This is a genomic window from Candidatus Thermoplasmatota archaeon (genome assembly GCA_022848865.1).
GTDB lineage: Archaea > Thermoplasmatota > Thermoplasmata > RBG-16-68-12 > JAGMCJ01 > JAGMCJ01.
In genome coordinates, this window is the sequence record JAJISE010000005.1 from 1 (window position 1) to 57169 (window position 57169).

General features: G+C 59.7%; 58 protein-coding genes, 1 tRNA gene, 1 other RNA gene and 1 pseudogene. 36 read left to right on the plus strand and 25 right to left on the minus strand.

Features of this window, described 5'->3' with window-relative positions; genetic code table 11:
- Together LN415_01715 and LN415_01720 are read right to left on the minus strand one after the other, a co-directional pair.
- Positions 1 to 1047 (minus strand): hypothetical protein (locus LN415_01715; GenBank protein ID MCJ2555811.1); only part of this gene is annotated, 1047 nt, incomplete at its 3' end.
- A gap of 221 nt (positions 1048 to 1268) precedes the next feature.
- A complete protein-coding gene (locus LN415_01720) occupies positions 1269 to 2270 on the minus strand; it encodes a MarR family transcriptional regulator (protein ID MCJ2555812.1) in 1002 nt (333 codons plus the stop codon).
- Positions 2271 to 2458: 188 nt separating this feature from the next.
- Between LN415_01720 and LN415_01725 the strand changes: the two genes are divergently transcribed.
- From LN415_01725 to LN415_01735, 3 genes are all read left to right on the plus strand, one after another.
- Positions 2459 to 3418, plus strand: a complete 960-nt coding sequence (locus tag LN415_01725; GenBank protein ID MCJ2555813.1) for a hypothetical protein — start codon at positions 2459 to 2461, stop codon at positions 3416 to 3418.
- Positions 3419 to 3524: 106 nt separating this feature from the next.
- Complete coding sequence (locus tag LN415_01730) at positions 3525 to 3974, plus strand: 4Fe-4S dicluster domain-containing protein (GenBank protein MCJ2555814.1); 450 nt, start codon at positions 3525 to 3527, stop codon at positions 3972 to 3974.
- Positions 3971 to 5797, plus strand: a complete 1827-nt coding sequence (locus LN415_01735; protein MCJ2555815.1) for an aldehyde ferredoxin oxidoreductase family protein — start codon at positions 3971 to 3973, stop codon at positions 5795 to 5797. Before LN415_01730 ends, LN415_01735 begins: the two co-directional genes overlap by 4 nt.
- Here LN415_01735 and LN415_01740 read toward each other — a convergent pair.
- The 3 genes from LN415_01740 to LN415_01750 are packed head-to-tail and all read right to left on the minus strand — an operon-like array spanning position 5794 to position 7149.
- The gene (locus LN415_01740) at positions 5794 to 6135 is read right to left on the minus strand and encodes a roadblock/LC7 domain-containing protein (protein ID MCJ2555816.1); all 342 of its coding nucleotides are present in this window, start codon (positions 6133 to 6135) and stop codon (positions 5794 to 5796) included. The two genes, LN415_01735 and LN415_01740, sit on opposite strands and share 4 nt — an antisense overlap.
- Before the next feature lie 5 nt (positions 6136 to 6140).
- On the minus strand, positions 6141 to 6554 hold the full coding sequence (locus tag LN415_01745) for a hypothetical protein (GenBank protein MCJ2555817.1): 414 nt from the start codon (positions 6552 to 6554) through the stop codon (positions 6141 to 6143).
- A gap of 49 nt (positions 6555 to 6603) precedes the next feature.
- The gene (locus LN415_01750; GenBank protein MCJ2555818.1) at positions 6604 to 7149 is read right to left on the minus strand and encodes a CBS domain-containing protein; all 546 of its coding nucleotides are present in this window, start codon (positions 7147 to 7149) and stop codon (positions 6604 to 6606) included.
- Positions 7150 to 7231: 82 nt separating this feature from the next.
- Here LN415_01750 and LN415_01755 point away from each other — a divergent pair, with 82 nt between their 5' ends.
- From LN415_01755 to LN415_01765, 3 genes are read left to right on the plus strand one after another with little or no spacing between them, the layout of a single operon-like run.
- Entirely contained in the window at positions 7232 to 7843 is a 612-nt protein-coding gene (locus LN415_01755; GenBank protein ID MCJ2555819.1) for a TIGR00296 family protein, read from the plus strand.
- On the plus strand, positions 7833 to 9080 hold the full coding sequence (pyrC, locus tag LN415_01760; GenBank protein ID MCJ2555820.1) for a dihydroorotase: 1248 nt from the start codon (positions 7833 to 7835) through the stop codon (positions 9078 to 9080). Before LN415_01755 ends, pyrC begins: the two co-directional genes overlap by 11 nt.
- 30 nt (positions 9081 to 9110) lie before the next feature.
- Positions 9111 to 9728 (plus strand): DedA family protein, encoded by a 618-nt coding sequence (locus LN415_01765; protein MCJ2555821.1) that lies wholly within the window; start codon positions 9111 to 9113, stop codon positions 9726 to 9728.
- On the opposite strand, the gene LN415_01770 is transcribed toward LN415_01765, so the two are convergent.
- Positions 9719 to 11485 (minus strand): ribosome biogenesis/translation initiation ATPase RLI, encoded by a 1767-nt coding sequence (locus LN415_01770; protein MCJ2555822.1) that lies wholly within the window; start codon positions 11483 to 11485, stop codon positions 9719 to 9721. The two genes, LN415_01765 and LN415_01770, sit on opposite strands and share 10 nt — an antisense overlap.
- Before the next feature lie 87 nt (positions 11486 to 11572).
- Between LN415_01770 and LN415_01775 the strand changes: the two genes are divergently transcribed.
- The 3 genes from LN415_01775 to ffs all read left to right on the plus strand — a co-directional run bounded on the left by LN415_01775 (position 11573) and on the right by ffs (position 12714).
- Complete coding sequence (locus LN415_01775) at positions 11573 to 11929, plus strand: nascent polypeptide-associated complex protein (GenBank protein MCJ2555823.1); 357 nt, start codon at positions 11573 to 11575, stop codon at positions 11927 to 11929.
- Between the two features lie 17 nt (positions 11930 to 11946).
- Positions 11947 to 12333 (plus strand): VOC family protein, encoded by a 387-nt coding sequence (locus LN415_01780; protein ID MCJ2555824.1) that lies wholly within the window; start codon positions 11947 to 11949, stop codon positions 12331 to 12333.
- Positions 12334 to 12404: 71 nt separating this feature from the next.
- Positions 12405 to 12714, plus strand: an RNA gene (gene ffs, locus LN415_01785) — signal recognition particle sRNA.
- Here the strand turns inward: ffs and LN415_01790 are convergent.
- Entirely contained in the window at positions 12709 to 13293 is a 585-nt protein-coding gene (locus LN415_01790; GenBank protein ID MCJ2555825.1) for a hypothetical protein, read from the minus strand. The two genes, ffs and LN415_01790, sit on opposite strands and share 6 nt — an antisense overlap.
- A 261-nt stretch (positions 13294 to 13554) precedes the next feature.
- Between LN415_01790 and LN415_01795 the strand changes: the two genes are divergently transcribed.
- From LN415_01795 to LN415_01805, 3 genes are all read left to right on the plus strand, one after another.
- Entirely contained in the window at positions 13555 to 14265 is a 711-nt protein-coding gene (locus LN415_01795) for a circadian clock protein KaiC (GenBank protein ID MCJ2555826.1), read from the plus strand.
- Positions 14266 to 14399: 134 nt separating this feature from the next.
- Positions 14400 to 19541 (plus strand): S8 family serine peptidase, encoded by a 5142-nt coding sequence (locus LN415_01800; GenBank protein MCJ2555827.1) that lies wholly within the window; start codon positions 14400 to 14402, stop codon positions 19539 to 19541.
- 43 nt (positions 19542 to 19584) lie between these two features.
- The gene (locus tag LN415_01805) at positions 19585 to 23118 is read left to right on the plus strand and encodes a S8 family serine peptidase (GenBank protein MCJ2555828.1); all 3534 of its coding nucleotides are present in this window, start codon (positions 19585 to 19587) and stop codon (positions 23116 to 23118) included.
- A gap of 27 nt (positions 23119 to 23145) precedes the next feature.
- Here LN415_01805 and LN415_01810 read toward each other — a convergent pair whose 3' ends face one another.
- From LN415_01810 to LN415_01820, 3 genes are read right to left on the minus strand one after another with little or no spacing between them, the layout of a single operon-like run.
- The gene (locus LN415_01810) at positions 23146 to 24984 is read right to left on the minus strand and encodes a hypothetical protein (GenBank protein MCJ2555829.1); all 1839 of its coding nucleotides are present in this window, start codon (positions 24982 to 24984) and stop codon (positions 23146 to 23148) included.
- Positions 24977 to 26746, minus strand: a complete 1770-nt coding sequence (locus LN415_01815; GenBank protein MCJ2555830.1) for a type II/IV secretion system ATPase subunit — start codon at positions 26744 to 26746, stop codon at positions 24977 to 24979. The genes LN415_01810 and LN415_01815 overlap by 8 nt, the downstream gene beginning before the upstream one ends.
- Entirely contained in the window at positions 26743 to 27162 is a 420-nt protein-coding gene (locus LN415_01820) for a hypothetical protein (GenBank protein ID MCJ2555831.1), read from the minus strand. Before LN415_01820 ends, LN415_01815 begins: the two co-directional genes overlap by 4 nt.
- Before the next feature lie 249 nt (positions 27163 to 27411).
- Between LN415_01820 and LN415_01825 the strand changes: the two genes are divergently transcribed.
- From LN415_01825 to LN415_01835, 3 genes are all read left to right on the plus strand, one after another.
- Positions 27412 to 27816: a hypothetical protein gene (locus LN415_01825; protein ID MCJ2555832.1), complete on the plus strand. Its 405-nt coding sequence runs from the start codon at positions 27412 to 27414 to the stop codon at positions 27814 to 27816.
- Position 27817: 1 nt separating this feature from the next.
- Positions 27818 to 28336 (plus strand): hypothetical protein, encoded by a 519-nt coding sequence (locus tag LN415_01830; GenBank protein MCJ2555833.1) that lies wholly within the window; start codon positions 27818 to 27820, stop codon positions 28334 to 28336.
- Between the two features lie 181 nt (positions 28337 to 28517).
- A complete protein-coding gene (locus LN415_01835; protein ID MCJ2555834.1) occupies positions 28518 to 29438 on the plus strand; it encodes a hypothetical protein in 921 nt (306 codons plus the stop codon).
- Positions 29439 to 29466: 28 nt separating this feature from the next.
- On the opposite strand, the gene LN415_01840 is transcribed toward LN415_01835, so the two are convergent.
- Together LN415_01840 and LN415_01845 are read right to left on the minus strand one after the other, a co-directional pair.
- Complete coding sequence (locus LN415_01840; GenBank protein ID MCJ2555835.1) at positions 29467 to 29979, minus strand: hypothetical protein; 513 nt, start codon at positions 29977 to 29979, stop codon at positions 29467 to 29469.
- A 107-nt stretch (positions 29980 to 30086) separates the two neighbouring features.
- Positions 30087 to 30548, minus strand: a complete 462-nt coding sequence (locus LN415_01845) for a hypothetical protein (protein MCJ2555836.1) — start codon at positions 30546 to 30548, stop codon at positions 30087 to 30089.
- A 147-nt stretch (positions 30549 to 30695) separates the two neighbouring features.
- On the opposite strand from LN415_01845, the gene LN415_01850 reads away from it, so the two are divergent.
- From LN415_01850 to LN415_01875, 6 genes are read left to right on the plus strand one after another with little or no spacing between them, the layout of a single operon-like run.
- Entirely contained in the window at positions 30696 to 30836 is a 141-nt protein-coding gene (locus tag LN415_01850) for a hypothetical protein (GenBank protein MCJ2555837.1), read from the plus strand.
- A 51-nt stretch (positions 30837 to 30887) separates the two neighbouring features.
- Positions 30888 to 32978 carry a minichromosome maintenance protein MCM gene (locus LN415_01855; GenBank protein ID MCJ2555838.1) on the plus strand — a complete coding sequence of 697 codons (2091 nt, stop codon included), beginning with the start codon at positions 30888 to 30890 and terminating at the stop codon, positions 32976 to 32978.
- Positions 32979 to 32988: 10 nt separating this feature from the next.
- The gene (locus LN415_01860) at positions 32989 to 33270 is read left to right on the plus strand and encodes a DUF424 family protein (protein MCJ2555839.1); all 282 of its coding nucleotides are present in this window, start codon (positions 32989 to 32991) and stop codon (positions 33268 to 33270) included.
- Positions 33267 to 34289 carry a hypothetical protein gene (locus LN415_01865; GenBank protein ID MCJ2555840.1) on the plus strand — a complete coding sequence of 341 codons (1023 nt, stop codon included), beginning with the start codon at positions 33267 to 33269 and terminating at the stop codon, positions 34287 to 34289. Before LN415_01860 ends, LN415_01865 begins: the two co-directional genes overlap by 4 nt.
- Positions 34290 to 34319: 30 nt before the next feature.
- Positions 34320 to 35195 (plus strand): fumarate hydratase, encoded by an 876-nt coding sequence (locus LN415_01870; protein ID MCJ2555841.1) that lies wholly within the window; start codon positions 34320 to 34322, stop codon positions 35193 to 35195.
- Positions 35192 to 35791 (plus strand): FumA C-terminus/TtdB family hydratase beta subunit, encoded by a 600-nt coding sequence (locus LN415_01875; GenBank protein ID MCJ2555842.1) that lies wholly within the window; start codon positions 35192 to 35194, stop codon positions 35789 to 35791. The genes LN415_01870 and LN415_01875 overlap by 4 nt, the downstream gene beginning before the upstream one ends.
- On the opposite strand, the gene LN415_01880 is transcribed toward LN415_01875, so the two are convergent.
- Positions 35788 to 36939, minus strand: a complete 1152-nt coding sequence (locus tag LN415_01880; GenBank protein ID MCJ2555843.1) for an MFS transporter — start codon at positions 36937 to 36939, stop codon at positions 35788 to 35790. The two genes, LN415_01875 and LN415_01880, sit on opposite strands and share 4 nt — an antisense overlap.
- A gap of 74 nt (positions 36940 to 37013) precedes the next feature.
- Between LN415_01880 and radB the strand changes: the two genes are divergently transcribed.
- Positions 37014 to 37676, plus strand: a complete 663-nt coding sequence (gene radB, locus LN415_01885) for a DNA repair and recombination protein RadB (GenBank protein ID MCJ2555844.1) — start codon at positions 37014 to 37016, stop codon at positions 37674 to 37676.
- Here radB and LN415_01890 read toward each other — a convergent pair.
- The 6 genes from LN415_01890 to LN415_01915 form a co-directional block, all read right to left on the minus strand.
- A complete protein-coding gene (locus tag LN415_01890) occupies positions 37673 to 38158 on the minus strand; it encodes a hypothetical protein (protein ID MCJ2555845.1) in 486 nt (161 codons plus the stop codon). The genes radB and LN415_01890 overlap by 4 nt on opposite strands.
- A gap of 3 nt (positions 38159 to 38161) precedes the next feature.
- Positions 38162 to 38482, minus strand: coding sequence for a hypothetical protein (locus LN415_01895; protein MCJ2555846.1), 321 nt, complete (start codon positions 38480 to 38482; stop codon positions 38162 to 38164).
- Between the two features lie 89 nt (positions 38483 to 38571).
- Positions 38572 to 39609: a polyprenyl synthetase family protein gene (locus LN415_01900; protein ID MCJ2555847.1), complete on the minus strand. Its 1038-nt coding sequence runs from the start codon at positions 39607 to 39609 to the stop codon at positions 38572 to 38574.
- The gene (fni, locus tag LN415_01905; GenBank protein ID MCJ2555848.1) at positions 39606 to 40667 is read right to left on the minus strand and encodes a type 2 isopentenyl-diphosphate Delta-isomerase; all 1062 of its coding nucleotides are present in this window, start codon (positions 40665 to 40667) and stop codon (positions 39606 to 39608) included. The genes LN415_01900 and fni overlap by 4 nt, the downstream gene beginning before the upstream one ends.
- Before the next feature lies 1 nt (position 40668).
- Entirely contained in the window at positions 40669 to 41439 is a 771-nt protein-coding gene (locus tag LN415_01910; GenBank protein ID MCJ2555849.1) for an isopentenyl phosphate kinase family protein, read from the minus strand.
- Positions 41440 to 41527: 88 nt separating this feature from the next.
- Positions 41528 to 41992 carry an acylphosphatase gene (locus LN415_01915; protein ID MCJ2555850.1) on the minus strand — a complete coding sequence of 155 codons (465 nt, stop codon included), beginning with the start codon at positions 41990 to 41992 and terminating at the stop codon, positions 41528 to 41530.
- 140 nt (positions 41993 to 42132) lie between these two features.
- On the opposite strand from LN415_01915, the gene LN415_01920 reads away from it, so the two are divergent.
- From LN415_01920 to LN415_01950, 7 genes are all read left to right on the plus strand, one after another.
- The gene (locus tag LN415_01920; GenBank protein ID MCJ2555851.1) at positions 42133 to 42648 is read left to right on the plus strand and encodes a 50S ribosomal protein L16; all 516 of its coding nucleotides are present in this window, start codon (positions 42133 to 42135) and stop codon (positions 42646 to 42648) included.
- A gap of 62 nt (positions 42649 to 42710) precedes the next feature.
- Positions 42711 to 44177, plus strand: coding sequence for a hypothetical protein (locus LN415_01925; protein ID MCJ2555852.1), 1467 nt, complete (start codon positions 42711 to 42713; stop codon positions 44175 to 44177).
- Positions 44177 to 45316, plus strand: a complete 1140-nt coding sequence (mfnA, locus tag LN415_01930) for a tyrosine decarboxylase MfnA (protein MCJ2555853.1) — start codon at positions 44177 to 44179, stop codon at positions 45314 to 45316. Before LN415_01925 ends, mfnA begins: the two co-directional genes overlap by 1 nt.
- Positions 45313 to 46311 carry a diphthamide biosynthesis enzyme Dph2 gene (gene dph2 / locus LN415_01935; protein MCJ2555854.1) on the plus strand — a complete coding sequence of 333 codons (999 nt, stop codon included), beginning with the start codon at positions 45313 to 45315 and terminating at the stop codon, positions 46309 to 46311. Before mfnA ends, dph2 begins: the two co-directional genes overlap by 4 nt.
- A 14-nt stretch (positions 46312 to 46325) precedes the next feature.
- A complete protein-coding gene (locus LN415_01940; protein MCJ2555855.1) occupies positions 46326 to 46805 on the plus strand; it encodes a 6-pyruvoyl tetrahydropterin synthase family protein in 480 nt (159 codons plus the stop codon).
- A gap of 26 nt (positions 46806 to 46831) precedes the next feature.
- Positions 46832 to 47539, plus strand: coding sequence for a 7-cyano-7-deazaguanine synthase QueC (gene queC, locus LN415_01945; GenBank protein ID MCJ2555856.1), 708 nt, complete (start codon positions 46832 to 46834; stop codon positions 47537 to 47539).
- 28 nt (positions 47540 to 47567) lie between these two features.
- Complete coding sequence (locus LN415_01950; protein ID MCJ2555857.1) at positions 47568 to 48197, plus strand: radical SAM protein; 630 nt, start codon at positions 47568 to 47570, stop codon at positions 48195 to 48197.
- Here LN415_01950 and LN415_01955 read toward each other — a convergent pair.
- Positions 48194 to 49000, minus strand: coding sequence for an aspartate dehydrogenase (locus tag LN415_01955; GenBank protein ID MCJ2555858.1), 807 nt, complete (start codon positions 48998 to 49000; stop codon positions 48194 to 48196). The two genes, LN415_01950 and LN415_01955, sit on opposite strands and share 4 nt — an antisense overlap.
- Positions 49001 to 49115: 115 nt before the next feature.
- Between LN415_01955 and LN415_01960 the strand changes: the two genes are divergently transcribed.
- The 5 genes from LN415_01960 (at position 49116) to LN415_01980 (ending at position 52374) form a co-directional block, all read left to right on the plus strand.
- Positions 49116 to 49535: an archease gene (locus LN415_01960; GenBank protein ID MCJ2555859.1), complete on the plus strand. Its 420-nt coding sequence runs from the start codon at positions 49116 to 49118 to the stop codon at positions 49533 to 49535.
- Positions 49532 to 50290 (plus strand): HAD family hydrolase, encoded by a 759-nt coding sequence (locus LN415_01965; protein MCJ2555860.1) that lies wholly within the window; start codon positions 49532 to 49534, stop codon positions 50288 to 50290. The genes LN415_01960 and LN415_01965 overlap by 4 nt, the downstream gene beginning before the upstream one ends.
- A complete protein-coding gene (locus LN415_01970; GenBank protein ID MCJ2555861.1) occupies positions 50287 to 51246 on the plus strand; it encodes a diphosphomevalonate decarboxylase in 960 nt (319 codons plus the stop codon). The genes LN415_01965 and LN415_01970 overlap by 4 nt, the downstream gene beginning before the upstream one ends.
- Before the next feature lie 63 nt (positions 51247 to 51309).
- Positions 51310 to 51948: an adenylate kinase gene (locus tag LN415_01975; protein MCJ2555862.1), complete on the plus strand. Its 639-nt coding sequence runs from the start codon at positions 51310 to 51312 to the stop codon at positions 51946 to 51948.
- A gap of 39 nt (positions 51949 to 51987) precedes the next feature.
- Positions 51988 to 52374 carry a hypothetical protein gene (locus tag LN415_01980; GenBank protein MCJ2555863.1) on the plus strand — a complete coding sequence of 129 codons (387 nt, stop codon included), beginning with the start codon at positions 51988 to 51990 and terminating at the stop codon, positions 52372 to 52374.
- On the opposite strand, the gene LN415_01985 is transcribed toward LN415_01980, so the two are convergent.
- The 4 genes and pseudogenes from LN415_01985 to LN415_02000 all read right to left on the minus strand — a co-directional run bounded on the left by LN415_01985 (position 52371) and on the right by LN415_02000 (position 55338).
- Positions 52371 to 53264: a thiamine pyrophosphate-dependent enzyme gene (locus tag LN415_01985; GenBank protein ID MCJ2555864.1), complete on the minus strand. Its 894-nt coding sequence runs from the start codon at positions 53262 to 53264 to the stop codon at positions 52371 to 52373. The genes LN415_01980 and LN415_01985 overlap by 4 nt on opposite strands.
- A complete protein-coding gene (gene porA / locus LN415_01990; GenBank protein ID MCJ2555865.1) occupies positions 53261 to 54448 on the minus strand; it encodes a pyruvate ferredoxin oxidoreductase in 1188 nt (395 codons plus the stop codon). Before porA ends, LN415_01985 begins: the two co-directional genes overlap by 4 nt.
- Complete coding sequence (locus LN415_01995; GenBank protein ID MCJ2555866.1) at positions 54448 to 54726, minus strand: 4Fe-4S binding protein; 279 nt, start codon at positions 54724 to 54726, stop codon at positions 54448 to 54450. Before LN415_01995 ends, porA begins: the two co-directional genes overlap by 1 nt.
- 63 nt (positions 54727 to 54789) lie before the next feature.
- Positions 54790 to 55338, minus strand: a pseudogene (locus LN415_02000) (pyruvate ferredoxin oxidoreductase subunit gamma).
- Between the two features lie 190 nt (positions 55339 to 55528).
- Between LN415_02000 and LN415_02005 the strand changes: the two are divergent.
- Both LN415_02005 and LN415_02010 read left to right on the plus strand, forming a co-directional pair.
- Positions 55529 to 55602 (plus strand) — tRNA-Arg (locus LN415_02005).
- A gap of 56 nt (positions 55603 to 55658) precedes the next feature.
- Complete coding sequence (locus LN415_02010; GenBank protein MCJ2555867.1) at positions 55659 to 56273, plus strand: DUF998 domain-containing protein; 615 nt, start codon at positions 55659 to 55661, stop codon at positions 56271 to 56273.
- A 1-nt stretch (position 56274) separates the two neighbouring features.
- Here the strand turns inward: LN415_02010 and LN415_02015 are convergent, their stop codons facing one another.
- Positions 56275 to 57141, minus strand: a complete 867-nt coding sequence (locus LN415_02015; protein ID MCJ2555868.1) for an ARMT1-like domain-containing protein — start codon at positions 57139 to 57141, stop codon at positions 56275 to 56277.
- Positions 57142 to 57169 lie beyond the last annotated feature (28 nt).

The following is a 57169-nucleotide window of genomic DNA, read 5'->3' on the forward strand; positions in this document are numbered from 1 at the left end:
GATGTACGGCTGGTGCATGTACGAGAAGAAGTTCCCCGTACATACGGGTGGATCTCCCACCTTCTCGCAATCGAGCGCGTCTGCTTTGTAGCCCTCGTATCTGGACAGTTTCGCAGAAACACCAGGAGTCCAGTTATCGAATTCCATCGCTCCGCTTCCGATGACCTCACTATCCGAGAGGTCCCAGATCTTGGCCTCGTCCATGTTGTAGTGGTTTGGATTTGTGACAGGTACGCCATTGTGGGTGGTTTCATCGTAGGCAATCCCGTAGTCACCGTGTAGGGGCTCCTTCCAATTGGTGCAGGTACCAGCGCTGGCCTCCAGACAGCGCTTGCCAGATCCCTCCCAGATGTGTCTGGGATAGATGCCTTGACCGTTGAGCGTGTACTTCACGAAGTTGGCATATGGTCCCTGCTGTGCGAAGTGAAGCGCAAAGGTCAAGTCGGAATTGGATCCGACTGGTATCGCTGGATCCCAGTTCTCAACCACTGCAGGCCATATGTGGAGCCAATGGGTGGTTGTGAAGTTGGTCCCTGGCAGTCCACTCTTGTCCTTCACGGAGTCTAGGCTGATTTCTGTGGGAACCAGCGCACTCATGGAGTAGCTGAAGAGAAGGTCGTCCATCGTCACCTGTACTCCGTCGTGAAAGATTGCTCCATTGAAATCGTAGTATGCAGTGGCACTAAGGGGGTTAGACCCTGTTTCTTTCCTGTAGACTCCATACTCGTCCAGGTCAAACGTGCCACTTTCGTCTGCATCTATTCCTTTCAAGAGATAAGGAACCGGTTCTTCAGTGGTCGGGTCTTCCTGACCCACACCTTCATACACAGGCGCCAGGACATTCGACGTCCACACGTCCGGGGAATGCGCGTATCCCCAAAAGTTAATCATCTTCGTGTCGTCCTGCGCTCCCACTCTCAAGAATTCATCCGCCCTTGTCCCTTCGTCGTCTGCGAGTGCACCGATCGGGACCGATCCCATGACCAACACACTCACAACAAAGACAGCAAGGATGACGGATGCTCCGCCTAGTTTCCTTTTGTCCATCACTTTTCCTCCTGCATGCAGATTGCTCACAAGCATCTAGGTTCTCGTCCTAACCGGCACGTCTCCTTCAATAGCAGTCGCACCGGGACAGGAAAACAGATTCCTACGATAATATAAAAGCAGATTTGTACGGCGTTTTGTAGAATATATAAACTTATTGGTACACCCGCACCACTGCGAGGCGTCCTCCCAGCGACCCCCCACGAACCTGGGTAATCAGATCAGTTGTCCACCATGAAGTACTTCTTCAATCTCCCGTTCCTCTCGAACCTCAGGACACCCTCTCGGCTGAGGTTTCGGAGGTTGTAGCTCACGCACTGCTGACTCACGCCTAGTTCCTTGCAGATGTCAGCCTGCGTGGCTCCTTCGGAGTTCCTAATCACCTCTACCATACCTATCTGAAGATCGCTAAGCTTGATTCCCTTGTCTCGGGGCAACCTCATATCCACAGGATAGAACCTCTTGAGGACCCCGTCGCGGCTTGACTTGAGGAAGCCCTGCATCTCCAATGTCCTCAGGTGATGGGAGAGCGTCCCGTTGGTCACCTTGAGGTGCTCCCTGATGGCATTGTAGTGCTCACCGGGATGAGACATTACGAAGCCGTATATCTGACCTCGAACGAAGTGATCGAGCACTTCTTCTTTCTTCAGCCTCGTGTATAGAGGGAACACGAGCGTTCTGAACATCGCATACCAGCCTGCCTCCGTACTGAAGACGGCCGCTGCGATGAGTACCCCCAAACCGATCGACACCGCCTCGGTTCCTTGATCGAGGCGTAGCGGAGGAGAGGGTGCGAACACAACCACGGACAGACTGTCCGTGTCCGGTATGCAATCCAGGCTCTCCGCGGATAGCAGAATCTCGTACTCGGCCTGCCCTTCGGTCGAGGCCGTAAACTGGAATGTCACCTTGCCGGCAGAGTCTGTAACGTAGAGCTCCTCTTCTTGTTCTCCAGAGGGTGCCACGACGGTGACTCTGACCGTCACGGCGGGAACCGGAATGTTGTGCTGATCGACGACAGCAACGTAGATGGGAATGGAGCTCCCGCTGTCGATTATGCTGAAGTCAGCCTGAGCGTGCACGAACAGCTGGGTCTGGTCAATCATGGCGATGTCCGGAATCTGTCCGAACCTGTCCCCAGCGGATGCTCCCGTCACGATGAAGCCAAACGCAACGAAAAGAGAGAGAACAACCAATGAAAGGAGCCTGGTCCTCACCATCATCAATACTGTTTATCTTAGTCCGACTATTTAATCTCATTTGTACGATTCTTTGTATCATATAAGACCGTTGCGTTGTCCTCCCAATGGTCGACCACGCTGGCTGGGCTTGGATTGCTTCCCGCCCATGATAATGTCACCAAAAGCTTTTCTATCACAGAGTTCTCTTTCCAAACGTGCGGTCATCCAAGATGAAGGTGTGCAGGATCTGCACCGCAGTGCTGGGAGACGAGGAGTTCTGCCCGATATGCGGAGCTCCTTCACTGGAGCCCGAGAAAGGCTCCCATCCGTTCGCTGCTCGGGTGGAGCAACTGCCGGAACTTGACGAGTCAACGGAATCCTGCCTCGTCTGCGGGATCCCGCTAGTGGGGGATATCTGCGAGATGTGCGGCTCGCCTAAGATAGGCGTCAAGGAGAGGGAGCTGGAGTTCAGATGCCCCTTCTGCGAGAAGTCTGTGGACCCCAACGCAACGCGCTGCCCGCACTGCGGAATCGACTACGTGAGCAGAGAGAAGGAGAAGGACATCAACTACAGATGTCCGGTGTGCGGAGAGGCCGCCAGCCTGCTGGAGGACAAGTGCTCCAGCTGCGGGACCGGGATCTGGCTGGACTTCGAGTCCGAGAGGGGGTCCATCACGCGGTTTCTTTGCCCTATGTGCGGTGAGGAGGTCGGTCCCGACTCTGAGGCCTGCCCCAAGTGTGGAGCTGGAATATGGGCCGGTGAGGAGGGCGTGAAGGAGTCCGCCGCGGCGGCGATTGACAGTGCGTCGACGAGCATTGCGGAGGAGAGGTCGAATGTGCCATCGAACCTCGCCCGAGCTGAGATCGTCCTCGTCAGCGCAAAGGAGGCGTTCGACAGCGGCGATTACCTGGCCGCGAACCGGGCGGCGAACCTGAGCGCCGAGATCGCGAAGACGACAGTCCTCCAGACGAAGATCTTCCAGGAGGCCGTCCGCAGGGCTCAGTCCAGGATCATCCACCTCGAGGAGAAGGGCGGAGACGCTTCCGACGCCATCGATCTGCTCAGGAGGGCTGTGAAGGTGAAGCGGACCGGCAATATCCGCGGCGCCGTCAGACTCGCGATAAAGTCGAGGATAATGGCCGAGGAGGCCGTCCCTGCCCCGAGGCTTTCTGAGATCGATCTCGGGTAATCGCTGCGCCCTTGCGCGTTGCGCCCTTGCGTGACCGCTAGGTCGATATGTCCATCCCAGCACAACAGTCTTTTTATTCCCTCCGCGGATTCCAGAGAGGGATAGGATGAGGGCGATTGTGCCGCATTTGGAGCTCTGCACTGGCTGCAGGATGTGTGAGATGGCGTGTTCGCTCCACCACGAGGGACTCGTGAACAGGGAATGGGGCAGGATCAGGATCCACAGGAAGGGCATCGAGCACTACGTCCCGGTTGCCTGCAACCAGGGAGCGTCCTGCGACAAGGAGTGCGTGAAGGTGTGCCCGGTCGACTGCATTAGGGACGTGAACGGGCACGCGATCGAGGTCGTCAGGGAGGAGTGCATAGGCTGCGGGGAGTGCGTGGAGGCGTGTCCGTACAACGCAATTCACATGAGGGGCGATGTCGCGTTCAAATGCAATCTCTGCGACGGCGACCCGACGTGCGTCAAGTTCTGCTCGCTGAAGGCGATAACGTTCGAGGAAGGGGTTCCAGAGGAGTTCGACAGGGCCAAGGACGCCGCGGAGGCGATGAGATGAATGGCTTCGCGGGAAGGATCCTGAAGATCGACCTGACAACGGGGGCAGTTGAGAAATCGCCGCTGCCCGAGGCCTTCATCAGGACGTACCTGGGCGGGACCGGCTTCGCCGCGAGGTTTCTGTACGACAACGTGCCCCCGAACGCGGACGCGCTGGGCCCCTCCAACGTCCTGATCCTGGCTCCCGGGCTCCTCAACGGCTTTCCGGTACCCACAGGAGGCAAGGTGCTCTTCTGCGCCAAGTCCCCGCTGACCGGAACGATCGCAGAGAGCGTCATGGGGGCGAGGTTGGGAAGCGAGCTCAAGCGGGCGGGATACGATCTTCTGCTCGTCTCCGGGGTGTCGGGCTCTCCCTGCTACATCTACATAGACGACGAGGATGTCGAGATTAAAGATGCGGGGGGCCTCTGGGGGAAGGACACCCGAGCCACCGCAGAGGATATCAGGAGGACCGAAGGCGATGCTGTCGTTGCCTGCATCGGGATCGCCGGGGAGAACCTCGTCAGATACGCGAACATCGACTGTGAGGACAGGCAGTCAGGGAGGGGTGGGCTCGGAGCGGTCATGGGCTCAAAGCGGCTCAAGGCCATCGCGGTGAAGGGAACGGGGAATCTCAGACCACATGACGCGGACAAGCTCATGGACCTCTGTCTCCGATACACCGAGAGGATGATCGAGAGCACGGCCTTCAACGATGACACCAAGTACGGGACTGGCGAGTTCCTTGAATGGATGAACTCCGAGAAGGGGACATTCCCCACGAGGAACTGGCGAGAGGGTGTCTTTGACGATAGGGAGAAGATAGACCCGTACCACTGGGCTCCGCTGTACACGAAAAGGAACAACGCGTGCTTGGCGTGCCCGAAACCCTGCGGGAGGATATTTGGCATCGACGAAGGCAAATACGCAGGACTCAGGATAGATGGCATTGAGTACGAACTGCTCTACTCGCTCGGCGGCCTGTGCGGGATGGGGGACATCGAGGAGCTGGCGAGGGCGAACGAGCTGTGCGATCTCCATGGGCTCGACGGCATTTCGGCGGGCGCCGCAGTGGCCTTCGCCATGGACCTGTTCCAGGATGGGATTCTCACGAGGGAGGACACTGGCGGGCTGGATCTCGAGTTCGGGGACCCCGAGGCCGAACTGAAGCTCATCGAGATGATCGCAAGAAGGGAAGGCCTCGGTGATGTTCTCGCGGAGGGCGTGAAAAGAGCGAGCGAGAGGATAGGGAAGGGTTCCGAGGATTATGCCGTTCATGTGAAGGGCATGGAGCCGCCCGCCTACGACGTCAGGGGGATAAAGGGCATGGCCCTGGCCTTCATGACGTCCTCGCGCGGGGCCTGCCATCTTCGGAGCTGCGCCTACGCACTGGAGCTGACTGGTAAGTTCTGGAAGTTCGAGGGGGTGGACAGGTTCTCAACGAAAGGGAAGGGCGTGGAGATCAAGGAGCTCGAGGACATGATGACTGTATACGATGTCCTGGGCGTCTGCAAGTTCTCGCGGGGATTCTTCCTGGCCGAGGGGTTCGTCGACATACTGCGAACCGTGACCGGGCTGGAATTCTCGGAATCGGAGATACTGGGACTGGGCGAGAGGATTAACAACCTGAAGCACATGTTCAACCTGAGAGAGGGGTTGACGAGGGACGATTTCCGTTTGCCGAAAAGGCTCCTGACGCTTCCCATACCCGAAGGGGTGTCCAAAGGTCACGTCGTCACGGAAGAAGAGATGAACAAGATGCTGGACGACTATTTCGAGGCGAGAGGGTGGAGCAAGGAAGGACTTCCCACGGAAGAGAAAATCAGTGGTCTGGATCTGGTCTAGATCTCCTTTGCTTTGGCCAAGATGTCCTGGACGGCCTTGTCGATATCTTCCATGGTCCTGTCCCGGGGCACGGCGACTACGAGCAGGGCCCGCTTTCCGGCATTGTAGATTATCATGTTCAGGTCCCCGGCCTCCACCACGATTCTTGAGGGTTCGTCCTTTCCGAGTTCCGTCGCTGCCGTAATGCTGGCTCCAACGATCGTGGCGCTCATGATTCCGAAGGTGTCCAGCGCCACCTCGTCAGGAACATCGTGATGCATCATCAGTCCGTCCTTTCCAACGACTGCAGATGCAACCGCCCCGCACGTCTCTCTCAACTTCTTGAGATTCTCGTCCATATCCGTCACTCCATCGTTTCGGGCTCTATTATGAACACGCAACTGCTCTTCCCAGTGCTCTCGCAACTTGTCTCCATGCACCGCACATTCCTGCCGAGATGCTCTTCGTAGATCGTGGTTATGATTCCCCGTATCCTATGGCAGGTCTCCGTGTCGCCGTTCGGCTTCATCTCGACGGACCCCTTCACGATCACTTCGTTCTCCCTGAAGTCTATCGAGTCGGCCCAACCTCTGGCTTCCATTATGTTGGCCGCGACATCGAAGTAGCCGTCCGAGTTGTTCTTCGCAATTCTGACAATCTCCGCCCCATAGAGGATTCCCTCGCGGAAGAAGAGTCCATGGCAGGCATAGGACATGATGCTCTCATAGAGCTGTCTTACTTTGGCCAGTTCATCCTGAGAAATCTTAACGAACTTCATCCTTAGTAGCGTGAACCTACTGAGGACAATAATAAAGGTTTTGTTGTGGTTATCTTTCGCGACAATCCCTGCAGACAAGCTGGCCCTGGATTTCCTGGAGGTTATATGCGAAGGCCCTGCACAGCTCGCAGTAGCCCCGCACCCCTGAGGCATCAGGTCTCTCGGAGGATATCATGGAGATCTCCCTGGTCAGCTCGATCAGGTTCGGCCATATCTTGATGATGTCGTTCTCCGTGACTATCCCGAGCAGACCTTCCTTCTCCAGCACAACGAGCCTCCTTATCCTGTTCTTGGCCATGAGCCTGGCGGCGTCCTCGATTGACTCGTGCGGGTGGATCGTCTTCACGGGGCTGCTCATTATCTGCTTCACCGTGACGGCGGACGGCTTGGCATCCTCGGCCACGACCTTCGCCACGATATCCTTCTCGGTGACAATGCCCACGGGCTTCCCACCCTTCACGACGATTAGGCTCCCGATCTCCCTGTCCTTCATGAGTTTGGAGGCCATATCGACCGTCTCCTTCGGCTGCACTGTGACTAGATTACGCGACATCACTTCCATGACTGGAACCTGGAGATCTGCCTTGTCTAGCACCAATTCTCCCTAACGTGATGTTTCCATTTAAGGATTGTGAATATCCAAGAGTTTAAGTCGTGCATCTCGATATTGTGCTCTGATGTATTCGGTGGAGGAGGGGGAACGCGCTGTTCTGGCGGCGCGGAAGGTTGTTGAGAGCTACGTTCGTGGAGAGGTGCAGTACGACCTCGATCTCCCCGATGGTTTCGAGGAGAAGTCGGGCGTCTTCGTCACCATCGACACATTCCCCGCGAGGGACCTCCGGGGGTGCATCGGCTATCCGGAGCCCTTCTTCCCGTTGGGGGAGGCGCTCGTCAAGGCGTCGCAGGAGGCAACTAGGGACCCGAGGTTTCCGCCTTTGAGGGAGGCCGAGCTGGACGATATCGTCATCGAGGTCAGCCTGCTCACGCCACCCGAAGAGATCCTCGTAAGGAAGCCCAGGGAGTACTTGAAGAGCATCGAGGTGGGCAGGGATGGACTTATCGCCAGGAAGGGCGTCTTCAGAGGTCTTCTCCTGCCACAGGTCGCCATCGACTGGGAATGGAGTTCCGAGGAGTTCATATCGCAAACGTGCATGAAGGCAGGGCTGAGGTCGGACGAATGGCTGAAAGGCGACGCGCGGATATACAGGTTCTCCGCGGAGATATTCGGCGAGAAGACGCCCAGAGGGGAGATAGAGAAACGCGTCCTGGGTGGAAAGGATGATCATTGAGGGGCGCGCATATGTCCGCGGAAGCCTGCAGGACTGCTGCATCGGCGTGGAGAATGGGAGAATAGCGGAGATCAAGCGGACCCTGAAGGGCGACGAGAAGCTGCGCTTCGGCGGCATCATTCTTCCGGCCGGCATCGATCTCCACGTGCACTTCCGGGAACCTGGACTAACACGCAAGGAGGATTTCCTGTCGGGGACCACGGCCGCCGCCTGCGGCGGGATAACTTGTGCGTTCGACATGCCCAACACGCTCCCTCCAGCGACCACTCCCGAGAGGATGGAGGAAAAGGTCGCGGCGGTCGAAAGGAGGGCGTTCGTGGACTTCGGGCTGTACGCGGGACTGACGGAGGAGAGCGACATCGATGGCCTCGCCGAGACCGCAACGGCGTTCAAGATATACCTGACCGTATCGGAAGGCGATTTGGCGGTTGGCGATTTCAGCAAACTGCTCGGGCTGAAGGAGGAGCTTTCCGCGGCGGGGAAGTTCATCTCGGTCCATTGCGAGGACCCGGGACACATCAGGGACGGAGAGGCCAAGAGGCTCGAGGACCACCTGGCATCGAGACCAGACAGCGCTGAGGTCGGCGGGATAGAGATGGCGGAGCGGCTCAAGGGATTGAGAGTCCACGTGGCCCACCTCTCATCCGAGAGGGGATTGACGTCCCTTGCTGGCACGGGCTTCACGAGCGAAGTCACACCCCATCACCTGTTCCTCAATGTGAACTGCGACCTGGGCGCCTTTGCGAAGGTGAATCCCCCGCTCAGGCACAAGCATGACCAGAACGCGCTGTGGCAGGCCTTCACCGATGGAGGGATAGACGTCGTGTCATCCGACCACGCGCCCCACACCGTGGATGAGAAGGAGGCGGGCTTCGATTCCGCGCCCGCCGGAATGCCAGGGGTGGAGACCACGATCCCTCTTCTGTTGGAGAGGGTCAGGCTGGGGAGCCTGCCTCTTGAGAGGTTCGTCAACGTCGTATGCGAGAGGCCCGCCGAGATGCTCTCCCTGAAGAAGGGGAGGATCGAGGTGGGATACGATGCCGACATGATAGCCGTCGACCTCAAGCGCCCGCGAAGGATCAGGGCGGACGACCTGCACTCCAAGTGTGGCTGGACGCCCTTCGAGGGCATGAGCGGCGTCTTCCCGCAGGCGACCATCTTCCGGGGCGAGCAGATCGTGCGAGACGGGGCTGTGATAGGCAAGCCGTCCGGAAGATACGTGGGAGCAAAGCATTAACTACGGATTACGATTCATAGTGACAGCCATATGTCCTCGTTCGTAGCAGAGATTGTGGGTTTCGTGAGGGACCTCGTTCTTGTTCTGGGTTACCCGGGAATCTTCTTGGCGATGTTCGTGGAGGGGATAATCACGCCCATTCCCAGCGAGGCGATCCTTCCATTGGCAGGCTCCTTGGCCTATGAGGGCAGGTTCGAGGTCTGGGCGGTCATAGTCGTTGCGACTGTCGGTGCAACGTTGGGCTCCACGGTCGCGTACTTCATCGGAGACTACTTCGGCCGGGGCTTCGTGCACAGGTTCGGGAAGTACTTCAGGCTGACCGAAGAGCACCTCGAGCGGACCGAGCGGTGGTTCGAGAAGTACGGCAGGGCCTCCATCTTCATCGGGCACTGCCTACCGGGGACGAGGTCGTTCATCTCCTTCCCCGCCGGAATCGCGAAGATGGACCTGCGCAACTTCGTGATCTCGACGTTCTTTGGAGCCCTTGTATGGAACACCGTGCTGACGCTCACGGGCTACTTCCTCAGCAGCCAGCTGGACACCCTGGAAGGGTTCTTCGAGTATCTGGACATCATCGCGCTGATTGCAGTTCTGTCGGTCATAATCGTCTACTTCATCTGGACAAGGAAGCGCCCCGCTCAGGTGTAGTAGTACTCGCCCGCCGCCTTCTGCTCGCGGTCCAGGCGGGAGTCGGGGTTATTGATCCGGGGTCTGTTCGTCTCGTTGTCCCGCCTGAACGTGATCGAGACCTCCTTGAGGAACTTGTTCATGCCCTCGCGCATCCCGAACGGCCCCTCGCCGATCCCCTTCTTGGAGGGTTCGCCGTGGAAGACCATGAGCGCGTCGGAGACGAGGTCGATGAAGTAGATGTCGTGGTCCACGATCATCCCGCTCATTCCCTTGCTCTCCATCGCCCTCCTTATGGCCCTGGCGGCCTCCATCCTCTGGTTCGAGTCGAGGTATGCAGATGGCTCGTCGATGAGGTAGATGTCCGCTTCCCTTGCGAGGCACAGGCCGATAGCGACGCCCTGGAGTTCCCCTCCAGAGAGCGTCGGGATAGACCGTTCCATGAGCGATTCCAGATTCAGCGGCCCTGCGATTTCGGTCGTGAAGTGGCTCGTCTCGAACTCCTCTCCCGCCTCATTGAGGAAGGCCTCGCGGACGGTGCCCTTGAACTTCGGCTCGATGTACTGGGGCTTATAACTCACCTTGAGGTCTGCCTCGACGTTGCCCTTCGTGGGGTTCAGAACTCCCGCCAGCATCTTCACGAACGTGGTCTTGCCCGTGGCGTTTGGTCCGACGACCCCGACAACCTCTCCCTGTCGGATGACGCCCTCGCTCGTCTTGAGCGTGAACCCCTTGAACCTCTTGTAGAGCGGCTCGAACTGAACCAGCGGCTGCCCGCCCCACTCCTTCCTGGGTGCGTGGGCCTCGAACCTGATCTCCCTCTCCCGGAACCTTATGTTCTCCTCCTTCAGGAAGCCTTGGAGATAGGTGTTGATGGCGGCGCGAACGCCCCGCGGCTGCGCGACGACGCCGAATGCCCCCTTCTCGCCGAACATCAGGTGGACACTGTCGGCAAGGAAGTCCAGTACGGCGAGGTCGTGCTCTATGACGACGACCTGCTTCGTCTGCGACAGGGCCTGAATGGACTCCGCGACCTTAAGTCTCTGATGTATGTCCAAGTAGGAGGACGGCTCGTCGAAGAAGTAGATGTCGGCGTCCTTGAGGAAGGTTGCCGCTATGGCCACGCGCTGAAGCTCCCCGCCGGAGAGTTTGGACAGATCGCGGTCGATGGTGTGGCTGATGCCGAACTCGCTCGAGACGTCCTCGAGGTTTCCCGACTCGTCCACCCTCTCGAGAAGCTCCCCTGCCTTTCCCTTGTGAACGCCAGTAAGCTTGTCCACGTACTGCGGCTTGAAGGATGTGCGGAGGTCCTCCCCGGCGATCCTGCTCAGGTAGTTGTGCATCTCCGTTCCCGCGTACGTCTCCAGAGCCAGTTCCCACGAGGGCTTACGGCGCAGATTGCCCATGTTCGGGACGGTCTCGCCGGAGAGGATGCTAATGACTGTGGTCTTTCCAATCCCGTTGGGCCCGAGCATTCCCATCACCTCCCCCTGATGCGGCGTGGGGAGCCTGTAGAGCCTGAACCCGTTGACGCCATACTGGTGGACGATCTCCTTCGAGAGCTCCTTCGGAAGACCGACGATGCGGATCGCGTCGAACGGGCATTTGTGAATGCAAATGCCGCAGCCGACGCAGAGCTCCTCCGATATGACCGGCCTGCCCTCCTCGCCCATCACTATCGTCTCGGTGCCCGTTCTCACGGGAGGACAGTAGCTCATGCACTCCACGTTGCACCGCCTGGGCTGGCACCTGTCGCGAAGAAGGACCGCGATTCGCATCCTCTGATTGGAAGGTTCGGCCGATATTTAAGAGCGATGTAGGAGCGATGCAACAGGTTTTAATGTTCGACCACCTTGCGGTTCATGATGATACCTGGAGGAAGGATGAGTCCCAAGCAGATGCAGGCAGCCATGAAGCGGTTGGGAATCAAGACGGAAGAGCTGGAGAACGTGGAGGAGGTCGTCATCAGGACAGCGGACAAGGAATACATCATCCCGAGGGCCGCCGTCACGAAGATGGAGGTCCAGGGCCAGACCACATATCAGATAGTGGGGGAAGCGGAGGAGTTCGCCAAGTCAGAAGAGGGCCCGCGGGTCCCTGAGGAGGATGTCAGACTCGTTGCAGAGAAGGCGAACGTCAGTGAAGAGAGGGCCCGCCAGGCCCTGATTGACTGCGACGGCGAGCTCGCGGAGGCCATCGTGAAGCTGATGGGCGAGGGATAGCTCCGGGGAGGAGTCCTATGAAGATTGCTCATACATCCATCCGCGCGAAGAACATGAACGAGGCCATTGCGTTCTACGAGGGCATCGGGCTGAAGTTGGTGAGCCGGAGGGAGATCCCGCAGAACGAGGCGGAGATAGCATTCTTGGAGGCGCCGGGCGGCGGGGCGAAGCTGGAGCTCACGCACTACAACGGGCAGGAGAGCTACTCTCAGGCGGAGTACGAGGACAGGGTCTTCGACCACATCGCCCTGGAGACTGACGATATGGACGGCGTCCTTCAGAAGGTCAAGGAATCCGGCGGGAACGTGACGGACGAGCCCTTTCATCTCAATCCTGGCGGGCCGAGGATCGCCTTCTTCGAGGATCCAAACGAGGTCCTCATAGAGCTCATCGAGAGGTCATGACGGAACCGCTCGCTTGACCGTTCCTGCGCTCCGCTGTCAAAGTATATATACCTACGAGAACTTTGAACGCTTGCTAGGCTTGACCGGAGGGCTCGGCGTCCTCTTGTACACCGAAACCGTCGTTAGCGGGGGTGACAGTCGAGGGCGGCGTCACCAGCTTGATGTTGACCCTCTGGCCAACTATGAGGTCCTGTCCTGTGGGGCAGGAGGCGGTGAGAAGTCGATCGGAGGATCGAAACTATCACCCTGATCGTGGATATCGGGTCAGGCACGGAAGTGAGCAGCCTTACCACGAACTACCGGCGCTCGCGGGGTCGCGGGACCGAGGCGGCCTGAGGACAACCGGCATCGAGTCTGAGCGTCCACCTCGGCGGCCTAGCTCAGATCCGGCAGCTTCATCTGTCTTGTATCCACCCTGAGATGGTTTATATCGAACTTCTCTAGAACAAGGTCTCTGAGGACAAGTATGGCGGGCTCCTCGAAGGCCCCGCTGGATGTGTACGCGGGGTCGTTTCCAGGTATCTCTATCCCGCTCCTCAGAAGGAGCTTCCTGGCCTCGGACCTCTCCTCCCCCTTGACGCTCATCGCGGTGACCTCGTCAAAGCCGCACTCCCTCAGCTCCTGGAGGAAGACCGGTCTCCGGAAGAGCTCCTCCAACACAGACACTGCCAGAGCTGGCTTCTCCTTGTCGGAGATCTCTGCCAACTTGCACTTATCCCCAACCGTCTCATAGATGTTCCTCTCTCGGTTCGCGGACGTCGCGTAGACCTTCGAAGGCGGTATCTGCTTCTCCCTGACGACGCCCATGTCCGCCATCGCCCGCAGATAGCCTGTAAGAAAGAGACGATGAATCGCATGCCCGTCCTTGTTGAGCCGCCTCGCCAGACCGCTTATCGATCTCTCCTCCTCCTTGACATACGAGATGATCAGATTCTTCAAAGTTCTCTCGGGGACAAACAACTGCTCACCGACCGGGTAACATACTTGGTAACAAATAAGTCTTTTCATCCCCACAATGCCCTCAGACCTGGTCACAAAGCCAGTTCAAAAACCTCTATAAATCCCGTTCGCTCTCTACCCGACGGGCCGGCGTCTACTTGTTCGTTTCACACATTACGATAACTCCCCCTTTTATTTTTTGACTGGTTGAGTTGATATTACGCTTATTGATATTCAGAAGAGAACCTATATACCGATTCAAATGGCTCTCAACAATCGCTGATGCAGGAGAATGGAAGGTTCAAGAGCTATGTCCTTGGCTTTGATGACAAGCTGGACGGCGGAATCCCGGAAGGCCACATCGTTCTCGTTTGTGGAGAACCGGGCACGATGAAGTCCAGCTTGGCCTTCAGCATGCTGTACAACAACGCGCTGAAGGAGGACAGGGTCGCGGCCTATCTCTCGCTCGAGCAGGGGAGGGACAGCCTGCTCAAGCAGATGAAGGGGATGGGGATGGACCCGCAGAACGTCGAGGACAAGCTCAGCATAGTCGACCTGAGCCTGATCAGGCGGAACCTGGAAACGCTCAAGGACCAGAGTTGGGTGGAAATCTTCAAGATGTACGCCTCCAATCTGAAGAAGAACACGGATTTCGACCTCTTCTGCCTCGACTCGCTCTCGATCCTGGAGACGCTCGCCCGTTTCGAGTATCCCAGGGAGGAGCTCTTTCAGCTCTTCGAGTGGCTCAAGGACCTTGGTACGACGTGCCTGATCATCAGCGAGATGAACATCGGTGAGAAGCCGTTCGGCAGGTACGGGGAGGACTTCGTGGCAGACGGCATCATCCACGTGAAGATGGAGAACGTGGACGAGGTCAACGTCCAGAGGCGCATAAGATGCGTGAAGATGAGGGGCACGAGTCACAGCCCGAACTACTACACGCTCCTTTTCGAAGATGGCGTGTTCCAGGCGACGAGGGTCATCAGCGAATAGGCGGTCCATTTTCTTGGTGGCCAGCCAGCTTCGGAACCTTTTTATAACCTTTGCGTAATAGGTTCAACTAGCCACGGTGGTGTGGGCAGCACCATAATGAATGCCTAGGCTGATAAATGAGAGGAGGCTTCGAAATGAAGTTAACGGAAGGGGAATCCTTCGCCAGGGTTTTGGCAATCGCGGTAGGACTTCTGATGGTTGTGCCGGCGACATACATCGCCGGATTTAGCACGCCTCTGGAGATGGTTACCGCGGAGACCACATTTGTGTATTTCGGCAGCGAGAACGACCGCGACGCTCTGATGGAGTCGGGCGTTGAGATACTGGAGATCTACGACTCGTTTGCACTCGTGAGGACGACGACCGCGCAGAACGACATGTTCCAGTCCCAAGGGATGATAGTGGACATGCCGTACGACCTGCACGCCATCCACGTGAACGGCATGATCATCGACACGCGCGTGGGGGAGTCGGAGATACCCGCCAACCTCAGGTTGGAGGCGTACAGGAGCGACGTGGACGGCCACTACCTCGTGCAGTTCCATGGACCTGTGAAGGAAGAGTGGAAGCAGGACATCGAGAGACTGGGAGGCAGGGTACTCAACTACATCCCGAATGACGCCTTCATCGTCCAGCTCGATGCGGAGCTCCTCGACGACGTGCGGTCCTTGACGGAGGTCCAGTGGCTGGGCGTGTTCCAGCCGGCGTACAAAGTCAGACCCGCCCTGTTCGAGATGAGCGGGAGGGTCTCCGTGAAGATAATCACGTTCGCAGACGAGGGTCTTGGCCAGGTGGTAAGCTCGCTGCACAGGGACCAGATCAACTCGTACTTCGAGACCGATGACTTCGGCGTGGTCAAGGCCGAGGTCGACGTGACCGACATCCCGAGCTTCGCCAAGCTCAACTCGGTGCAATACATCGAGCCCATCTATGAGATGGAGCCGACGAACGCCAACATGCAGTGGATCATGCAGACCGACATACCAGACAACAGAAGGCTGTGGGACATGGGCCTCCACGGTGAGGGGCAGATCATAGCGGTCGCGGACACCGGGCTCGACTTCGACCACAGGTTCTTCCGCGAGGACGGTGGCACGGTCCAGACAGGTGACATCTACAACGTCACGGACCTCAACAGGAGGAAGGTCGTGAGATACCAGACCATGAGTCACTGGATCGGCATCGACAGGATGACCGACCCGTGGGCCTGGAAGGACAGCGCGTACATGTGGGTAGCCGGGAACATCACGTCGGGCCACGGGACCATGGTCTCGGGGACACTAACGGGGAACGATGACCCGCTTGGGGCAAGCCTGAATGACGGCATCGCCAAGGGCGCCAAGATATACTTCCAGGACATCGGGACGCTCTACAAGAACCCGGAATGGAGCGACTGGTGGGACGACTCGCTGCGGTTCATTCCCGATGATTATCACGACCTGTTCTGGGACCCGTACAATGACACTGCGAGGATCCACAGCAACAGCTGGGGCGCGAAGAACTCCGACTACGACCTCGAAGCCATGATGGTTGACAAGTTCATGTGGGAATACCCGGAGATGCTTGTCGTCTTCTCCACAGGTAACGATGGGCTCAACGGTCCGGGCAGCCCCGCGACAGCGAAGAACACCATTGCGGTGGGGTGGCATGGCAATTTCCCGAACCAGGACAAGGTGGACTCCTCAAGTTCGGTCGGTCCAACAGACGATGGTAGGCGCACGCCCACGGTCATGGCTGTGGGGCAAGGCGTCTCCTCGCGGTCAAGCGGAAACAACTGGGACAACTCGAACATCGGGAACGAGCTCGGTTGGCAGGGAACGAGCTATTCCGGTCCCGTCGTCTCAGGTCTCGCCGCGATCACCCGCCAGTACTACACGGAAGGCTGGTACCCGACGGGCAACGCGGTCCCCGCGAACGGGTTCACACCCAGCGGGGCCCTTCTGAAGTCCACGATAGCCGTCGCCGGACAGCAGATGCAGGGGGCAAGGGCGGACAGGATGTTCGAGGGGACATGGCCCAACAGGGCACAGGGCTGGGGAAGAGTGGTCCTGGACAACGCACTCTACTTCCCGGGTGATGCCAGCAGACTTCACATCGTCGACCACACTGAGGGCCTCGCGACAGGAGAGAGCGTGGAGTACACCTACTACGCCTCGAGCGGCGCAATCCCGTTCAAGGTCGCGATGGCGTACAGCGACTATCCCGGAGCGACGCCGACGACCAAGGCGCTCGTGAACAATCTGGATCTTCTTGTCACATCCCCTACGGGGGAGACCTTCAAGGGGAACGTGTTCACCTCGGGAAACGTCTACGTCGATTACATGGAGTCCAGGCCCGACTTCGGGTCCTACGACATCGACAACCCGCTGGAGACTGTTCTCGACCTGTCCCCGAGCATCGGCTTCTGGAAGGTGAGGGTGACGGGGACGAACGTTCCCTCCGGGCCTCAGCCCTTCGCGCTGTCGATAATCGGTGCGACGGACCCGGGCTACGGACAGCTGTTCCTCGACAGGACTCTGTACGGAGACTCGGACACTATCACCATAACGGTGGAAGACGCGGATGCGGTCGGCCCTCTGATCGTTCCGGTGTACAGCGACACGGAGACCGGCGGTGAGAATGTCACACTCCTCGAGATCGGAGCAGGTGTGTTCGAGGGGGCGATCAATACCGCCTTCGGCACACCAACCGCCGACGGAGCCCTCCAGGTGAGCGAGGACGACACGGTCACGGTCGAGTACGCGGACACGACGGTCCCAATTAGGACCCTCCAGCAGACGGCGCTCATAGACGGCGCACCTCCGATGATAACGGGCGTGAAGGCGACGAGGATAACCAACGCGGCCGCCACGATAGTGTGGAACACGGACGAGTCGGCGACCTCGACGGTCTTCTACGACACCAGCCCTGTGTCTCTGACTAATACTGCGGTCAAGACGCCTGCTGGTCTCTTCGTCTCCCATTCCATTGATGTTATCGGCCTGCAGACAGGCTTGAGGTACTACTTCGACGTCGAGTCGACGGACAGATTCGGACACACGACTCTGGATGATAACCAGGGACAGCACTACAGCTTCGTTACGACCGAGAAGGCGGAGCTTCTCCTCGTCATCGGCGACGACACGTTCCCGCCGGAGAGTGTCGATAGGTACAAGAACGCGTTCGAGAGCTTCGGGTGGTCCTACAACGAGTGGTATGTGGACAGAAGCGGCGTTCCGACGCTAATGCTGCTCCAGGGATACAAGGTCGTGCTCTGGCAGACCGGCCTGGAGGAGTATCCACCGTTCGAGCCTGAGGAAAGGGTCCTGATAACGAACTACATAGACGAGGGAGGACGGTTCTTCGTCTCCTCGCACGACGTCGCATGGGCGCTTGCCAAGGACTCCGGTTCCGAATACGCGTCAGTAGAGTCCGGACAGTGGGTCAATTCCACACTGAAGGCGGACTGGGACATAGACCCCAGCCTCTGGACGGCCAACGAGGGGTCCATCGGAGACCCGATCAGCAATGAGTACGTTGGATTCAACCGGGTAAATTACGAGCCCCACAGGTCAGGTGGTTCTGGGGATGAGGTTAAGGCTCAGAGCTACGGTGGATCCGCCTCGACCGTCTGGATGAACTACGGGATCGATGCTTCCCCGGGGGATATCGGGCTCAAGTGGGTCTCCTCGGCTGCGAACGGGACCGCGGGGCCTGGGAAGGTCTGGGGAGGTCAACCATCTAAGCTGGCCTTGTACTTCTTCGAGGTCTCCCGAATCAACTTCGCGGACGTGAACGACCTGGACAGAGGCTCGATAATCAACAAGACGGTCGTGTGGCTGATTGGCCACGACCATCCAGATGTCCAGGTGATCTCTCCCAACGGCGGAGAGGTCTTCGTCGGGAACACCGTACAGATCGACTGGAGCCGCCAGGTGTACTCGTCAGGCGTAAACAGCCAGGCGCTCTTCTACAGCCCGGACGACGGTCAGTCATGGGTGAGGATAACGCCCGACCCGCTGCCGGGAGACACGACCTACAACTGGAACGTGATCGGCCTGCAGAACGGGATACACTACCGCGTGAAGGTCGTTGTCGAGGACGACGGCGTCCCCTACCCGATGCTCAACGGCACGGACATATCGGACGACACGTTCACGATCCTGAAGCCCGGGGGAGACAATGTTGGCCCCATAACCGTCCCGGGAAGCATAAACGCAGTCCCGAACCCGGGCGAGAGGTACACGAGCATCGCATTCACGGCGACCGTCGACGATACGAACTACGGGAACTCGATGATACAGGCCGTGGAGTTCTACATGGACGCTCCTGGACCCGACGGCGGAGGAACGCCGATGAGCCCTGTGGACATCTTCGACACCGCCCTGGAGCAGGCCACTTGGACCGGCTCGGCGGACTGGCCGCCCGGAGTGCACTGCATCTTCATCCACGGGCAGGACGCCGCGAACAACTGGGGCGAGTGGGAGTCCAGGTGCTTCACCATGCTCGGCAAGGTAGTGCAGGCCGCATCCAACTTCATGGCGGGAATCACTGGATTCGCCTACGCGGATGTGACCCTCGCATGGACATTGTCACCTGACGACCCGCTTGACGTGACCAACTATGCCATCTACTACGGAACGAGCTATGACCCGACGGCTACAAGCTACTCGTTCCTCGCCAGCGTCCCGAACCAGACGGGAATGTACGTTCACGCAGGAGCTGGTTCGGCCATCAGCAATTACTACTACGCGATATACTCCAACAGCTCGGGCGGCGATTCCACCATGGCCTCGCAGCAGGCGGCGAAGTACTGGATACTTCTTATTGGGGGCGTGAACTTCATCTCGGTGCCGATCACGCCATCCGACCCGTTCCCGGCAACGGTGTTCAAGATGATGGACACCGACTTCAGGGTCTGGACCTACGACCCGCTGGCGGGCGGTTGGGACAGTTTCAATTCGGTCAAGCCCTACGGCGGAGGATTGTCCACGATTATGCCTGGCAAGGGCTACTGGTTGGACGTTCCCGCAGCGGACGATCTCCACGTCGCTGGATACGTGCAGACCCAGGTCTCGATCGAGCTGATCTCGCCCTGGACGCTTGTCGGATACCCATCGCTCACGGGCTCGATGACGGTCGGTGACCTGAAGGCGACGACCGGGGCGACGAAGGTCGAGGGATACTCGGCGGCAGCGCCCTACCACCTGCAGGAGCTTGCGGACGTGTACGTCCTTGCACCCGGAGAGGCCTACTGGGTCGGCGGCGCCGACTACATCTGGCTGGTCTACATCTGAGCAGGCTCATATAGGCGGCTTGACTAAAGCAAAGTGAACCCCCATGACGAGCAGAAGCGTCATCGCAGTAATGCTATCCCTCGCGTTCATCCTGACAATCGGTCCAGTTGACCTCGCCTCGACGAAAGGAGAGGTGTACGACGCGCGGGTGGGCGATCCGCACTACCTCGGAATCTATGGATTCGCTTTCGATACCAGGAACGGGGAGCCGCTGATTCCCGCCGCTCTGAGAGTGACAGACTATCCCACTGGAGGCGATGGTTACTACATCGTGCAGTTCAGCGGTCCCGTCACGGAGGAGTACAAGGAGTCGCTGACGCGAGCGGGCGGGGAGATCGTGAACTACGTTCCTTCGAATGCTTTCCTCGTGAGGATGGCCCCCGGACTGCGCACGAACCTGGAGAAGGTCCAGGCAGTCCAGTGGACGGGCGTCTTCCAGCCCGCGTACAAGATAGTGCCCGAGCTCACGTTCGAGGCGGGGATAGTCGAGGCCCAGATCATCACGTTCAATCCGGATGGCGTCAACGCCGTTCTCGAGCTGCTCCCGGAGCGCAGGGTCATCTACACGTACGAGGGCAAGGACTTCGGCAGAGTGGACGCCCGCGTGACCTACGAGCAGGTCGTCGAAATCGCCCGCCTCGCCGACGTCAACTTCATACAGCCGCGAGAGGTTCCGGAGGTCCAGAACAGGCGGATGCAGTGGATAATGCAGACGAACGTCCAAAACGACAGGCGCATCTGGGACATGGGGATATCAGGCGAGGGACAGCTCGTCGGGTTCTCCGACACGGGGATAGATTTCGACCACAACTTCTTCCGCGAGAACGCGACGACGATACAGAAGGGCGACATCTATAACGTCACGGACACGACCCGAAGGAAGCTCGTGCGGTACTGGGTGCACGGCGGCGCAAACCAGGAGTGGGCATGGAAGGACAGCCCCAACCGCTGGGACCCCGGCGCTGGATGGGCGACCATAGGACACGGGACCATGGTGACGGGGACGTTCGGCGGCAATGACGATTCGATCGGCTCGAGCACCAATGACGGAGGCGCCAAAGGCGCCAAGGTGTTCTTCCAGGACATAGGAGACGTGCAGCAATGGGGAGGATACTGGCGGGATGCCTTGGCCTGGGTACCCTCTGACTACGACAATCTCTTCGGTCCCGCCTACAACGCGGGCGCGAGGGTGCACTCAGGTTCCTGGGGCTCCTCCACGACCGCCTACACGCAGGGCGCGCAGATGCTGGACGAATTCATGTGGAACAATCCTGATATGCTGATCATATTCTCGAACGGGAACGGAGGCGGGGGCTGGTACGACGTCGTTAGCCCCGCCACTGCCAAGAACGTGCTGTCATCGGGATCGAGCGCGACGTCTCCGAACCAGAACAGCGTCGCCGACTACAGCAGCCCCGGACCGACCTCCGACGGTAGGAGAAAGCCCACCGTCATTGCGGTCGGAGAAGGCACCTCATCCATGTCTACGGGGAACCCGAGGGACGATACGAACACGGCCTGGGAGGCGGGCTGGGGCGGAACGAGCTACTCGGCACCCGACCACGCATCGCTCGCGGCCATGACCCGCCAGTACTTCATGGAGGGTTGGTGGCCGACTGGGACGAAGAACCCCGCGGATGGTTTCGAGCCCTCCGCAGCATTGGTGAAGGGCGTGCTGGCGGCAAGCGCCCAGCAGATGACCGGCTCGTACACGGACAGGGAGAACGAGAACACCTGGCCCAACAACGCACAAGGCTGGGGGCGGGTCCTCCTGGACGACGCACTCTGCTTCGCCGGGGACACGAGGCGCATGGAGATCGTTGACGACACGTCCAGCCTGAGCACGGGAGAATCAAGGATCGAGTCCTACTACGTTCTCGATTCCGCAGAGCCGCTGAGGGTGATGCTCACGTGGACCGATTATCCCGGGGTCGCGTGGACCACACCGAACATCGTGAACGACCTCGACCTTCTTGTGACGGACCCGCTCGGAACCACGTACAAGGGCAATGTCATGGGGACCTTCGCTCAGGGAGAGTCGCAACCCGACACAGGCAGCTACGACAGGCTGAACGTGCAGGAGGGCGTCCACATCAAGAGCCCCATGGTGGGCGCGTGGACGATAGAAGTGATAGGGTACAACGTCCCGAGCGGCCCGCAGCCCTACGCCCTGGTGGCGCTCGGCGACCTCGGCACGGGCTGGGGGCAGGTGTACCTGGACCGGAGCGTCTACGGGGACAGCGACACGATAGGGATAACTGTCCGGGACACGGGACCGACGGCCGTGAACGTGACCATCTGGAGCACGACGGAACCCACTCCCGAGACGGTCTCGCTGAACGAGTCCGCGCCCGGCTCAGGGAGATGGACGGGGACGATCAACACTACTACCGGTGCGCCAACGACTGACGGAGAGTTGCAGGTCTCGGAGGGCGATCTGGTGACCGTTCAGTACGACGACATGAACCCGATACACACTTCCACGGACACGGCGACGATAGACGCCTCGGCCCCGCTGATATTCAACCTCATGGTAACCAACATCACGTCCACGACCGCGAACGTCATATGGAGGACGAACGAGCCCGCGGACTCGAGAGTGTACTACAACACGAGCGACCCGCTCGACGCGGAGGAATACATGAGCGGGTACCGCATCCAGCACGACGTGCTACTGACGGGACTGCAGCCCGAGACGACGTACATGTTCGACGTGGAGTCCTCGGACCCGTACGATCACACGACCACTGACACGAATGGAGGGCTGCACTACAACTTCACGACGCTGAAGCTCTCGCCCGAGCCCCCGACGAACCTCAGAGCATGGCTGTTCGGACCCAACTACATCCATGTCCATATCGAGTGGGACCTCTCGGCAGACGACGCGACGATGATCGACCACTACACGGTGTACTTCAACACAGGCGCATACGATCCAGACGGGACGGGATACCAGTTCCTGGCGACGGTCCTGCAGGGCTTCAACTTCTACAACCACTACAACATGGGGCACCTGAACTGGATGAACATCTTCTACTACGTGGAGGCGAACTACAGCGCTGGACTTCCGGCCAGGACCGAGGACCAGGCGGCCAAGTTCACAAGATGGACGCCACCGGGCAACGTGCTTCTTTCCTTCCCGCTCAAGATGGTCAACGAGACCATAGAGTACGCGCTGCAGACGGTCAGCTGGGACATGGCGAGGTTCTACGATCCGTGGACGGAGGAGTGGAGGGAGAACCACATCTGGAAGAGCTGGAACGACCTTCTGACGGTGAACCAGTCCATGGCGATCTGGGTCAATGTGACTTCGGCCGAGCCTGTGACGAGCGCGGGGGTCGTGCCCAAGAGCGCGGAGATCTTCCTGAAGGAAGGGTGGAACCTGGTCGGGTTCCCGCACCTGTACTGGGACTACACAGCTGGCGATCTGATGGCGCAGACCGGGGCCGAGAAGGCGGAGAGCTTCAACGCCGTCGCACCGCCGTACTACCTGTACCGCCTCACTGGACCGATGTACATGGCCCCGGGCGAAGGATACTGGATAAAGGTCCCCGCCGACACCATGTGGATGCTGTAGGCTGCTTTTCTTGAGCTTCCGCGACCCTCAGAGGACGCCAAAGAAGTACGAAGCGCACAGGAACGAGAGCGAGTACAGTGGTATCGACACGATGAGCCCCTTCCCGATTCTTGAGAGAGTCGTGGTGATGTCGCCTCCCTGAAGGCCTTCCGTGAAGTAGCTCGCCACCGCCAGGTTGCAACACAGGAGAGCTCCCAGGATCAGCACGAGAGCGGACGGTGTCATCCCTCCGGAGCCCGAGAAGTGAGCTTCCATGAGCAGGGACATCGAGGCCGTGACCCCGAGCACCAGGGGCGAGAAGAACGTGAGGGTGCTGTTCACCGTCTGGACTATCGGGCTCATCTCGTCCCTTGCATCTGCCTCGATCCTCGAGGTGTCCCTGAGGTCGGATGCGATCAGCTTGGCCACCGTTCCCGCCAGAATCCCGTCCTTCTGCGTGATGTCCACGACCGCCTTGAGATTCGATCCCAGAATGGGTTCATCCCGAATCACGCTTTCGCATGTCAGCGTCTCCCCGGCCGTGGTCGTGCCCCTCGACATGAGGAAGATGTCCCTGGTGATCCTCCCCGCCAGTTCCGTCCCTTCCATCCGTTCCGCGGTCTTCAGAAGCGCCTCCTCCAGGGGCTTTTCCGCCAGAAGGAAGTCGCCAAGAGACTCGAGCCCCTCCGAGACATCCTCGCGGGATACTTGCGGCATCGTGCCTTTCATCATCCTGCCCGTGAAGAGCATTGCGAGAGCTATCATCGAGGATGCGGACACAAGAACCACGAGGGACGAGACCGGCGTGGGCTCGAGAAGCCAGGCAGTCGCCACACCCAGGACGATCGTGATGGATGCGGCAGCAAGGAGGGCGGACATACCACGGAGGCCGAGCTGGAGACGGCCAGGGGAGGAGAACGGCCGCCTGGACAGAACCTCCCTGCAGTACAGGAGCATGCCCAATGGGAAGACTATGTCGAGAATCACTGCAATCGCGGCGGGGCTGAGAGCGCTTTCCCCGCTCATTCCTTCGCCAGCAATGCCCACGGGAGCCGCGACGGTGAGCGAGGACATGGGCAGCAGCGAGGCGATCATGACGGGAAGCACGATACCCAGAGCGAAGACAACGTTTATCGGCGCTTTGAGGGATGCGAGATATCCTTTGAGCTTCCTTCTCGTGTGCAGGTGGACAGGGGACATCAGGGAGCCGAGGTTGTCCCTGCGGCCCAGTCTCACGGCATCCGAGAACCGCCGTAGAGCCTCCTCGAGACCATCGTTTCTTCCCCTCCATTTCCGCACGTACTCGCCGAAATCCTCTGGGAGACTTCTTCCCTTCATGTGAACGTTCCAGATCATCCGCTGGAAGCCACCCTTCAGCATCCCCCTGGAGTTCTTCGCGGAGGAAAGGACCGCGTTCTCATAGGTCAGCGCCCCTCCCGCGCCGCCGATCAGATAGCTCATCACCTCTGGAGCCTCCCTGAGGGACGATTTCTCGATCCTCGCGGCGAGCGTTGCCGGATACGACAGGAACGTTCTCTGGAGAAGCAATGGGAGGATGAGAGCGAGAACGATGTAGATGGAGTGCGGGTGAAGCACCGCGAGGACCGGGACCGCCAGAAGAGAGCAGAGGAGGACCAGTCGTCCACCGGAGACCACCTCTCCAGGCCTCAGCCCTAGCCCCACGAAGGCGATGTCGTCCTCGATCGATCTCATGTCATAATCCAGCATCGACTTCAGCTTCGAAAGGGCCGGGACAAGCCGCTTCTTGGCGCCTGACCGAGCCGTCCGGGCCGGGGCCGGGCTTGGCTTCGTCCTGCACCGCAGAGGTCCGAGCGTGCGGTGTGCAAGCCTGCAGAGCCTCGTGAATGCTACCCCGGGCCTAGACATACACGGCCCTCACATCCATCCATTCCTTCCACTGCGCAACCAGGTCGCTGCCGGAGTAGCCCTCCTCGATGAGGGATGAGAAGACCGAGTTCGCCAGTGAGACGAGCTTCGCGGAGAGCAGCTTCGTCCCCAGCCTGCGGGCGAGCTCGACGACGTGGAGCTTACACTCAGCCCTAGCGTGGATGTTAGCAAGAGCTTCACCGTAGCTCATCCCCCAGGAGTTCGCAATCTCTCGAATCTTGTTGGAACCTTGAAGGAAGACATCGGTCTCGACAAGAGAGTCCTGCGAGATGCTGAACCTCATCAGGGGGAGGAACCTGCCATCATAGGATTCCTTGCAGAGCTCGGAGATCTCGATCACCCTGCGTCTGGAGTTCTGCGTTCCCCTCGGCCGGAACAGTCCCGCGACGATGACGATATCAGTGGCCGAGAAGGACTGCGGAGGAATGCCCAGGTCGTGGACAACTCGCTCGAACACGCTCCTGGATGAGCTTCCGTGGATCGTTCCGAGGACTGCCGAGCCCGCGGTTCCCACCCGCATCGCCTCGTAGAGCGTCTTGGCTTCCTCCCCCCTGACCTCCCCGAGGACCAGGGCCGATTCGCCCAAGCGGAGAGAGACCCTTAGCGCCTTCTCCGCTGTCATCCGGTTCGACGACTGCCCGGAACCGACATACAGGCCCTGGATCTTGTACCCGAGGCGGCGGAGCTCCGCGCACGGGAGCTCCAGTGTGTCCTCGATCGTGAGAACGCGCTGGCTGGTCGGGAACTCGAACATCATCGCTCCCAAGAGGGAGGACTTCCCCGCCCCGCGACTGCCCGTGACGAGTATCGTGGCATTCCCGTCGATGAGGAACGAGATGAGACCGGCGGCTAGCGGCGTCAGACTCCTGTGATAGACCAACTTCGTGAGCGTCCAGGGGTCCGTGGAGTGCCTGCGAACGGCGAGGGCTATCCCGTCTGGGCTGAGCGGTGGTGCGACGGCCGTCAACCTGGCGTTCATGTCACCGAGGTCCGTCTCAAGGATCGGGCTCCTCTCCGAGAACGGCTTCCCGCTCATGATGAGGAGCTTGGAGATGATGTTACGCAGGCCCGTTTCGCACATGAGGATGTTCGACCTGCATCTCTGATGCGATCTTCCTCCCCCGGCGTCGGCAACCGTGAGATGGAGCGGCACCTTTTCGCAGGGTGCGTCGAGAAAGATGTCCTGAACGTTGGAATCGGCAAGGAGGATCTCGAGGATTCCCAGCCCGGCGGTGTTCCTCTCCAGAAGGACCGCCAGAAAGCGAGACCGACGCAATCGCTCGGCCTTCCCCAGGGTTCTGGGCAGATGGAGCGCGATCAGGTGTTCCGCCCGATTCCTGATGTAGCGTCTCACCTGGGCGGCGTTGCCGAGATCGAGATTCGAGGGCAGGACGGACCAGATCTCATCCACGACGTTCCAGAGGATCGAGAGCTCATCCTCGGGTACTTCGAATGAGGGCGGAGAGAGCCAGTAGAGGAAATCGGGGGAATTCTCCAGACGGAAGATCTGGATGCGAGACTCTTCGACGGCATAGCTGCTGGTCACCTCGAGATGCTCAGGAGGGTCGCCGAGGACCCAGAAGGAGACGAAGAAGGGCTTCCACTTCTGGTCCCTGGCAAGGAGCCGGCCGATTGACCGTTGGATGGCACTTGTGTCTATCCTTCTGATCCTGAGAGCCGCGTGGGCGTAGGGGTCTCGCAGCGCGGTGGAGGTTCTCGAAGTCCTTTCGGCCGAGGTCACCCCTCCACGATTCCAAGGCCTACCCTGAGAGCGAACCGTCTGAGGAGCATCGCCTCGTCAAGGATGATGAGGGCATCCGTCTTCGTCTGGAAAAGGCACAATTCGCACCTGGGTCCGCCATCCTCCTTAGCGATCTCAAGCATCTTCCTCAGCGTCGAGAAGAAATCGGTGAGCCCGCTAAGGAACGCGGCCTCCAATTCGACAAACAGCCTCCTCGGGTCCAGCTGACATCCGCGGCATTGCTTCAACTCCTTCTTCGGCCGGCAGCGCTGGTTCAGCTCCGCCCTGATCGCTGAGAGGGCGTCCAACAGGCTCCTCATCCTGGACAGGAGCTCCACGCTCAGCGTCGTGTACATCTTCACAATGGTTCCGGAGAGAACCACTCTCTCGATCCTCAGCCTGGAGTCGAAGGCCAATAACGAACCTGTGAAGCACCTCTGCTTCCTCAGATCGGGCCGGGCGTCGCATCCCGTGCAGTCGATCTCGAGAAGGTTCCTCTCTTTTGAATACTCCGCCCTGCATATGTCCAGGCCGACATCCCTCCGAACGCATATGCAACTTCCGTGAGGGTTAAAAACCTTCTTGGCAAGATATTTACCCAGTCCCCCGTTAGTAATAGCATGTGGAGGGACGAGAGAGCAATTTCGCACATTCTGGAGGAGCTCGTGGCACTGGTGGTAATCCTCACGGCGCTGGGCCTGCTCCTGGTGAGCCTGCAGGGGAGATACGTGAACGAGATCGACACGCTGAAGGCACTGGAAATGAAGGAGGATGCAAGGGGTCTCCTTGAGAAGATCGTTTCCCACCCTCGGCTGACCAAGGACGGGGAATACCTCCTGCTGGACCAATGCTCTCTGATCAACGTGTCCGTTGAGCGGTTGGGAGAGATCCTCCAGACGCCGTACGAGTTCCGATTGGCGATATATGACGTGACGAACTCGACGGGCAGGTCCTTCCAGACTTCCGCGCCGTTCGGGAATGTCATCGGATCGACGACTAGCTGCAACGTCTGGATCCGACAGGGGGAGGTCCACGCCGCTCGGGTGTCGATCCTCATTTGGAGAGGGTGAGATGAACAGTACGGGTCAGCTGGCCGTCACGGATGCGCTTATCTTCCTGCTGATCGCGAGCCTGATCGTGTCCTTCTCGCTGATGGGCATGTCCGGGCATCTGGAGATCTCGGAAATCCACTCCGCGGCGGACATGAAGGACTACGCGGAGGACACGTTCATCGTCCTGATGCGCAGCACGCTAGACCTGGAACGTTGCGGGGCGAACCACACGCAGGCGGTCGACAGATACATCCTGCTCAGGACCAGCTCGCAAGACAGTGGGGAGTCGACGGAGCCACTGATTGAATGCAATCTGCTCGTGCACGAACTCGCGAGGAATCTGATACTGGAAAGGTACTGCTTCCTCCTCTCTTCCAGCTACATCAACGAATCCTCGGGAGGGCTCACGAAGATCGTGTTCGCCCCGGAAGAGAGTGACCCGCCGAGCGAGCACTTCCGGCTGAGCTGGGCCTACCCGATGATTGGTTTCGGGAAGTCAGGCGAAGCTATCGTCAGTCTTGATCTCTGGCGAAGGTAGCGGGGAAACCGGCAGGCCTCATGAACGATCCCGGGATCCAGATGGAACTCTGCATGATAGGCACGGGCGCCTTCGGTCGTTACGGGCGCACCTCGGCAACATTATTACTCCGGTATGCATGTGGTTCCTCAGAGGAGAAACCATGCCAACAAGGGTAGGATTCCAATTTGGGGAAGGGTCGATGGGCAAGCGGCTATTCGGTAGGAAGGATGGAGGAGTGTCGATGGGCAAGCTCATCATCACTGGCTTGATTGTCGTAGTCTTCGTCTTCTTGCTCGTGGGAGGCTTTGTGAACGTTCCCGCTGGTCACAAGGGCGTCATCGTGGCCGCGCCGGCAGGACCGGACGAGGTCGAGATAAGCGAGGGATGGCACTGGAACCCGTACTATGCCCTGTCCAGCATCGAGATCATCCGCTACAACACGCAGACCAGGGACATGAGCGCGTCACAGGGAAGCACGCTGACAGTGAGATCATCCGACAACCTGGACATACGAATGGACGTCTCTCTCATCTGGAGGATGGAGCCCGACAAGGTCGCCGACGTCAGGATCGAGAGAGGTGACATTCTCGACCTCGTCGACAGGTACCTCAGGACCGTGCCCAGGAACGTGGCGAGCAACTACACGGGAGAGTACATCGGCGGAGAGGGAAGGATGGTCGTCGAGGAAGAGACGCGAGTGGTGATCAAGCAGGAGCTGGATGCATACGACGTGGTCGTGGAGGACTTCCTGATAAGATCGATAGACCTTCCCACGACGCTCGACGTGGCCATCGAGGAGAAGAAAGCGGCGGAGCAGAAGGTGATCACGGCAGAGTTCAACAGGAACGTCACCATCATAAACGCGGACGCGGAGAGGCTACAGGCCATTCTCGAGGCGGAAGGCATCAGGAACGCGACGATAATAATGGCGAACGGAACCGCCGAGGCCGTGAGGATGGTCATGGAACAGCTGCAGATCTCGGACCCCAGTCTGGCCAATGTGACCGAGGCCTACCTTACGCTCCTCTACATCCAGGCGCTGACGAACCCGGACAGCAACATCCAGTACATCATAATCACGGACGGCGGGACCCCGATAATCATCCAGCCGCGGCCTTAGGCGGGCACGGGCGGACCTGCGCAGAGCGCTACGTATACCAGTCCTCGCCTCCAACCTTGCTGCTTGAGGCTCTCCATAGGATGACGAGTTCGTAGTGGCTTCCTGGCTTGCACGTAATCGTGAAGAAATCACCGACGGACAGGCTATACCCACCGTCCACGTCGGTGAAGGACAGGGGAGGGGGCGTCCCTTCATCTAGCGGGGCGATTCTGTCCAACCAAGTGCCGTTCTCCAGGAGTATCGCCTCGAAGTCATCCAGAAGCTCAAAGGACGAGACCCCTGCAACGGCCACGCTCCATTGATTACCGGCCGATAGTTCCGGGACGTCCAGTATTACGACTGGCTCATATGATCCGTCATAACCAATCAATCCGCTGACCATGACGTACAGGACGGCACTCATGACAACGGACGCGATGATGAAAACCGCCACGACCACAACGATGATTGTCAGGGCCGTCTTGTCATCACGCTTCTGGGGCACCCACGGTCCAGGGTAAGGGTAGGTCTGCAAGGCGCACAGAATCGTTCGTATCGACATCCCTCCGAACCTCCGTAGGGTCCACGCGAGTTGCAGAATATAAGTGTTTACCTTCAGGCGCGTCCAGCATCTTCACAGGTGAAAGAAGCTCGGGCGGACGTCATGGCCTACGTCTGCCACTCCACGGAGTCCAGTATCTCCATGTCGGTCCGATGGACGAGCGTGAAGGAATAGCCGCTCTTGGATTCGCAGGTCAGCCTGAAGTAGTCATCGGACGACAGACGCCAATCTCCATCGTGGTCGATGAACGTGATTCCGGGAGATGAGCCGGTCAACGGCTCCAGCGTGATCGTGTAGGAGTCGTCTTCGTCCAGTGTCGCCACATAGTAGTACAGGCTCCGGGTTGGATTGGCCGACTCGACCATGACCTCCCAAACGTTGCCACCGATTGCCCTGGCCTTCGAGAGCCGCGTTTCGGAAACCTCGCCCGAGCCAGGCAACAGGATATAGAAGTAGAACATGGCCGCTGAGACCATGATAACGATGACAATGAGGATGCCGACGATCCCCGATGCGGACGCACGGGCTCCAGTCGAGTTAGGGACTCTACGGCATGCTTGTCCGGTCAACCGCGTCAATCGCAAAAGTATCCCTCTTAACTTCGATATGAGAGTCGACTTGTGGCAATATAACAGTTCTCTTCTAAATATCACATTCACACACCTCCCGCTCGAAGCCTTATACGCTCCGCCCGCGTCGTCAGGTGCAGTGATAGCATGGAGGTTCTCGATAGGAACAGCACGACATCCAACGCCTCGTGCCAGTGCAGGGAGCCGTGCCCCGACTGCTCCTCCCCGCTCATGTCCTCGGGGAACTGCGGGTTCTGCCCGAGCTGCGGGTTCTCGGAGTGCGGCTGACAAGGATTAATAGGAGGGTGCCGATACCCTACTAATTAGGGGGAGGTCATTGTGATTCAGTACACGGACGAGGAGCTACTATCGAAGTGGGAGGAGTTCTTCGATCAGCACGGCTACGAGTCGAAGATAACAGCGATAGCCGACGTCTTCCCTCAGAAGAAGAGCCTGGACGTCACGTTCGAGGATCTAGACAGATACGATTCCGATTTTGCCATACATTCCCTGAGGAACCCCGCGCGGGCCGTCTCGGCCGGCGAGGAGGCGATCACGAGCGTGGTCCCGCCAACGGACGAGGACGTGTCGATCCACCTGAGGATGAGGGGTCTCCCGCGCGACCGGAGGATTATGATCCGCGACCTGAGGAGCAAGCACGTCGGGCGGTTCATCGCCATCGAGGGGTTGGTCCGGAAAGCGACAGAGGTCCGGCCCATGATAGTCGAGGCCATGTTCGAGTGCATGAGGTGCGGACACAAGTTCACCACGAGGCAGGAGGGGGTGGCGTTCCGCGAACCCTTGGAGTGCCCGGAGGGCGGCTGCGGCAAGAGCGCGAGCTCCACCCGATTCAATCTCATCCTCGACCAGTCCAAGTTCATCGACACTCAGAAGATCGAGGTCCAGGAGAAGCCTGAGATACTGAAGGGCGGCGCGCAGCCGGAGAGGCTGACCGCGTACTGCGTGGACGACCTCGCCGGGGTCATCACGCCCGGCGACAGGGTGGTACTAAACGGCGAGCTGAAGAGCGTCCAGAGGACGAAGATGCGTACCAAGTCGACCGTGTTCGACATCTTCGTTGACGCCAACAGCGTGGAGTCCGAGCAGTTGCAGTTCAAGGAGATCGAGGTCACCGATGAGGACGTCGCGAGGATCAAGGAGGTCGCAACTGACGAGAGGATAGTCGAGAACATAATCTCCTCGATATCCCCGGTCATATTCGGACTGACGACGGAGAAGGAGGCGCTCGTGCTGCAGCTCTTCGGCGGGGTGGCGAAGGAGATGCCCGACGGCACGAGGATCCGAGGGGACATACACGTACTCCTCGTCGGCGACCCAGGTACGGGGAAGAGCCAGCTGCTGACGTACATGAGCCAACTCTCCCCGCGGTCCGTCTACACGGCGGGGAAGGCGTCGTCCGCGGCGGGCCTCACGGCAGCAGCGGTGCGCGACGAGTTCGGCGAGGGGCGGTGGACGCTCGAGGCGGGCGCGATGGTCCTGGGCGACGGCGGGCTGGTGTGCATCGATGAGATAGAGAAGATGAACCCGCAGGACAGGGACGCCATACACCTGGGGATGGAGCAGCAGTTCATATCCATCTCGAAAGCGGGGATAACCGCCACGCTCCCGACGCGCTGCGCGGTACTGGCCGCCGCGAACCCGCGTTTCGGCAGGTTCGACGAGCACAAGTTCATCTCGGAGCAGATAGAGCTCTCCCCGACGCTGCTTTCGCGTTTTGACGTCATATTCTCCATACTCGACATCCCGGAGTCCAGAAGGGACATGGATATGGCCGACCATATGTTGAAGGGGCACCTTGTCGGCGAGCTGAGGAAGAGGATGAAGGAGGGCATCCGCACGGACATACCCGACACCGAGGTGTTCGAGCCCTACTTCGAACCGGAGTTCCTGCGCAAGTACGTGGCCTACGCGAAGGAGATCAGTCCCGTCCTCACGCCCGAGGCGATGGCTATCATAAAGGAGAAGTACCTGGAGATAAGGAAGCAGGGCGAGGCGGAGGGCTCGGCCGTTCCCATCACTCCGAGGCAGCTCGAGGCGTTCGTGAGGCTGGCGGAGGCGAGCGCGAGAGCGCGATTGAGCGAGTCCGTGACGGAGGACGACGCCAGGCGGTCGGTCAGGATCGTCGAGTACTGGCTCCGCAAGGTCGCCGGCGAGGCGGGGAGGTTCGACATCGACATAATCGTCACGGGCACGAGCACGTCGCAGCGTGAGCATATGTTGGCGCTCAGGGACATAATCCGCGAGCTGTCGGGAGAGGAGGACAGCGCCGACATCTCGGACATCATCTCCATGGCGGAGGAGAAGGGCATACACTCCAGCAGGGTCGAGTCCCTCCTGAAGCGATGGAGTCAAGAAGGAGAAGTCTATTCACCATCCAAGAACAGGTACAAGCTTGTTGGTAGGCGATAGACTGATCTGCGTGCGAACTTACACAAAGGGCGTCGAGCTCCTCCTCGCGGCGTGCGACAGCGATATTCTCGGGAAAACGTTCAAGGACGGCGAGCTGCAGATAGAGTGCGGCCGCTTCTACGACGGTGAGGAGGTCTCCGTCGAGGAGTTCACTGCCCAGCTGCGCCAGTGCACGATAGCCAACCTCGTGGGCAAGAAGACCGTGGAGGCGGCCATCAGCGAGGGGTTCGTGGACGAGAACTGCGTCATCTGGATAGGCGGCGTCCCGCACGCCCAGATGGTGATGATGTGAGCTACTGCGTGGAGTGCGGGAAGGAGGGCGAGACCCACGACAGCCTCTGCGCGGCGTGTTTTGACGAGAGGCACAAGCTCGTGCAGGTCCCGGAGCACGTGGACATCACGCTGTGCGCCCACTGCGGTGCCCACCAACGGGGTGCGAACTGGTTCCGCGTGGACAAGCAGGAGGCGATACGGCACGCCTTGGAGGGGGCGGTCGAGATCGAAACGGTCGCGCAGCTGGACGTGATGGACGTCAGCCTGCGGGAGGAGGACGAGAGGAACTTCACGGCGGACCTCCAGTTCATTCTCAAGATTGATAATACGGACTTCAGGCGGGAGGGGAGGACGCGGGTGCGGATCAAGCAGGGCGTGTGCATGAACTGCTCCAAGCAGAAGGGGCTGTACTTCGAAGCCGTCCTTCAAGTGAGGCCGCCCGAGGGCGGGGTGGAGAAGGAACTTGTCGAGAAGGCGGCCGAGATCATCCACTCCGAGGTCGAGCGGGCCGCGGACAACGTCTTCATCAGCAAGGAGGAGAGCCTGCACGGCGGCATGGACTTCTATCTGGGCAGCAAGGGCGCCGCGAAGAGGATAGCCAAGCTGCTGCAGTCGAGGTTCGGCGGGGAGGTGACTACCTCTTCGACGCTCCAAGGCCGCAAGGCTGGAAAGGACGTCTACAGGATGACGTTCCTGTTTCGGTTCCCCAGGTTTCAAGCGGGTTCGGTGCTGAAGGTTGGCGGCAAGCTGGTCCAGATCGTCGGCCTTGGCCCGCCGATCACGATCGCAGATCTCGCGACGCTGCAGGAGAGCACGATCCCCGCCGCGGAGCTCAAGTCCGCCCGAGAGGCTGATGCGAAAACGATCACCGCCATAGTCGTCTCGAGGGACGAGAACGAGGTCCAGGTGATGGACCCGGAGACGATGAGGACGATCACGCTGCTCCGCCCGCCAGGGGTGGATGAGGATGCTGAGGAGATGCTGGTCGTGAAGACCGCAGAGGGAGTCTATCCGTCCTGCCTGCAAAGAATTAATTAGTCCTCCGCCATCACCGAGCGGGGGAGGACGATGATTCCTGAGGATAGCATCAAGGAAGCTTGTGTTGAGATATTGAGGCGATCCGCCACGCAGCTGCCGATGGACGCCGTGAACGCGCTGAGGCAGGGCTACGAGAACGAGACGGACGATGTCCCGAGGATGCAGCTGAAGGCGATACTGGACAACATCGACCTCGCTGTGAAGACGGGAACCCCGATGTGCCAGGACACTGGCGTGCACATATTCTTCGTCAACATAGGCAAGGTCGACGTCAACGGACTGGACAGCGTGATCAATGAGGCTGTGGCAGAGGCTACCGAGTCCGTTCCGCTGAGACCGAACGCCGTCCACCCGCTCACGCGCAAGAACCCGGGCACGAACGTGGGCGTGAGGATGCCCTACATCAACTACCACTTCTCGGACAACGACTACCTCGAGATCGGCGTTATGCCCAAGGGCGCTGGGTCGGAGAACATGAGCCGCCTGGCGATGTTGACGCCCGCGAAGGGGTTGAAGGGCATCAAGGAGTTCGCGCTCGAAACGATGCTCAAAGCAGGCGGGAAGCCGTGCCCGCCAGTGATCTTCGGACTCGGGATCGGCGGCTCGGCGGACATCGCGATGCACCTGGGAAAGCAGGCCCTGCTGCGCCCGCTGGGCGAAAGACACCCGGAGGAGGATATCGCGAACCTCGAGCAGGAGATTCTCGCCGCGATAAACGACCTCGGCATCGGCCCGATGGGAATGGGCGGGAACACCACGCTGCTCGGCGTGAGCGCTGAGTACGCGCACTGCCATACCGCAAGCCTACCGGTCGCGATCAACATCCAGTGCTGGGCGGCCCGCCGGTCGATCGTGAGGATGTATCCAGATGGCCTAACAGAATACCCGCTGGAGGTGATCCAGTGAGTGAGAAGCACTTGACGGTTCCGCTGAGCGAGGAGGACGTCCGCTCCCTCGACGCGGGCGACATCGTCTACCTCGACGGCATCGTCTACACGGGCAGGGACGAGGTGCACATCCACGCGCTCGAGCACGCGAAGGAGGGCAAGGAGATTCCGGTCGACTTCAAGGACGGGGTCATCTTCCACTGCGGGCCGATAATGAAGAAGGATGGAGACAAGTGGGTAACTGTCGCGGCGGGGCCGACGACGAGCTCGAGGATGAATTCCCTCGAACCCGAGTTCATAGAGAAGTTCGGCGTGCGCGCCGTGATAGGCAAGGGCGGCATGTCCGCTCCTACGATCGAGGCGTGCCAGAAGTTCGGCTGCGTGTACTTCGCCATCACGGGCGGGGCGGCTGTGTCGATCGCCAAAGGCGTCGAGGACGTGCTCGGTGTGGAGTGGTTCGAGCTCGGCATGCCCGAGGCCATATGGATCCTCAAGACGAAGAACCTGGGCCCGCTCATCGTGGGGATCGACACGAAGGGCAACAGCCTCTTCGCGGACGTGGACAAGGAAGTGGAGGCGAACATCCCGAAAGCGAGGGAGAAGCTCGGGATCTAGGACCTCTTCGCGAGAATCCTCTTCATCCAGACCATAATCACTATCCCGAGCAGAGTGAGTAGCGCCGAGGCGAGATACAAGGGTCCCACTCCCATGGAGAAATAAACACCAGCGAAGAGCACGGGAGAAATGGCGTAGCCCGCAAACCTGGAGCTGTTGAAGAGAGAGGCCACGGCTCCCCGCCGCTCGGGGACTATCTCGACCGTCAACGTGAGCAGCGAGGCCCAGACCGCCGCTGCAGCGCAACCGACGACGACCATGGCAAGAATGAAGCCCCAGAATCCCGAGGCGAAGTAGAAGATGAGCATGCCTACGGACGTGAAGACGAAGCCTATCGAGCCCGTCCTGAACCGCCCGATCTTGTCGACAAGCATGCCCGCAAAGGGAGAGATTATCACTCCGCCAATGCCACCAGCGAAGAGTACGATGCCGATGGTCGCGGGATCGTAGAAGTAAGGATTGAGTGATAGCGCGTCCGAGGTGTAGGAGATGACGCCGATGAAGACGAAGAAGGTGAGGAATCCCGCCGCGCAGAGGGCAATGACGCCCGGGTCGGTCGCTATCTTGCGAATCGAAACATCGGACTTCTGGCGGGCGTGCTTCTCCTCTCCGCCGCGGAAGGCAACCTGTATGGCGACGAAGACGAGCACCGCGAGCAAGGCGATGAGATAGAACGTCCACCGCCAGTCGATCGTGTTCATGAATCCTGCGATGAGCGGCCCAGTGGACACCGCTGCGGCAGTCACGGCCCCGAAGATACCCATGGAGACGCCGCGCCTGTCATCACGCGTGAAGTCTCCCACGATGGCGTGAAGGACGGGTGTCACGAACGCGAACCCGAGGCCTTGCACGAACCTCCCGCCCAGGAAGGCATTGATATCTGGAGCCCAGCCGCAGAGGAACGATCCGACGGAGTATATCAGGAAACCCGAGGCGACGACCGCCTTCCGACCCAGATGATCCGATATCGTTCCGGAGAAGAGCTGGAAGAGGACGAACGGGATCATATAGACGGGAATGGAGAGAAGAATCTGCTCGATTCCGACTCCGTATGCATCCTTGAGAGGTTCGATCAGCGCAAGGATTGTGTTCCCCGCGAGCGGGCCGATGAACCCGCCCATGTACGCGACGAGAAGTCTCCTGTCCACCACGCCACGAAAAAGGAATGGACCCCATATAGACTTGCGGTTCAGTTAAATACACTCCTGACCTTTTCGTATATGTGAAGTTCCCGCTGGAGTGCAGAACCATCGACGAGATGCTGGCTGGAGGAATCGAGGGCAGTTGCATAACCCTCATCTACGGGGAGGGAGGCAGCGGCAAGACCAACTTCGTCCTGCAGCTCGCGAGGAACATCGCGAGGGAGAACAAGGTGCTCTTCATCGACACCGAGGGCGTCTCGATCGAGCGGCTGAAGCAGATGAGCGGGGACGAGCACGAGCATATCCTGAAGAACATCCTTTTCTCCGAGCCCTACACGTTCAGCGAGCAGCGGAAGATCGTCGAGAAAGCGACCAACCTTGCGGAGAAGAACAAGGACGTCGGCGGAATAATCGTCGATTCCGCCACGACATACTACAGGCTGACGAGGCTCCAAGATGAGTTCCGGGAGAGGAAGAACCTCGCGGACCAGGTGACGAAGCTGCTTAGGATCTCGCGGACCCGTGACATACCCGTCGTGCTCACGAGCCAGGTCTACACGGACATAAAGACGGGGACATACGAGCCCCTGGGCGGTCACATGCTCTCGCACAACGCGAAGACGATAATCAGCCTCGAGAAGACGGGGCCGCACAAACGGCAAGCGGTTCTGATGAAGCACAGGCACCTGGCAGAGGGACTGGTGGCTCCCTTCACGCTGACCGACAAGGGCCTTGAGTGCTAGGCGGTCATCTTTTCGACGATTTTCCTTTCTTGGTGGCTCTCCAGAATGCTCATCGCCAGGTCGTGGAAGGCGGCCTCCACGTTGTCACCGGTCCTGGCACTCGTGAAAGTGACGCCCGAGCCCGCATTGATCGCCTCCATGACGTCGTCCCTGCTGAACTCGAATTCGTCGTGCTGGTCGGCCTTGTTCACCAGAATGTGTATGGGCACGTCCCCGGCGACCTCGAGGCCGTCGTCGATCCAGCCCTCCAGTCCTTCGAGCGTGGACTTCTTGGTCACGTCGCAGACGGCGATTATGCCCTGTGCCCCGTGGACGTACGAGCTCATCAGGAGGTCGGCCAGGCCCTTGTTCCCCATGATGTCCCACACGGTCATGTCCACACGGACTTCCCTTCCGTCACCAGGATGCTCCAGGACGAGCGCCTTCTTTGAGACTTTCGAGCCCATCGTCTTGAGGTACCCGTCATCGAACTGGTCGAGCACATATCACCTGATCAGACTGCTCTTGCCCACCGCTTTGTCGCCGACAAGGCAGACCTTCATCTTGATCTTGTCCTCGTTTCCGATCTCCATAGTCGAGAATCTGTGTTCCATTCCCATCCCTTCCAAGGCTAGCTTCACGTTTAGGAGCTTCTCCGTGACGTCCTTGAGGGCGACTGGGTCGTTCTCTGTGTCCTTGGGCCATTTCATTATGAAGGCGGATTTCCCCTTGAGAGGGACCCATTCGTCGTCCTTCATCACGTCGATGAGCTCGTCTGGAAGAGCGCCGTTCTCCTCCAGAAGCAGGCATGTGACCATCTCGGGCATCTGACCTACCACTCCAGTGTGTAAGTCGTGCCGATTGGATTATATCTTCATTTCCGCGCAGTTATCGGGTCTGATAACGACCTGGCTGGTCACTTCTCCCTCGAAAGCATATGGTCGGAAGCGATCTGCATGTTTTCCCTGAGCGGCGACGGGAGCTCCTCCAGCGTCTGGTTGCACTTGACGAGGAACTCCTGCGCGATGTCTTCTGCCCGTTCTTGCGCTCCGTGCTTCCTGAATATCTCGAAGGCCCTCTGCACGTCTGCGTCGCTGGTGTCGGTGCGCGGCCTGTCCAGTATCGTGAAGAGCTCCTCCCTCTCCTCGTCCGTGCACCGCTCCGAGGCTATCACGACGAGCAGGCTCCTCTTCCCCTCCTTCACGTCGGAACCCTTCTGGCCTCTGCCCTTTCCCATGGTCATGTCGATGACGTCGTCCCTGATCTGGAACACGGGACCGATGTGCTTGCCGTAGCTCTCCAGCGTGTCGAGGACGTCCTCCGATGCCCCGCCAATTACCGCTCCACCCTGCACCGGGCATGCCAGGTAGTAGCCGGTCTTCTCGATGACTGTCTCAAGGTACTCGTCCGCGGTGAGGTCATTCCTCTGGCGGGCCGAGATGTCCATCGCTTGGCCCTCGCCCGTGTGGCTGACGGTATCCGTCAAGAGCTTCAGGAGCCGAAGAACGCGGTTCTCCGCGACGCCCCGCTCCAGCGTCCCGAGGGCCGCCTCGTACATCTTCGCGAAGAGGTAATCGCCCACGTTGATCCCATGGTCGACCCCGTACTCCTTCCAAACCGAGGGGCGGTCGTGCCTGAAGTCGTCCCCGTCCTGGATGTCATCGTGCGTGAGGAGGAAGTTGTGCAGGAGCTCCGATGCCACAGCAAAGGGCATCGCCTGCTCGACCGTCCCGCCCAGGCTCTCGCAGGCCAACAGGGCAAGGACAGGTCTGATCCTCTTCCCGCGGTACTTCTTGTCCTCGACGTCCAGGCCGAGAGAGTAGAACATCGCGTCGTGCAGGTTCGGCACCTGCCTCTTGACTTCCAGGAACGTCTCCATCTCCCGCTCGACTGGCAGTACCATTTCGGCGAGATAGGCCTTGAAATCGTCGACCGTCCTTCCCTGAGGACTCAACCGAGAACCTCCGTCTCCTTGAACCAGCCGGCCGTGTTACCCTGAACGACGTACTCCCTTGTGGCAAGCTCCTCCACATCTGACGAGCCTGTAAGGAACATGGCCGCCCGCAGCTCGTTGATTATTACCGTGAGCTCGGACTCGACGGCCTTGTACGACTCCTTCGCCGCTGGCAGGAGGCGGGACGCCATTCCCGCGCAAGAGGCCCCCAGAGCGACCGCTCGAGCGACGTCTAGACCGTTCTGGACACCGCCCGTGGCGATGACGGGGAGCCCCACGTTCGCCCAGACAACGGAGACGGGCGTCGGGATGCCCCAGTTCCAGTACAGCTTTCCGAGCTCCTGCTTCCTCTGATCGTGAACCTTCTTCGCGCGATAGAACTCGACTGCCGACCAGCTGGTCCCGCCGAGCCCGCCGACGTCTATGCCCACGACGCCCGCCTTCTTCAGTGCGATGGCGACGTCACGGGAGATTCCCGCCCCGGTCTCCTTGGCCAGGATGGGGAAGACCCTGGCGATGGCGGATATGGCCTTCAGGCAACCCTTCGCCTTCAGGTCGCCCTCGGGCTGCGCGATCTCCTGAAGGAAGTTCAGATGAACCGCCAGAACGTCCGCGTCGATCATTGTCACCGCCCTCTGCACATCCTCGAGATCCAGGGGTTTCTCGCTGGGCTGCGGAATGAGCTGCGGCGCGCCCACGTTGCTGATCACGAGCGGGATCTCGTGCTCCTTGAGGACGGAGAAGGTGTCTTCCAGTGTCGGATCCGCCAGCGCCTGTCTCTGGCTCCCGACGCCCATGCCGATGCCAACGGCGGCGGCGGCCTTCGCGAGGTTCTCGTTTATCTTCCTGGCCTCCTTGAACCCGCCTGTCATGGCGGATATGATGAGGGGGGCGGACAGCGTCTTCCCGAAGATCTCGACGCCTGAGTCAATCTCATCCACATCGATCTCGGGCAGGGCCTTGTGAACGAGGACGATGTCGTCCCAGTAGCGATAATCGGCGTCAACGTCCTCTTCCGAAACTATCTCAACGTGTTCCCTCTTCCTGTTCTGAGTCATTCTATCTCCTCGATATCTGGGTCCCGGGAGCGCCGTGTCCCATGAGGAACTTCATGAGCCTGCCGTCCACTCCGCCGTTGATGACCCACGTCTCCACTCCCATGTCAGCGATGTCGAACATGAGCCTGAGCTTCCTGAATATGCCGCCGGTCACGTCGGCCCGTGCCGTCTCGCCCTCGATCGTCTTGAACGTGTCCCAGTCAAGCTGCTCGATGGCCTTCTCGCCCTCCGCGGGCGGATAGCTCGAGTACACGCCATCGGTATCGGTCGCGAACACCGCCTTCTCCGGCTTGAACTCCCGCGATAGCCACAGCATCAGGTCATCGCCCGAGCATATGGCGAACTTCTTCTCCGTGTCGAGAACGACGTCGCCGAAGGTCACCGGCATCAGGTCCAGGCGGACGTATTCTTTGAAGGGCTTGTAGTCGATCGACTCCAGTGCACCGTCGTTGAGGCGGACGATCGAGCTCGGCGCCAGGGACACGGGCTTGAGCCCCTCCGCGATTAGGGCGTCCATCACCATGAGGTTCAGCGTCTTCACGTCCCTCTGGACGTGCGATACTCCTGGGAGCTGCTTATCGTTCAGGTATCCGTCCTCCAGCTTGTGTTCCTTCGCGAGGATGTGCCCGAACGAGCCCGCACCGTGGACGAGGATCATCTCCACGCCCGACAAGCCTATCTCCTGTGCAAGGACCCTCATCCTGTCCGCCCGGAAGGTCTTCAGTCGCGCCTTGTCGGTTATCAGGCTCCCACCGAGTTTGACCAGCATCATTGAACGTACCCTGCCTGCGGTGAAAACATCTCATCCATTAATAACCCTTTGGAGCTTCCCGTCCGAAGCTGCGCGGTCCATACGCATGCTACTTGCTGAGCTCTTCTGCCACCCTCTTGGGCATCTCGTCAAAACGGTCATCCATATGTCTGAATCCCTTCGAGATCGTCTCCGCGAAATCCTTTCCCGCTTGTGCTATTGCTGTCCCGAGATTCTTTCCGAGAGATTCCACAGCACCCACACCCTTGGCCAATTGCTCGGTATGCAGGAAGTGGATATAGTCGATGACTTCCATTATGTCACCTCCGTAGTCCTCGACATCAATTATGAATCGCTCTGGGTCATTGCCCATCTTCTTCACGGTCTCGATGTACTCATCAACATTCTTTGACTTGCCGCCGACCAGAGCCTCAACTGTTTTCTTGTCCGGAAGATTCTCTGCGAAGAAATGAGTTATGGACTGCTTCTGAGCCTCTTTCAGAAGACAGAGCCTGAATCCAGCATCTTGGATTGGCCTATCCCCTTCACGAATCACTAGTCTGATCTTCTTCACTGATTGATTACAAATGGCTTTGGCTATTTATATCTGCCATCGCTTTTGTCGATCATTCGCGATCCACGACAGCCAACGACCTCCGCAGAGGGCCGCGCTTCGAAGCAGTTATATATCCTTCGCATCTATTGATGGAGGCTATGCCCAGGAAACCCGCGAGGATGTACACGCCCATACGGGGTCAGTCCTACACCCGCAAGAAGTATATGGGCGGCGTCCCCGCCCTAAGGATCACCCAGTTCGACGCAGGCAGCAGGGACAAGCACTTCCCGGTTTCCGTGACCCTCCATGCGAAGGAGGCGTGCCAAATAAGGCATATCGCCCTGGAGGCCGCCCGTGTCACGGCGAACAGGTACATCCAAAAGCAGGCGGGAAGGGACTACCACCTCAAGATCAGGATATACCCGCACAACGTGCTCAGGGAGAACAAGATTGCCCAGGGCGCCGGCGCGGACAGGATATCCGAGGGAATGCGCCACGCGTTCGGGAAGGCCGTCGGGACCGCGGCCAGGATCAAGAGAGGTCAGGCCCTCATAACGCTCAGGGTCAATCACTCGAACATCGCCGATGCGAAAGAGGCCCTGAGAAAGGCAGGCGCGAAGATCCCGACACCGATAAGGATTCGGATCACTGAGAACGAGAAGAAGTGGATCTGATTCCAGCAAGCTTTTTTACAGAAGAGCACCTACCTGAGCATATGCCGTCCCGAAGGATCGCCTTGCTTGAGGATCTGTCGGAAAAGGAACTGGCGCGGTCCGGTGTCACAATATCCACCCTCGCGAGGATTGGGCGAATCGCGACCATTCCCAAGGCCTTTGTTGTCTCCCGTCAGGTCTTCGACGAGTTCCGGTCCATGAAGGAGGGTGCCTCCGAGCGGCTTATCCCGTGGTCCGTCGAGCTGGAGGTCGCGAGGGCGTTCGACCGCCTCGGTTCGAGCGTCGTCAACGTCATGCCCAGCCCTTCATATCCATCGGAGATTTCGGGCTCGTACGTGTCCGACAAGGCGTCCCTGGTGACGGAGATCAGGAAGACGATGGTGGAGTTCCTCTCCGAGGAAGAGGAGGACTTCAGGAAAGGGGAAGAGGTGGCCGCCTACAGGCTCGCGTTCCTTGTCCAGGAGATCCCCCCGCACAGCGTTTCAGGCTCCGTCGAGGGGGCGGGCGAGGGGAAGTACGACGTCAAGGCCCTGCTCGGGCTCCCCGTTGACCTCAGCTCATCGGACACCATGACGATCGACGAGGAGGGTTCATCGGTCGACATGACAATCCTCTCGCAGGAGAGGAAGTGGGTCGCGGAGGAGGCGGGAATGGAGGAGGTCGACGTCGAGAAGGAGCTCAGGCGGGAGTCGAAGGTCCCGCCGGACATGATGAAGAAGCTCTCCGCGCTCGGCGAAAGACTGACCAGGAAGATAGGACCCGGCGCGTTCCACTGGTACCTGAAGGACCGGATCTTCATCGTGTGGAACGTCTCCCTTGTCGAGGAGCTGCCTGAGCCCACTCCGGAGCCGAGGGAGGATACGATCGAGGTGAGGAGGCGGGTCCCCTCCAGTGAGACGAGCATATTCCTCATGTCCAAGTCCCCGCCCGAGAGCGTGGAAGGGGCGGAGATCCAAGGGCTGTTCCTCGTCCCGTCCGAGGGTGCCCAGCCCGTCGCGGATGAGCTCCTCAGGCTCTCCGAGGACCTGAGGCCAAGGCCGATCGTCGTCCTAGCGGGCGGCAAGGGCATAGAGTCTTTGGCGGGCGCTCGAAAGGAGGGAGGCAAGAACATATGGCCGATGTTCGATGCCAGCGCTTCGCATTCCGAGGAGATCACGAAGTCCGCGGCGGAAAAGGGGCTCAAGCGGTCGAAGGAGCTTCCGTTCTGGCTGGAGGTCGGTTCACCAACGTCGCTCCTTCTCCTCAAGGATGCGGCGGGGAGGTTCGACGGCGTGTTCATCCCGATCGACAAGATCGTGAACAAGATGGACGCCCCGGAGGACAAGCGGTTCGGCATGGCACTCTCGGCCGTCGGTGCGACCGTGGACGAGACCCACGAGCGCGGTCTGGTCGTGGCGATAGGGACCTCCAACCGCGAGCGGCTCGGAGAGCTGTGGAAGTACTGCGCGGAAAGGGGGATCGACATACTCGCCGTCGATGACAGACTTATAGATGATACGCTGTCCCTGTGGCGGGCAGAGGAGGTGTGATGATGCTGCAGAAGGGATTGGAATACGATGACGTGATATCCGAAGTCGAGAAGGCCCTCTCGGAGGACTTCCACTTCGAGGATGGAAAGATACTAGGATCGATGTGCACCCAGCCGTTGGACGTGGCAATCGACACGCACGGCATGTTCATCGAGAGCAACCTGGGGAACCCGGGACTCTATCCAGGGACGAGGAGGCTGGAGGGCAAGATCGTTGAGATGATGGGCGAGCTGCTGAACGGAAAGGGTGTGACGGGGCGCGTCCTGGAGGGCGGGACCGAGGCGAACCTCACCGCCCTGTGGATCGCGCGCAACCTCACGGGAAGGAAGGAGGTCATACTCGGCAGCAACGCGCACTTCTCGATCAGAAAGGCGTGCGACATACTGAAGATGATGCCCAGAGAGGTCGACGTGGACGAGAACCACGTGATGGACGTCGGCGAGGTGGAGAAGCACATCGGTGATGACACGGCCGCCGTGGTCGCGACAGCCGGCACGACCGAGTTCGGTCTTGTGGACCCGATAGACAAGCTGTCCGAGGTCTGCAAGGAGCGGACGTGGTTCCATGTCGACGCCGCGTGGGGGGGCTTCATCCTCCCGTTCCTGGACGACGCGCCCGCCTTCGACTTCAGTAATGCTGGGCTCAGCTCCATGAACGCTGACGGACACAAGATGGGGATGTCCACGATCCCATCCGCCGTGTTCCTGCTGAGGAAGGAGGAGGACCTGCAGAACATCGCCTTCGAGTCGCCCTACCTCACCAGTGTGTTCCAGACCACGGTGCTGGGCACGAGGGCCAGCGCGGGCGTACCCTCCCTGTACGCGACGATGATGTCGATGGGAAGGGATGGCTACAGGGAGAACGTGGAGAACTGCATGTCGCGAACCAGGCAACTGACGAGAGCGGTCAAGGACATGGGGCTCAGCCTCGTCACCGAGCCGGTCACGAACATCCTGGCGGTTAAGCTCAGGGACCCGGTCGGCGTGAAGGAGCACCTCGAAAGGAGGGGGTGGCACCTCTCCCTGACGAAGCACCCGGAGGCACTGAGGCTGGTCGTCATGCCGCACGCGACGGAGGAGACCCTCAACGTCCTCATCGAAGACATGATCAGCGCGTGCCGAGAAATGGGTGAGATATGATCGGGGACTGGGAAATCCAGAAGATGGCGGACGAGATCGTCCGTTTGAAGGCCAAGAGCGTCGCCATCCAGTTCCCCGACGGCCTGAGGAAGAGGATGGTCGATGTCGTCCTCGAGCTCAAGGGGAAGATCGACGCGAGCATCTATCTCTGGGGTGACCCCTGCTACGGCGCCTGCGACGTTGCTGATGCGCCCGTGGACCTGATCTTCCACATGGGTCACGCTCCGATTGGGAACATCGAGTCGAAGAACGTCGTGTACATGGAGCTGCAGAAGGAGCTGCCGGACACGGACCTTCTCGAGAGGGCCATCCCGTCCCTGGGGGAGAAGACAGGGCTCATCTCCAGCGTCCAGTACGTCCCGGAACTCCTGCGGGTGAGGCAATCCCTCGCCGCGAAGGGCGTGGAGGCGGTCATCGGAGAGGGAGACTCCAGACTGTCCTACCCGGGCCAGGTGCTCGGATGCAATTTCTCCTCGGCCAGATCGGTGGCGGGTGATGTGGACTCGTTCCTATATCTGGGGGAAGGGAACTTCCACCCGATAGGGGTCGCTCTGGCAACGGGAAAGAAGGTCGTCGTCCTCGACCCGGAGCGGGACGAGGTGCGGGACATCGATGACGCCGTCGATGAGATGAAGCGGTTGAGGTTCGCGGCGATGGAGATCGCGCGGCCCGCCGAGACCTTCGGGATAATCGTCTCAAAGAAGGTCGGCCAGAACAGGCTGGAGCTAGCAAACTCGCTCGAGGAGCTCCTCCGGGAGAAGGGCAAGAGGTCGGTCACGATACTGCTTGACTACGTCACCCCTGAGAATCTCATGGGCCTCGGGGTCGACGCATTCGTCTCCACCGCCTGCCCGAGGGTGGCGGTCGACGAGCAGGCGAGGTTCGACAAGCCCATTCTGACACCGACGGAGCTGAGGATTCTGCTGGGCGATATGGAGTGGGAAGACTACACGCTGGACGAGATCCTCGGCGGTGATAGTTTTAATAGCGCCTGACACATGGTGAGGACATGAAACTCGAGATCGACGGATGGAAGTCCCGGATCAGGTTCTCCGCATCACACATCGTCCCGACCTCCGAGAAGTGCGAGAGGCTTCACGGTCACGATTACGCTGTCCACATCAAGGTCAAGGGGGAGCCGGATTCCACCGGGATGATAATGGACTTCACGATCCTCAAGAGGGCGCTCAGGGAGGTGGTCGAGGAGCTGGACCACAGGGTCCTGCTTCCCGCCAAGAGTCCGCACATGAAGATCGAAGAGGGAGAGTCCATACGCGTCACCGTCGGAGAGAAGAACTACAGCCTCCCGCCGGAGGACGTAAGGATCCTGGACATGGTCGCCACGAGCGCCGAGCACATCGCTCAGTACATCCTGAAGAGACTGACCGAGGAGATCGAGGTCCCGGCCAACGTGAGCAAGATCAAGATCGGTGTGGACGAAGGACCTGGGCAGGGCGCATGGGCATCCATGAACTGCAAACCCGCCTGAATCGGGCCCGAAACGAAGAAAAGTTTATGCGTACACACCGAGTTCACAGTGCGATGAGCAAGTCCATAGTTCTACTTTCGGGGGGATTGGATTCGGCGACGACCCTCGCCATCGCGAAGCAGGAGAGCGACGAGGTCTACGCCCTGACGTTCGACTACGGTCAGAGGCACCGCAAGGAAGTGGAGAGGGCGAAGGCCATCGCGGACCAGCTGGGAGTGAAGGAGCACAAGATATTGGAGATCGGGCTAGACGAGCTGGGCGGCTCCGCCCTGACGGATGCGTCCGAGCCCATACCCGACTACCGCGACTTCGAGACCATGAAGGAGGAGATACCTTCGACCTACGTGCCAGCAAGGAACCTCGTTCTGCTCAGCTGCGCTCTGGCCTGGTCAGAGGCCCTGGGGGCGGGAGCCATCTACATAGGTGCGAACGCCCGCGACTACAGCGGCTACCCGGACTGCAGGCCCAGCTTCTACAAGGCGTTCCAGAGAGCGGCCGAACTGGGCACGAGATCGGGAGTCGAGAACCACGCGGCGGAGATCCGCCACCCGCTGATCAACATGAGAAAGGCGGACATAATCAAGAAGGGCACGGACCTGGGCGTCCCGTTCGAGCTCACGTGGAGCTGCTACAGGGGCGGGGAGATGCCCTGCGGGAAGTGCGACTCCTGCCGGATCAGGATGAAGGGGTTCGTCGAGGCCGGACTGGACGACCCGCTGAGCTACGATGGGTAGAGGGCAACGATAACCTGGGCGTTGAAGGATGATAATCAACGAGATCTTCAAGTCCCTCCAGGGAGAGGGGATAGAGATGGGCGTGCCCACGGTATTCGTCAGGCTGACTGGCTGCCCGCTCAGGTGCAGGTGGTGCGACCAGGAGGACGCCTGGACGAGCGGGAAGTCAATGGCCATCGAGGAGGTCCTGGACGCCGTGGGGAGCTACGACTGCTCCTACGTCTGCGTCACGGGCGGGGAGCCGCTGGCGCAGGACGAGGCCATCGGCCTGATCACGCGACTGCTGGACTCGGGGCACATGGTCTCCGTCGAGACAGGCGGCTCCGAGCCCCTGCAAGAACTGCCCTGCTCGAATGCCCTCATGATCAGCCTGGACATCAAGTGCCCGTCGTCGGGAATGCACGAGAAGATGGACTTCACGAACATCGAGCTGCTCTCGCCCTCGGACCAGCTGAAGCTCGTCGTCGCCGACAAGGAGGACTACGCCTACGCGAAATCGATCATCGAGAAGTACAAGCCTCAGTGCGCCATCGTGATGCAGCCCGTCGGCGGAAGGGATCTGAGATGGCTCGCCGAGAGCGTGCTCGAGGACAACCTCCGAGCGAGGGTCCTGCCCCAGCTCCACAAAATCATATGGGGAGACAAGAGCGGCGTCTAGGCCCCGACCCAGACGTTCTCCTTGGCCTTCTTCACGGCGGATATCGCGGACAGTGCCGCGAGCAGGCTCGTCTTCGGGTTCGACGGGGAGGGCAGATTCCTGCAGCTCACTTCGATCTCGCCGATGTCCCCCTTCACGATGAGCCTGTGGGTGTTCATCTTCGCGCTCGGATCGGCCACGAGCCTGACCTTGGTCTTCTCGAACCCGATGCCCGCGAGGCTCACGGTCGCTGCGACGTTTATGTTCCTGGGGAAGTAGCGGACCGCGTCCCGCGCGTGGCCCTCGAAGATTATCGTCGCCCTCTCGAGGGAATCGAGGTCGACCCGCCTGTCCTCCAAGTACCTCACTCCCTTGAACGCCTCGGGGGGCTTGTAGCTGATGAGGAGGACCTCGTTGATCTTCCCGCAGGACGCGGCGGCGAGACCGTCGATCCCCGCCAAAGCGCCGGAGGGGATGTACACCCTGCACTTGTTCTTCTTGGCCATCAGCCTGCACTTCGCCCTGAACTCGTCGTCGACCAGCGCACCGACGCTCATCACGAGGACGTCCTTTCCCTTCTCCAGGGCCATTGGAACGTATTTGCGGGCCGCGTCCTGGGAGGCCGCCTCGATGACCATGTCGACCCTCTCCATCACGGCCTTCGGCTCCCTCTGGTATCGGACCTTCGTGGACGATTTGACGAGCTCTTCGACCTTCTCCTTCCTCTTGTCGGAGATGTATATGATGTCGATGTCGCCCATCTTCTCCAGTGCCCTGGCGAGCTCCGTTCCGATGGACCCGCAACCGATGATGTTGACCTTCATCAATATCCCGCCTGAACCATAAGTGCCCCGATAATAAAGCTAACGGAGCGGCTATCAGGCGAAGGAAAGCCTCAATAACCCATTCGCGGATACTCCGCCAACGAAGTGAGCGGGAATGAGCGACGAGAAGCCGGCATACGAGCTGATCGAGCACACGGCCGACGTGGCGGTGAAGGGCTACGGCAGGGACCTGAACGAGATGTTCGCCAACGCGGCCTTGGGCATGTTCAACGTCATGACGGACACGTCCGCGGTGAAGAGCGTCGGGGAGTACAGGGTCGAAGTGGAATCCACCGACCTGGAGGGCCTGCTGGTCGACTGGCTGACAGAGCTGTTGTACCTCTTCGACACGCAGGACGTCCTGCTGAGGGAATTCGACGTCGGCATCGATGGCAACAAGCTCACCGCCACGGTGAGAGGCGAGAACCTGGACAGGGAGAGACACCCGCTGAAATCCGACGTGAAGGCGGCGACGTACCACATGCTCGAGATCAATGAGGAAGAGGGATACGTCATTGTGCTCTTGGACATATGAGTGAAATGATGATCAAGGCAATCACTTTCGATCTTTGGCACACGGTCCTCGAGGAACCGATGGAGAACTTCGCCGAGTTCCTCAGGGAGAACAGAACGAAGGCGATGGAGCAGGTCTTCGAGGCGCACGGTCTCCCGCAGCCATTGGAGGATATCGAGCGGGCCTACGACGTCCAAGGCCAGAAGCTATGGGACATATGGAGCAGAGGAGTGGACATCGCCGAGGAAGCCCAGATGGGCATCGTTCTCTCCGAGCTGGGAATCTCTGCGGACATTGCCAACGACGGTCTCGAGGAGAATCTGCTGGATGTCTACCACGAGGTCCTGGCGCGCGTCCCTCCCGTCCCTTTCGACGGAGCGGAGCAGCTCCTCGGCGGGCTGAGGGACAGGGGCATTTCCCTGGCGATCATCTCGAACACTGGACGCACCGGTGGGGCGTTCTTCCGGGAGCTGATGGAAGGGTACGGCCTGGCGAGGTTCTTCGACGTGATGGTGTTCTCGAACGAGGCTCGGATAAGGAAGCCGAACAAGGAGATCTTCCTCGGAACGCTCGAGAGGTTGCGTGTGAGTCCCGAAGAGGCCATGCACGTGGGCGATGATTCCGACAGCGATGTCGTTGGAGCGAAGAATGCGGGGATGAAAGGCATCCTCCTGCTCATCCCGGGAAGGGACCCGGAGAGGGGGGACCCTGACTTCGTCGTGACAAAGCTCTCGGAGATACTGGACATACTCAAAGAGCTGGAGGGGGCGGATTGAAGGCCTCGGCTGTCGCACATCCGATCCAGGGCCTGATAAAGTACCACGGCCTCGAGGACGAGAGGCTCCGCCTCCCGTTCCATGACTCCATAAGCGTGTGCACGGCGCCTCTCGCCACCCGCACAACGATCGAGTTCGGGGAGGGGGAGACGAGCAGCGCCACGATAGGCGAGGAGCCGGCCACCGGAAGGGAGTTCGAGAGGATCGCAGACGTCGTCGGCCCCGTCCTTCGGCTGGCTGGCGCTGACCTGAAGTTCAAGATGATGTCCGAGAACAACTTCTCCTCGAACATTGGCCTGGGCGCGTCTTCGTCCGGCTTCGCAGCGCTCGCCCTGGCAAGCTGCAGAGCGCTCGGACTGGAGCTCGGCGACAAGGAGGTCTCGCGAATCGCCAGAATGGGTGCTGCCTCCGCCGCCCGGTCCGTGACCGGCGCATTCTCCCGCCTGAGAAGGGGCATCGGTGACGAGGACACATACTCCCAACAGATAGCTTCAGAGGACCTTGAGATGGGGATCATAGTCGCCCTCGTTCCCGCCTTCAAGCGGACGGAGGACGCCCACAGGGACGCCCCGTCCTCCCCGTTCTTCCGCTCGAGACTGGCGGAGATGCCCATTATGATCGACAAGATGGAGCTCGCCATCAGGCAGAGGGAAGTGGGCAGGATCTGCGAGCTTGCCGAGAGGGACACGCTGATGCTTCACGGGATCACGATGACAGGGGCAACGGAGATGCTCCTCTGGCGACCGGAGACGATGAGCGTGATCCTGAAGGTCAGGAACATGCGGGAGAGGGGGATAACCGCCTTCTTCTCGATCGACACCGGCGCGACGGTCTACGTCAACACGTTCCCAAACAGGGTGAAGGAGGTCAGGGCTGAGATCGAGGACCTGGGCGTTGACACCATAGAGTGCACGGTTGGCGGAGAGGCCAGAGAGGTCAAGGACCACCTTTTCTGAGAAGTCGGTCCAACGTCAGAGGTAGGCGGTAAGAATATAGTGCAAAGCGCGTTTCCCGTACGCGTGAGGATAATCATTCTCGGCCCGCCAAGTTCTGGCAAAGGTACCCAGGCCTCGGTGCTTGCGAAGGAACACGGTGTCCCGCACATCTCCACCGGGGACATCCTCAGGGGCGAGGTCGACAGGAAGACGGAGCTCGGACAGAAGGCCGCGTCCTACATGTCCGAGGGGAGGCTCGTCCCGGACGGTCTCGTAATCAGGAAGATAGAGAGCAGACTCTCCCAGGAGGACTGCGCGCGAGGTTTCATCCTCGACGGCTACCCAAGGACTGTGGAGCAGGCGGTAGCACTGGACAAGATTGCTGCACCGGATGTCGTCCTTCACATCGACGTGACTGAGGAAGAGATAATCAGGCGGGCGACCGGGAGGAGGGTCTGCAAGACCTGCGGGGCGATATTCCACGTGGAGTTCAGCCCACCAAAGACCGCCGAGGTCTGCGACATCTGCGGCTCGAAGCTGGTCATCCGAGAGGACGACGCCGAGCCCACGGTCAGAAAGAGACTGGGGGTCTATCGGGAATTGACCGCGCCTCTGATCGAGAGGTACGGCGATATGCTCGTCTCGATCGACGGGAACGGCACTCCGGACGAGACGCTCGAGCGGGCTCGGAGCGCTTTGAGAGACGTTGGCAGAAACGCATAAATATCCACTAACCGTTGATGAGTACAGTGGTGGATTGCCGTGGATGATTTTCAGTGGCAGGTCCTGAACACGGCGGCTAAGAGAGGATACTACGGGGCCTCCAGGGAAGACCTCTTCTCAGACATAAGAGGTGTCAGATACAAGCAGCTTGAGGAAGCCGTCAGGGCTCTGGAGGAGGACGGTTGTGTGGAGGTCGAGTGGACCGGACCCAACAAGTTCGTCGTCAACATCACGGAGAAGGGCACCGAGACTGTCAAGACCGAGTACAAGGAGCGTCTGGCCGAGTACGAGAAGAGGATCGAGGAGCAGAAGGCCGCCGCAGCCGACAAGGAGCCCGAGGCCCTCTTCCAGTGCGGCAACTGCAATGCGCTGGTCAGTCAGGACTCGAAAGAGTGTCCCGAGTGCGGGGCCAAGTTCGAGGGTTAGCTGTACGCCTCAGCGAGTGCCTGGTCCTTTCTCCACTTCTCCTCAGCATACTTCTGAAGGGTAGCTAGGTTCTCTTTCGTCAGGTGCCTGAACCTGCCCTGGAGCTTGGTGTACTCCTCCACGGGAGTCATCTTCGGCTTCTTGTTGATGGTCATCTTCCCGTCCTCGAACTCGTAGAGGGTCCAGAGACCGGTGTTGACGACCATCTTGGAGATCTTCGCTCCCAAGCTGGAGTCCATCCGCCAGCCAGGTGGGCATGGCGAGTATATCTGGATATACCGGAAGCAGCCCTTCTTGTTCTTCGCGTTTTCCAGCTTCTTCAGAAGGTCGGGAATGAATCCAAGAGTGGCGGTCGCGACGTAAGGCGCATCGTGGGCGATCATGATTCGCGGGATGTCCTTCTTGTACTCGCCCTTGCCTGCCTCGACGCTCCCAACTGGAGTGGTGGTCGTCCAAGCACCGAAGGGTGTTGCCCCGCTCCGCTGAATGCCAGTGTTCATGTAGGCCTCGTTGTCGTAGCAGACGTAGATGATGTCCTCGTTCCTCTCCGCGGCTCCGGAAAGAGCCTGTATCCCGATGTCTGCGGTCCCACCGTCGCCCGCGAAGGCAACGACACTTGTGTCCGTCTTCCCCAGCCTCTTGAGCGCCCTGCTTATCCCGGCGGCGCATATCGCGGAGTTCTCGAAGAGAACGTGAAGGTATGGAACCTTGAACGAGTTGAGCGGGTAGGTCCCGCCAAAGACCAGCAGACAGTTCGCCGGGAAGTAGGTTATCGTGTCAGGCCCGAAGACCTTCATCGCGATCTTCGCGACCGTCGCACCGCCACAGCCTGGGCAGGCCGTGTGTCCGTTAACAAACCAATCCTCTTCAGGCAGATCCTTCATCTTCATGGCTGCACCCCCCTGGTGCCTATCCAAGTGACCTCTTTCTCGACCCGGTCATTCTTGGCCGCCTCGAGCGTCCTTTCGAACATAAGCCTGATGTCCTTCACCATCACGTCCCTGCCGCCGAGGCCCGCCAGGAACCCCAGGACGGGAATCGTGGAGTGCCCGTACAATGCGCTCTTCGTGTCCATGTAGTTCGGTCCTCCAGTGCCGAAGGACATCGCCCTGTCGTAGACGCCGAGCGCCTTCACCCGCGAGGCTATGTCCCTGATGATCTCCGTCGGATATGGACGGAACCATCTCATCTTCACCAGTCCAACGCTCTTGCCCTCGTCTCTCAGCTCATCCACGACATCCCTGGTCGTCGCGGACACCGTTCCAAGCGTGATGAGTCCGACCTCGGCATCGTCCATGCGGTATTCCTCTACCGCCCCGCCGTAGTCGCGACCGAACTTCTTTGCGAACTCGTCGTTCACTTGCTTAATCACTTCCTTCGCGTTCTGGGTGCTCTCCTCGGTCTGGTATCTGAACTCCTGGATGTATTCCGGGGAGGCGAACGAACCCACGACCATCGGGTCCTTGGGCCTGAGGTACGCGTGCTTCGGATCGTAGCGGGGAAGGAACTCGTCCACGTCCTTCTGGTCGGGGAACTCGACCGGCTCGACCGTGTGAGAGAGAATGAATGCATCGAGGTTCACCATCACCGGCAGGAGGACCTTGGTGTTCTCCGCGACCTTGTATGCCTGGACCACCATGTCCAGAACCTCCTGGTTGTTCTCGCAGAAGCACTGCAGCCAGCCGCTGTCCCTCTCCGCCATCGTGTCGTTGTGCTCGCACCAGATGCCAATGGGAGCTGCGATCGTCCTGTTGACGACGGGCATGACTATCGGCAGGTGAAGCCCCGCCGCCACGTAGAGGACCTCGTGCATGAGCGCGAGACCCTGCGAGGATGTCGCCGTGTAGGACCTCACGCCGGTCGCGGTCGCAGCAACGCACGCGCTCATGGCGCTATGCTCGCTCTCGACGGGCATGTACTCAGCGTCGAGCTTGCCGTCGTTCACGAACTCGGAGACGTGCTCCACGATGAACGTCTGGGGTGTTATCGGGTAGGCAGCTATCACCTCGACCCGCGAGAGCAGCGCTCCGTAGGCGGCGGCATAGTTACCTGTGACGATTCTTTTCTCGACCATTATCTCACCATCTCTATCGCATCGGCGGGACAGACCTCTTCGCATATCCCGCATCCCTTGCAGTAGTCCATATCAAAGCCCACCTTCTTGGGCGGCTCGAGCCGCTTGATCGCCGCATCGGGACAGTAGAACCAGCACATGAGGCAGTTGTTGCAGGCCTCCTCGTCGTACTTCGGTGTGAAGGTCCTCCAGCTGCCCGTCTTGTTCTCTACAGAGCTGCCGGGTCCGACGAGGCCGGAATCCGTCTTCGTCGGCTTGGTCGCGAGGCTCAGAGGCATCTCCTGGTAGGTCGGAAGCCACTTCTTCGCCTCCGGGTACTTCCTTTCGGCCTTGCACTTCCCGATCTTGATTCTGTCGTGCGCCGCGGCGGCTGCGCGTGCGTTCTTCTCCGCCAGCTTGTCTCCGATCCTGGGTCCGAATATGTCCAGTATCCCCTGCTTCACCGAGTCGATTGAGACAAGGCCCGTGGCGGCCGCGAAAGCGCCCAGTATGGCGCTGTTGGTTATGGGCGCTCCCAGAACCTCGAGCGCGACCGTTGTGGCGTCCACCGTCGCGGTCTTCACCGACATCCCCAGATCGACCTCCTCCGGGTCGAGCGGGGAGTTCAGGATGGCCATCCCATCTGGAGAGAGCCCCTCCGCGACATTGACAAAGTCCATGAGCTTTTCGTCAAGGACGACGATGTAATCTGGGTTGTAGACCCTCGTCTTGATGTTTATCTTGTTCTCATCCACTCGCGTGAACGCGAGCACAGGTGCGCCTCTCCTCTCGGCACCGAACCATGGAAAAGCCACCGCGTAGTTGCCTTCCACGAAGGCAGCGGCGGCGAGCGCCTGAGCGGCCATGACGGCTCCCTGTCCTCCTCTTCCGTGAAATCTGACTTCGTACACACTCCCAACCTCCGGGGAACAAAGCCAATACAAGTGTTGAACATAAACCTTGCGTGTCAAGTCGTACCGCTGGAGGTTCTCTCACCCGCGACGACAGATTCCACCGATGTCCCTGCGTGTCTCCTGATTCAGGTCTGACCGCGTTCCGAGGGCGAAAGGAATTAAAGGCGTGGGATTATGATGAGGGCGGGCCCGAGTGGGGTAGCTTGGACATCCTAGAAGCCTGCGGAGCTTCGGACCCGGATTCAAATTCCGGCTCGGGCACTACATCTTTGCAGGGCTAACAAGAATTCATCTATCTGAGTGCATTAGTGATTCGTATGCGAAGTCCCGCGAGGTTGGGCGGCATCTTTGGACTGGTTCTCATAGCATGCTTCCTGGCGGGATACATCACGGCATGGGCGTTGAGTCCGTGGTATGGTTTTGGCGGGGACTACCTGAGCGATCTGGGTATCGGCGAGGGAGCGTTCGCCTTCAACATCGGCGTGATGTCAGCGGGGCTCATCACGATTCCATTCGCTTGGGGGCTATGGAACGCTCTGCGGGAACACATCCTTGGGAAGCTGGGCAGCCTCGTGTGCGCCTTGGCGGGGATCTTCCTGTTCCTCGTTGGTGTCTTCCCGGAGGACCAGGTGCCGACCCACTACATCGTCAGCGTATCCTTCTTCGCATCGCTCGGGGTGGCACTGATCATCCTGGCTCTTCCGATGATCCGCTCTCCCGTTTTCCGGCGGGTGGCGGCGCCGCTCACGGTCGTCATCATCGTCCTATCGATCGTGCTGGCAATATCGATCTTCCTGGTCATCCCGATGGAGGCGGGCCCGCTGATGGAGACCATTGCGGTGCTTGAGGCCCTCGTGTGGGTGTTCGTCGCATCCGTGCAGATGATCCTCTTCGCCCGCTCAGAGCAAGAAGAGATCCAGGCGCAAGAATGAATCACTCGAAGAGCTTGGCGGAGCTCCGGTCGAGCGGGACGCCCATGCTCTCCGCAATCGGCATGCATTTCGCCCGAGCAAGATAGGCGATCGGCCTGTAGTCCTGATCGGAGAAGGACTCCCAGTTCGCCATGCCCTTGCAGATTATCAGGTTGCCTCCCTCCAGCTTCCCCTTCAGGGTGCTGCCCAGGCGATCGAAGTCCACGCCCACCGCGAACGCGTTCGTGGTCAGGACCTCGTCCGCCAGCTCGTCCAGGTGGAACTCCCGCGCGTCCTCCATGGTCGCATCCGTGAGGATTGGCTCGCCCCTCACGACGTAGGAGACCCTCCCGCCGAACTTCTTCAGTTCCTTGATCAGGAGCCTGTCGAAGACTATCTCACCGGCGTTGTCCCCGAAAAGCAGGACCTCCTCCGATCCGGAGAGCATCTCCTTGATCCTGGGAGTGTCGTCATGCCCCAAGCCCTCCAAGCAGAGGTCCTCGAAGACCGACTCCAGTTCCTCCGGCCCGCCGATCTTCGATGCGATGCCGAAATCCAGAACGTTCCCCGCGATCGAACATATCACCGCCGCCTTGAAGGGGTCCTCAGACCCGCGGACGAGCTCCTCCGCGCGGGGATAGAGCTTCAGCGCGATGTCGTTGCATCTCTTCTTGATGTCCTTGTACGGGTCGTCCGTGCCCAGCAGATCGTACACAGCCCGATGAACCTTGGTCGCCACTTCCGCCGAGTTCGAGTTCTCGCCGAACTCGCAGAGAAGGACGTCCGCGGCGGCCTTCATCGCTTCGTAGCCGAGTTCCGGATTCACGAGGTTCGTCTCGTAGAGCGACCGCCGAAGCAGGCAGGGAAAGCACTCTGGCGTGATCTTCATCGTCCGCAATAAGACAGAAATCTCTTAT

Bases quoted from the DNA above. Each gene is read 5' to 3' on its own strand.
- LN415_01765 (MCJ2555821.1), top strand. From the start codon at position 9,111: ATGTCCTCGTTCGTAGCAGAGATTGTGGGTTTCGTGAGGGACCTCGTT.
- LN415_02010 (MCJ2555867.1), top strand. From the start codon at position 55,659: ATGCGAAGTCCCGCGAGGTTGGGCGGCATCTTTGGACTGGTTCTCATA.
- LN415_01955 (MCJ2555858.1), bottom strand. From the start codon at position 49,000: ATGAAGGTCAACATCATCGGTTGCGGGTCCATCGGAACGGAGCTCGCC.
- fni (MCJ2555848.1), bottom strand. From the start codon at position 40,667: ATGACTCAGAACAGGAAGAGGGAACACGTTGAGATAGTTTCGGAAGAG.
- LN415_01965 (MCJ2555860.1), top strand. From the start codon at position 49,532: ATGAGTGAAATGATGATCAAGGCAATCACTTTCGATCTTTGGCACACG.
- LN415_01800 (MCJ2555827.1), top strand. From the start codon at position 14,400: ATGAAGTTAACGGAAGGGGAATCCTTCGCCAGGGTTTTGGCAATCGCG.
- LN415_01745 (MCJ2555817.1), bottom strand. From the start codon at position 6,554: ATGAAGTTCGTTAAGATTTCTCAGGATGAACTGGCCAAAGTAAGACAG.
- LN415_01985 (MCJ2555864.1), bottom strand. From the start codon at position 53,264: ATGAAGATGAAGGATCTGCCTGAAGAGGATTGGTTTGTTAACGGACAC.
- LN415_01730 (MCJ2555814.1), top strand. From the start codon at position 3,525: ATGAGGGCGATTGTGCCGCATTTGGAGCTCTGCACTGGCTGCAGGATG.
- LN415_02015 (MCJ2555868.1), bottom strand. From the start codon at position 57,141: ATGAAGATCACGCCAGAGTGCTTTCCCTGCCTGCTTCGGCGGTCGCTC.
- LN415_01775 (MCJ2555823.1), top strand. From the start codon at position 11,573: ATGATACCTGGAGGAAGGATGAGTCCCAAGCAGATGCAGGCAGCCATG.
- LN415_01850 (MCJ2555837.1), top strand. From the start codon at position 30,696: ATGGAGGTTCTCGATAGGAACAGCACGACATCCAACGCCTCGTGCCAG.
- LN415_01740 (MCJ2555816.1), bottom strand. From the start codon at position 6,135: ATGGACGAGAATCTCAAGAAGTTGAGAGAGACGTGCGGGGCGGTTGCA.
- LN415_01835 (MCJ2555834.1), top strand. From the start codon at position 28,518: ATGGGCAAGCGGCTATTCGGTAGGAAGGATGGAGGAGTGTCGATGGGC.
- queC (MCJ2555856.1), top strand. From the start codon at position 46,832: ATGCGTACACACCGAGTTCACAGTGCGATGAGCAAGTCCATAGTTCTA.
- LN415_01795 (MCJ2555826.1), top strand. From the start codon at position 13,555: ATGCAGGAGAATGGAAGGTTCAAGAGCTATGTCCTTGGCTTTGATGAC.
- LN415_01840 (MCJ2555835.1), bottom strand. From the start codon at position 29,979: ATGTCGATACGAACGATTCTGTGCGCCTTGCAGACCTACCCTTACCCT.
- LN415_01810 (MCJ2555829.1), bottom strand. From the start codon at position 24,984: ATGTCTAGGCCCGGGGTAGCATTCACGAGGCTCTGCAGGCTTGCACAC.
- LN415_01830 (MCJ2555833.1), top strand. From the start codon at position 27,818: ATGAACAGTACGGGTCAGCTGGCCGTCACGGATGCGCTTATCTTCCTG.
- LN415_01780 (MCJ2555824.1), top strand. From the start codon at position 11,947: ATGAAGATTGCTCATACATCCATCCGCGCGAAGAACATGAACGAGGCC.
- LN415_01920 (MCJ2555851.1), top strand. From the start codon at position 42,133: ATGCCCAGGAAACCCGCGAGGATGTACACGCCCATACGGGGTCAGTCC.
- LN415_01950 (MCJ2555857.1), top strand. From the start codon at position 47,568: ATGATAATCAACGAGATCTTCAAGTCCCTCCAGGGAGAGGGGATAGAG.
- dph2 (MCJ2555854.1), top strand. From the start codon at position 45,313: ATGATCGGGGACTGGGAAATCCAGAAGATGGCGGACGAGATCGTCCGT.
- LN415_01940 (MCJ2555855.1), top strand. From the start codon at position 46,326: ATGAAACTCGAGATCGACGGATGGAAGTCCCGGATCAGGTTCTCCGCA.
- LN415_01805 (MCJ2555828.1), top strand. From the start codon at position 19,585: ATGACGAGCAGAAGCGTCATCGCAGTAATGCTATCCCTCGCGTTCATC.
- LN415_01725 (MCJ2555813.1), top strand. From the start codon at position 2,459: ATGAAGGTGTGCAGGATCTGCACCGCAGTGCTGGGAGACGAGGAGTTC.
- LN415_01960 (MCJ2555859.1), top strand. From the start codon at position 49,116: ATGAGCGACGAGAAGCCGGCATACGAGCTGATCGAGCACACGGCCGAC.
- LN415_01995 (MCJ2555866.1), bottom strand. From the start codon at position 54,726: ATGCCTCTGAGCCTCGCGACCAAGCCGACGAAGACGGATTCCGGCCTC.
- LN415_01755 (MCJ2555819.1), top strand. From the start codon at position 7,232: ATGTATTCGGTGGAGGAGGGGGAACGCGCTGTTCTGGCGGCGCGGAAG.
- LN415_01870 (MCJ2555841.1), top strand. From the start codon at position 34,320: ATGATTCCTGAGGATAGCATCAAGGAAGCTTGTGTTGAGATATTGAGG.
- porA (MCJ2555865.1), bottom strand. From the start codon at position 54,448: ATGGTCGAGAAAAGAATCGTCACAGGTAACTATGCCGCCGCCTACGGA.
- mfnA (MCJ2555853.1), top strand. From the start codon at position 44,177: ATGATGCTGCAGAAGGGATTGGAATACGATGACGTGATATCCGAAGTC.
- LN415_01895 (MCJ2555846.1), bottom strand. From the start codon at position 38,482: ATGCCCGAGATGGTCACATGCCTGCTTCTGGAGGAGAACGGCGCTCTT.
- LN415_01735 (MCJ2555815.1), top strand. From the start codon at position 3,971: ATGAATGGCTTCGCGGGAAGGATCCTGAAGATCGACCTGACAACGGGG.
- LN415_01910 (MCJ2555849.1), bottom strand. From the start codon at position 41,439: ATGATGCTGGTCAAACTCGGTGGGAGCCTGATAACCGACAAGGCGCGA.
- LN415_01770 (MCJ2555822.1), bottom strand. From the start codon at position 11,485: ATGCGAATCGCGGTCCTTCTTCGCGACAGGTGCCAGCCCAGGCGGTGC.
- LN415_01720 (MCJ2555812.1), bottom strand. From the start codon at position 2,270: ATGATGGTGAGGACCAGGCTCCTTTCATTGGTTGTTCTCTCTCTTTTC.
- pyrC (MCJ2555820.1), top strand. From the start codon at position 7,833: ATGATCATTGAGGGGCGCGCATATGTCCGCGGAAGCCTGCAGGACTGC.